This window comes from Acinetobacter sp. BWR-L5, from assembly GCF_039655985.1.
GTDB classification, from domain to species: domain Bacteria; phylum Pseudomonadota; class Gammaproteobacteria; order Pseudomonadales; family Moraxellaceae; genus Acinetobacter; species Acinetobacter johnsonii.
The window spans coordinates 227,191-284,861 of record NZ_JAGFEV010000001.1 but is presented as its reverse complement, the minus strand read 5'-3'; the positions used below and the strand labels follow the sequence as shown (position 1 = coordinate 284,861).

At 41.6% G+C, this 57,671-nt stretch carries 50 protein-coding genes, 6 tRNA genes and 1 pseudogene (2 of these 57 only partly in view); 28 read left to right on the top strand and 29 right to left on the bottom strand.

What is annotated here, in order from left to right; genetic code table 11:
* Both JZ787_RS01445 and JZ787_RS01440 read left to right on the top strand, forming a co-directional pair.
* Window positions 1-451 carry the 3' end of an FAD-dependent monooxygenase gene (locus JZ787_RS01445; RefSeq protein ID WP_339400481.1) on the top strand. It extends 794 nt beyond the left edge of the window, so only the last 451 of its 1,245 coding nucleotides appear in the window; its start codon lies off the left edge, out of view; the stop codon is at window positions 449-451.
* Between the two features lie 175 nt (window positions 452-626).
* Complete coding sequence (locus tag JZ787_RS01440; protein ID WP_004694228.1) at window positions 627-878, top strand: hypothetical protein; 252 nt, start codon at window positions 627-629, stop codon at window positions 876-878.
* A 128-nt stretch (window positions 879-1,006) separates the two neighbouring features.
* Here the strand turns inward: JZ787_RS01440 and JZ787_RS01435 are convergent, their stop codons facing one another.
* The 5 genes from JZ787_RS01435 to JZ787_RS01415 form a co-directional block, all read right to left on the bottom strand.
* Entirely contained in the window at window positions 1,007-1,663 is a 657-nt protein-coding gene (locus tag JZ787_RS01435; RefSeq protein WP_346311479.1) for a DUF2238 domain-containing protein, read from the bottom strand.
* 96 nt (window positions 1,664-1,759) lie between these two features.
* The gene (gene purB / locus JZ787_RS01430) at window positions 1,760-3,148 is read right to left on the bottom strand and encodes an adenylosuccinate lyase (protein WP_078389641.1); all 1,389 of its coding nucleotides are present in this window, start codon (window positions 3,146-3,148) and stop codon (window positions 1,760-1,762) included.
* A gap of 57 nt (window positions 3,149-3,205) precedes the next feature.
* A complete protein-coding gene (gene hflD, locus JZ787_RS01425) occupies window positions 3,206-3,937 on the bottom strand; it encodes a high frequency lysogenization protein HflD (RefSeq protein ID WP_004980842.1) in 732 nt (243 codons plus the stop codon).
* 13 nt (window positions 3,938-3,950) lie between these two features.
* A complete protein-coding gene (gene mnmA, locus JZ787_RS01420; protein ID WP_004694222.1) occupies window positions 3,951-5,084 on the bottom strand; it encodes a tRNA 2-thiouridine(34) synthase MnmA in 1,134 nt (377 codons plus the stop codon).
* A 4-nt stretch (window positions 5,085-5,088) separates the two neighbouring features.
* Window positions 5,089-5,574: an NUDIX hydrolase gene (locus tag JZ787_RS01415; protein ID WP_346311478.1), complete on the bottom strand. Its 486-nt coding sequence runs from the start codon at window positions 5,572-5,574 to the stop codon at window positions 5,089-5,091.
* 144 nt (window positions 5,575-5,718) lie between these two features.
* On the opposite strand from JZ787_RS01415, the pseudogene JZ787_RS01410 reads away from it, so the two are divergent.
* A pseudogene (locus JZ787_RS01410) lies at window positions 5,719-5,901 on the top strand (LysR substrate-binding domain-containing protein); the annotation flags it as partial.
* Between the two features lie 78 nt (window positions 5,902-5,979).
* On the opposite strand, the gene JZ787_RS01405 reads toward JZ787_RS01410, so the two are convergent.
* From JZ787_RS01405 to JZ787_RS01385, 5 genes are all read right to left on the bottom strand, one after another.
* Window positions 5,980-6,516, bottom strand: coding sequence for a gamma carbonic anhydrase family protein (locus JZ787_RS01405; protein ID WP_010326341.1), 537 nt, complete (start codon window positions 6,514-6,516; stop codon window positions 5,980-5,982).
* A gap of 95 nt (window positions 6,517-6,611) precedes the next feature.
* A complete protein-coding gene (gene dacC / locus JZ787_RS01400; RefSeq protein WP_130235016.1) occupies window positions 6,612-7,760 on the bottom strand; it encodes a D-alanyl-D-alanine carboxypeptidase PBP5/6 in 1,149 nt (382 codons plus the stop codon).
* Between the two features lie 117 nt (window positions 7,761-7,877).
* Window positions 7,878-8,264, bottom strand: a complete 387-nt coding sequence (locus JZ787_RS01395) for a hypothetical protein (protein WP_010326343.1) — start codon at window positions 8,262-8,264, stop codon at window positions 7,878-7,880.
* Window positions 8,265-8,456: 192 nt separating this feature from the next.
* Entirely contained in the window at window positions 8,457-8,831 is a 375-nt protein-coding gene (locus JZ787_RS01390) for a hypothetical protein (RefSeq protein WP_010326344.1), read from the bottom strand.
* 313 nt (window positions 8,832-9,144) lie between these two features.
* Window positions 9,145-9,666 carry a MerR family transcriptional regulator gene (locus JZ787_RS01385; RefSeq protein WP_346311477.1) on the bottom strand — a complete coding sequence of 174 codons (522 nt, stop codon included), beginning with the start codon at window positions 9,664-9,666 and terminating at the stop codon, window positions 9,145-9,147.
* A 337-nt stretch (window positions 9,667-10,003) separates the two neighbouring features.
* Here JZ787_RS01385 and JZ787_RS01380 point away from each other — a divergent pair, with 337 nt between their 5' ends.
* Window positions 10,004-10,768 carry a hypothetical protein gene (locus tag JZ787_RS01380; protein WP_346311476.1) on the top strand — a complete coding sequence of 255 codons (765 nt, stop codon included), beginning with the start codon at window positions 10,004-10,006 and terminating at the stop codon, window positions 10,766-10,768.
* A gap of 184 nt (window positions 10,769-10,952) precedes the next feature.
* Here JZ787_RS01380 and JZ787_RS01375 read toward each other — a convergent pair whose 3' ends face one another.
* A complete protein-coding gene (locus JZ787_RS01375) occupies window positions 10,953-11,228 on the bottom strand; it encodes an antibiotic biosynthesis monooxygenase (protein WP_346311475.1) in 276 nt (91 codons plus the stop codon).
* A gap of 8 nt (window positions 11,229-11,236) precedes the next feature.
* The gene (locus JZ787_RS01370; RefSeq protein WP_346311474.1) at window positions 11,237-12,391 is read right to left on the bottom strand and encodes a catalase family protein; all 1,155 of its coding nucleotides are present in this window, start codon (window positions 12,389-12,391) and stop codon (window positions 11,237-11,239) included.
* Between the two features lie 246 nt (window positions 12,392-12,637).
* Between JZ787_RS01370 and JZ787_RS01365 the strand changes: the two genes are divergently transcribed.
* The 4 genes from JZ787_RS01365 (at window position 12,638) to JZ787_RS01350 (ending at window position 16,447) form a co-directional block, all read left to right on the top strand.
* Window positions 12,638-13,342, top strand: coding sequence for a DUF1003 domain-containing protein (locus JZ787_RS01365; protein ID WP_346311473.1), 705 nt, complete (start codon window positions 12,638-12,640; stop codon window positions 13,340-13,342).
* A gap of 337 nt (window positions 13,343-13,679) precedes the next feature.
* Window positions 13,680-14,450, top strand: a complete 771-nt coding sequence (gene surE, locus JZ787_RS01360; RefSeq protein ID WP_058869283.1) for a 5'/3'-nucleotidase SurE — start codon at window positions 13,680-13,682, stop codon at window positions 14,448-14,450.
* A 153-nt stretch (window positions 14,451-14,603) separates the two neighbouring features.
* Entirely contained in the window at window positions 14,604-15,422 is an 819-nt protein-coding gene (locus JZ787_RS01355) for a peptidoglycan DD-metalloendopeptidase family protein (RefSeq protein ID WP_333640396.1), read from the top strand.
* A gap of 95 nt (window positions 15,423-15,517) precedes the next feature.
* On the top strand, window positions 15,518-16,447 hold the full coding sequence (locus JZ787_RS01350) for a LysR family transcriptional regulator (RefSeq protein WP_010326350.1): 930 nt from the start codon (window positions 15,518-15,520) through the stop codon (window positions 16,445-16,447).
* A 213-nt stretch (window positions 16,448-16,660) separates the two neighbouring features.
* Here the strand turns inward: JZ787_RS01350 and rsmI are convergent, their stop codons facing one another.
* Complete coding sequence (gene rsmI / locus JZ787_RS01345; RefSeq protein WP_346311472.1) at window positions 16,661-17,506, bottom strand: 16S rRNA (cytidine(1402)-2'-O)-methyltransferase; 846 nt, start codon at window positions 17,504-17,506, stop codon at window positions 16,661-16,663.
* A gap of 333 nt (window positions 17,507-17,839) precedes the next feature.
* Here rsmI and JZ787_RS01340 point away from each other — a divergent pair, with 333 nt between their 5' ends.
* Genes JZ787_RS01340 through JZ787_RS01330 form a run of 3 tightly spaced genes read left to right on the top strand, consistent with a single transcriptional unit; the run spans window position 17,840 to window position 19,865 of the window.
* Window positions 17,840-18,247, top strand: a complete 408-nt coding sequence (locus JZ787_RS01340) for a YraN family protein (RefSeq protein ID WP_005399780.1) — start codon at window positions 17,840-17,842, stop codon at window positions 18,245-18,247.
* A 60-nt stretch (window positions 18,248-18,307) separates the two neighbouring features.
* Window positions 18,308-18,991: a BON domain-containing protein gene (locus tag JZ787_RS01335; RefSeq protein WP_010326352.1), complete on the top strand. Its 684-nt coding sequence runs from the start codon at window positions 18,308-18,310 to the stop codon at window positions 18,989-18,991.
* Window positions 18,981-19,865 carry an alpha/beta hydrolase gene (locus JZ787_RS01330; protein WP_218287979.1) on the top strand — a complete coding sequence of 295 codons (885 nt, stop codon included), beginning with the start codon at window positions 18,981-18,983 and terminating at the stop codon, window positions 19,863-19,865. Before JZ787_RS01335 ends, JZ787_RS01330 begins: the two co-directional genes overlap by 11 nt.
* Window positions 19,866-19,907: 42 nt before the next feature.
* Here the strand turns inward: JZ787_RS01330 and nudC are convergent, their stop codons facing one another.
* The 3 genes from nudC to dnaQ all read right to left on the bottom strand — a co-directional run bounded on the left by nudC (window position 19,908) and on the right by dnaQ (window position 23,875).
* The gene (nudC, locus tag JZ787_RS01325; protein WP_218287978.1) at window positions 19,908-20,684 is read right to left on the bottom strand and encodes an NAD(+) diphosphatase; all 777 of its coding nucleotides are present in this window, start codon (window positions 20,682-20,684) and stop codon (window positions 19,908-19,910) included.
* A complete protein-coding gene (locus tag JZ787_RS01320; protein WP_234951500.1) occupies window positions 20,684-22,327 on the bottom strand; it encodes a chemotaxis protein in 1,644 nt (547 codons plus the stop codon). The genes nudC and JZ787_RS01320 overlap by 1 nt, the downstream gene beginning before the upstream one ends.
* A gap of 126 nt (window positions 22,328-22,453) precedes the next feature.
* Window positions 22,454-23,875 (bottom strand): DNA polymerase III subunit epsilon, encoded by a 1,422-nt coding sequence (gene dnaQ, locus JZ787_RS01315; protein ID WP_346311471.1) that lies wholly within the window; start codon window positions 23,873-23,875, stop codon window positions 22,454-22,456.
* 209 nt (window positions 23,876-24,084) lie between these two features.
* Here dnaQ and JZ787_RS01310 point away from each other — a divergent pair, with 209 nt between their 5' ends.
* The 6 genes from JZ787_RS01310 to JZ787_RS01285 all read left to right on the top strand — a co-directional run bounded on the left by JZ787_RS01310 (window position 24,085) and on the right by JZ787_RS01285 (window position 34,254).
* Window positions 24,085-27,354 carry a LysM peptidoglycan-binding domain-containing protein gene (locus tag JZ787_RS01310; RefSeq protein ID WP_346311470.1) on the top strand — a complete coding sequence of 1,090 codons (3,270 nt, stop codon included), beginning with the start codon at window positions 24,085-24,087 and terminating at the stop codon, window positions 27,352-27,354.
* Window positions 27,355-27,389: 35 nt separating this feature from the next.
* A complete protein-coding gene (locus JZ787_RS01305) occupies window positions 27,390-29,231 on the top strand; it encodes an extracellular solute-binding protein (RefSeq protein ID WP_346311469.1) in 1,842 nt (613 codons plus the stop codon).
* Window positions 29,232-29,252: 21 nt separating this feature from the next.
* A complete protein-coding gene (gene yejB, locus JZ787_RS01300) occupies window positions 29,253-30,314 on the top strand; it encodes a microcin C ABC transporter permease YejB (RefSeq protein WP_346311468.1) in 1,062 nt (353 codons plus the stop codon).
* Window positions 30,314-31,327 carry an ABC transporter permease gene (locus JZ787_RS01295; RefSeq protein WP_346311467.1) on the top strand — a complete coding sequence of 338 codons (1,014 nt, stop codon included), beginning with the start codon at window positions 30,314-30,316 and terminating at the stop codon, window positions 31,325-31,327. The genes yejB and JZ787_RS01295 overlap by 1 nt, the downstream gene beginning before the upstream one ends.
* Complete coding sequence (locus JZ787_RS01290) at window positions 31,302-32,891, top strand: dipeptide ABC transporter ATP-binding protein (RefSeq protein WP_346311466.1); 1,590 nt, start codon at window positions 31,302-31,304, stop codon at window positions 32,889-32,891. The genes JZ787_RS01295 and JZ787_RS01290 overlap by 26 nt, the downstream gene beginning before the upstream one ends.
* 118 nt (window positions 32,892-33,009) lie before the next feature.
* Window positions 33,010-34,254, top strand: coding sequence for an NADH:flavin oxidoreductase/NADH oxidase family protein (locus JZ787_RS01285; RefSeq protein ID WP_010326362.1), 1,245 nt, complete (start codon window positions 33,010-33,012; stop codon window positions 34,252-34,254).
* A gap of 122 nt (window positions 34,255-34,376) precedes the next feature.
* Here the strand turns inward: JZ787_RS01285 and JZ787_RS01280 are convergent, their stop codons facing one another.
* Window positions 34,377-34,928, bottom strand: coding sequence for a glutathione S-transferase N-terminal domain-containing protein (locus JZ787_RS01280; protein ID WP_346311465.1), 552 nt, complete (start codon window positions 34,926-34,928; stop codon window positions 34,377-34,379).
* Between the two features lie 61 nt (window positions 34,929-34,989).
* On the opposite strand from JZ787_RS01280, the gene JZ787_RS01275 reads away from it, so the two are divergent.
* Window positions 34,990-35,598: a YiiX family permuted papain-like enzyme gene (locus JZ787_RS01275; RefSeq protein WP_010326364.1), complete on the top strand. Its 609-nt coding sequence runs from the start codon at window positions 34,990-34,992 to the stop codon at window positions 35,596-35,598.
* A 77-nt stretch (window positions 35,599-35,675) separates the two neighbouring features.
* On the opposite strand, the gene JZ787_RS01270 is transcribed toward JZ787_RS01275, so the two are convergent.
* The 11 genes from JZ787_RS01270 to pyrC all read right to left on the bottom strand — a co-directional run bounded on the left by JZ787_RS01270 (window position 35,676) and on the right by pyrC (window position 42,484).
* Window positions 35,676-35,751 (bottom strand) — tRNA-Glu (locus JZ787_RS01270).
* 47 nt (window positions 35,752-35,798) lie between these two features.
* A tRNA-Glu gene (locus tag JZ787_RS01265) sits at window positions 35,799-35,874 on the bottom strand.
* Between the two features lie 24 nt (window positions 35,875-35,898).
* Window positions 35,899-35,974, bottom strand: a tRNA-Glu gene (locus tag JZ787_RS01260).
* Window positions 35,975-36,106: 132 nt separating this feature from the next.
* Window positions 36,107-37,012 (bottom strand): alpha/beta hydrolase, encoded by a 906-nt coding sequence (locus JZ787_RS01255; RefSeq protein ID WP_346311464.1) that lies wholly within the window; start codon window positions 37,010-37,012, stop codon window positions 36,107-36,109.
* A gap of 80 nt (window positions 37,013-37,092) precedes the next feature.
* Complete coding sequence (locus JZ787_RS01250) at window positions 37,093-38,505, bottom strand: amino acid permease (protein WP_218287966.1); 1,413 nt, start codon at window positions 38,503-38,505, stop codon at window positions 37,093-37,095.
* A 109-nt stretch (window positions 38,506-38,614) separates the two neighbouring features.
* Window positions 38,615-38,690 (bottom strand) — tRNA-Glu (locus JZ787_RS01245).
* A 179-nt stretch (window positions 38,691-38,869) separates the two neighbouring features.
* A complete protein-coding gene (locus JZ787_RS01240) occupies window positions 38,870-40,300 on the bottom strand; it encodes an amino acid permease (RefSeq protein ID WP_346311463.1) in 1,431 nt (476 codons plus the stop codon).
* A 125-nt stretch (window positions 40,301-40,425) separates the two neighbouring features.
* On the bottom strand, window positions 40,426-40,587 hold the full coding sequence (locus tag JZ787_RS01235) for a hypothetical protein (RefSeq protein ID WP_346311462.1): 162 nt from the start codon (window positions 40,585-40,587) through the stop codon (window positions 40,426-40,428).
* 122 nt (window positions 40,588-40,709) lie between these two features.
* Window positions 40,710-40,785: transfer RNA gene (locus tag JZ787_RS01230), tRNA-Glu, on the bottom strand.
* A 20-nt stretch (window positions 40,786-40,805) separates the two neighbouring features.
* Complete coding sequence (gene rnt / locus JZ787_RS01225; protein ID WP_010326367.1) at window positions 40,806-41,465, bottom strand: ribonuclease T; 660 nt, start codon at window positions 41,463-41,465, stop codon at window positions 40,806-40,808.
* On the bottom strand, window positions 41,450-42,484 hold the full coding sequence (gene pyrC / locus JZ787_RS01220) for a dihydroorotase (RefSeq protein ID WP_062034500.1): 1,035 nt from the start codon (window positions 42,482-42,484) through the stop codon (window positions 41,450-41,452). Before pyrC ends, rnt begins: the two co-directional genes overlap by 16 nt.
* Before the next feature lie 151 nt (window positions 42,485-42,635).
* Here pyrC and JZ787_RS01215 point away from each other — a divergent pair, with 151 nt between their 5' ends.
* Entirely contained in the window at window positions 42,636-43,898 is a 1,263-nt protein-coding gene (locus JZ787_RS01215; protein WP_218287963.1) for a GGDEF domain-containing protein, read from the top strand.
* A gap of 55 nt (window positions 43,899-43,953) precedes the next feature.
* Here JZ787_RS01215 and argG read toward each other — a convergent pair whose 3' ends face one another.
* The gene (argG, locus tag JZ787_RS01210) at window positions 43,954-45,297 is read right to left on the bottom strand and encodes an argininosuccinate synthase (protein WP_004694013.1); all 1,344 of its coding nucleotides are present in this window, start codon (window positions 45,295-45,297) and stop codon (window positions 43,954-43,956) included.
* Window positions 45,298-45,923: 626 nt separating this feature from the next.
* Here argG and lldP point away from each other — a divergent pair.
* The 9 genes from lldP to JZ787_RS01165 all read left to right on the top strand — a co-directional run.
* Window positions 45,924-47,591, top strand: a complete 1,668-nt coding sequence (lldP, locus tag JZ787_RS01205) for an L-lactate permease (protein ID WP_171065388.1) — start codon at window positions 45,924-45,926, stop codon at window positions 47,589-47,591.
* A gap of 32 nt (window positions 47,592-47,623) precedes the next feature.
* A complete protein-coding gene (gene lldR, locus JZ787_RS01200; RefSeq protein WP_010326372.1) occupies window positions 47,624-48,367 on the top strand; it encodes a transcriptional regulator LldR in 744 nt (247 codons plus the stop codon).
* Window positions 48,368-48,369: 2 nt separating this feature from the next.
* On the top strand, window positions 48,370-49,524 hold the full coding sequence (lldD, locus tag JZ787_RS01195; RefSeq protein WP_062034458.1) for an FMN-dependent L-lactate dehydrogenase LldD: 1,155 nt from the start codon (window positions 48,370-48,372) through the stop codon (window positions 49,522-49,524).
* Between the two features lie 332 nt (window positions 49,525-49,856).
* Entirely contained in the window at window positions 49,857-51,554 is a 1,698-nt protein-coding gene (dld, locus tag JZ787_RS01190; protein ID WP_346311461.1) for a D-lactate dehydrogenase, read from the top strand.
* A gap of 190 nt (window positions 51,555-51,744) precedes the next feature.
* The gene (locus JZ787_RS01185) at window positions 51,745-53,781 is read left to right on the top strand and encodes an NADPH-dependent 2,4-dienoyl-CoA reductase (protein WP_346311682.1); all 2,037 of its coding nucleotides are present in this window, start codon (window positions 51,745-51,747) and stop codon (window positions 53,779-53,781) included.
* Between the two features lie 87 nt (window positions 53,782-53,868).
* A tRNA-Ser gene (locus JZ787_RS01180) sits at window positions 53,869-53,959 on the top strand.
* 365 nt (window positions 53,960-54,324) lie between these two features.
* Window positions 54,325-55,251 (top strand): LysR family transcriptional regulator, encoded by a 927-nt coding sequence (locus tag JZ787_RS01175; protein ID WP_234951514.1) that lies wholly within the window; start codon window positions 54,325-54,327, stop codon window positions 55,249-55,251.
* 394 nt (window positions 55,252-55,645) lie between these two features.
* Window positions 55,646-56,401, top strand: coding sequence for a TorF family putative porin (locus JZ787_RS01170; RefSeq protein WP_346311460.1), 756 nt, complete (start codon window positions 55,646-55,648; stop codon window positions 56,399-56,401).
* 596 nt (window positions 56,402-56,997) lie between these two features.
* Window positions 56,998-57,671: the 5' portion of a Zn-dependent hydrolase gene (locus JZ787_RS01165; protein ID WP_346311459.1), read on the top strand. It continues 586 nt past the right edge of the window; only the first 674 of its 1,260 coding nucleotides appear in the window; it begins with the start codon at window positions 56,998-57,000; the stop codon falls past the right edge of the window.

The window sequence follows — 57,671 nt, the reverse complement described above, 5'->3', positions numbered from 1 at the left end:
AAGTCATCACATGTTAGGCGAAGTGTTGGAAGCGACACCGCGTGCCACTTTCCCACTCAAAGCACGTGCTGCACAGCAATATGTTAAAGCGGGCTTGGCTTTAATTGGTGATGCGGCTCATGTGATTCATCCCTTAGCAGGACAGGGGGTGAATATTGGTTGTCTTGATGCGGCTGTACTGTGTGATGTATTACTACATGATCTAGCACGTGGCGTGTGGGCACATGAGCAAACACTGAAGCGTTATGAACACCGCCGTAAAGGACAAAATGATGCAATGATGCATAGCATGTCTGCCATCGGTTGGATGGAAACCACACAACTCTTTCCTGTGGTATGGGCGCGAAACTTTGGTTTGAAACAAGTTGAAAAACTGCCTGTATTAAAAGATGCTTTTATGGCACAGGCCAATGGTTTAGGGTTGCTCAAAGAGACGCGTTATGCTGTGTAAGAAAGGAAGTGTTATTTTTTAGCCAGTCGTAAAATAAGATTACGATTTTGATTAAAAAAGATACGATTTTCCGTTGAATAAGACTATGCGAAAGGCTGAGAGCTTGTTAAATTTCAACATAATTGGAAACCAGTAATTCATGGGAACCTAAAATGTCATTTGTGGGGAGATTAAGATGACTGATTCAAATGATTATGATGATGTAGAAGACTCAGCAGTCGACGAAGACGAAGCTCAAGCAGCGGAAAAAGGCGCATCAGATTCTTCTGATAATGCTGCAAGTGATGGTGATGTTGCCGAAGCTGAAACACTGACGGTGACTGCAAAATTAAAACAACGTCAAGCACTTGAAGACGAAGTTGCGGCATTCCTTGCTCGCGGTGGCCGAATTACTGAAGTGCCAACAGATGAGTCTGCGAAAGACTAATAGAGTTAAAACACCACGCCTGACGTGGTGTTTTTTTTGTTTTTTAAACTGATGTACAAATCACTTGTGCTTGAATGAGTCCTGTATCGTCGTTAATTGTTGTGCTAGACGAATGGTAGGCAAAATGACTACTTTTTCAATAGACAGGCTATGCCTGTGATGATTGCACCAACTGTGGCTAAAAGCATGTCTTGGTGTGCGTCCCAAATATCACCTTGTTGCCCATTGTAATTTTCAGCATCTTCAGGCGATAAGCCCATCGCAATAAACCATTCAATCCATTCGTAAATGAGGCTACTTGCCATCACAAATTGAATGACCAGCAAGAATAGGGTGAGTTTAGAAAGTTGAGGCAGCCACACTTGAAACAGACGATAAAAGAACGGGTAGAGCAGCAGACCGTACGCTAAATGTACAAAGCGATCGTACATATTCCGTGTCCAACCTAAACTCTGGTTGAGGTCTAGGTTTAAATATTGGATTGACCATTCATTATAGGGTACATAAGAATATAGATAATGCGCACCGAGTATATGAATCAGCAAAAAACCGATATAAAGCATAAAGCTGATCAAGCTGAGCCCCAATTTATAAAGACAAATGATCAGCGTCACCAACATGAATACGGTTCCGACCTGATGCAAAATATAAGAGCTGAGTTCAAGGGGATGGATCGATGCGAAAGCAATGGCGACAGCAAGTACAGTGAGAGCAATCCAATGCGGCTTTTTCAGTTGATAGTCAATGTGAGCTTTCGGTGTTGTACTTTTCAGGATTGTCATCATTTTTATTGGTTTTTCAATTATGCGTATAGGAGATTCTTGTTTGCATTATAGATAAAAAAGCGAAGCCGAAGCTCCGCTTTTTTCAATTTCTAAAAATTAGATTTTAGAAATTAAGTCAGCAACTTGTTTCGCTTGTTCAGCTGCGTTACCTGTATAGGTTGCAGGCGTCATTTCCGCTAAACGTGCGCGGTCAGCAGCAGGGACAGCTTCAAGTTCATTACCATTGACGAAGTCAACCATCATGTCACGTGTCATGGCTTGACCACGTGTCAACGCTTTTAATTTTTCGTATGGTTTTTCAACGTTGTAACGACGCATTACGGTCTGAATTGGTTCAGCTAGAACTTCTTGCGCATTGTTCAAGTCTTCATCAATACGTGCAGCATTGAGTTCAAGTTTACCAATGCCTTTTGAACAAGCTTCAAAAGCAATCAAGCTTTGTGCAAAACCAACACCCATGTTACGTAGTACAGTTGAGTCTGTTAGGTCACGCTGCCAGCGCGAAATTGGAAGTTTTTCGCCAAGGTGCGCAAGCACTGCATTGGCTAAGCCTAAGTTGCCTTCTGAGTTTTCGAAGTCAATAGGGTTTACTTTGTGTGGCATCGTTGAAGAACCCACTTCGCCATCTTTGAGTTTTTGCTTGAAGAAACCAAGCGAGATATAACCCCAAACGTCACGGTTAAAGTCGATCAAAATTGTATTGAAACGACGTAAAGCATCAAACAGTTCCGCCATGTAGTCATGCGGCTCGATTTGAGTGGTGTACGGGTTAAAGCTTAGACCTAAAGACTCAACGAATGCTTGTGAGTGCGCAGGCCAGTTGATGTCTGGGTAAGCAGAAAGGTGAGCATTATAGTTACCTACCGCACCGTTAATTTTGCCTAAAAGCTCAACTTGTTTGAATTGTTTGATTTGGCGCGCAAGACGATAAGCTACGTTTGCCATTTCTTTACCCAAAGTGGTTGGGCTTGCCGTCTGACCATGTGTACGAGATAACATAGGTTGGTCAGCATGCTTTTCAGACAATGCCACGATTGAGTCAATGATTTGCTGCATAGATGCAACCAATACATCACGACCACTTTTCAACATTAATGCATGAGACAAGTTGTTGATGTCTTCAGAGGTACATGCAAAGTGAATGAATTCACCCGCATTTTTAAGCTCTTCGATGCCTTCAATTTTTTCTTTCAGGAAGTACTCAACGGCTTTGACATCATGGTTCGTGGTACGTTCGATGTCTTTAATACGGTTGGCATCGTTCTCAGAAAAGTCAGCAACAATTGCATCAAGTGCAGCATTGGTCTCAGCACTGAAAGCAGGCACTTCAGTGATTTCTGGACGGTTTGCAAGCGCTTGTAACCAACGCACTTCAACAGTCACACGAGCATGGATTAAACCAAACTCAGAGAGGAAAGGACGAAGCGCATCACATTTGCTAGCGTAGCGTCCATCTAATGGAGAAAGTGCGGTTAAAGCGTTCATAGCGATTCCTTAAACTTTGGAATTAAACGTAAAACTAAAAAGCTCGTCGATCATGTGTTAAATCACCTGATACTGTAAACGAGCGAGATCTTGAATATCTTTAAGCAACTTGCGTTTGCTAAATACCATGCCCCATGAACTTCCACCGAGCTGACGCCATAAATGTGCCATTTGTAAGCCAGTGAAGAGGGAAGCGCGAATGCGGTTGGTATGCGATGAATCTTTAAATGCTTCTGCATTACCCCGCACCATAATGCGTGGGTTAATTTGTCCCGCGGTGTCGACGTAGGTTTGAGCGAGGTTGGCAATGATGCTTGGATGTAAATAGTTATTATCGAAAAAAGAAAGCTGTCTTAAGATTTTTTGTTGGGACTGTTCAATAATTTCAACGAATTTGGGGTTGCTATACACTTTCTTTTCGAGTTGTAAGAGCGCCATGGCATAGGTCATGGGAAGTTTAGCAGTGGATAATTTAGGAATTCTAGTTTTGGGTGAGGTATTAAAGGGCTGGGTAATGCTACTTTCTAAGGTTTTTAGTCCTAAGGAGATGTCCGCCAGTTGATGAAAGAAGTCTAAAGTTTGTCCGCTTTGGTTGCCCTTCGGTCGGATATTTAAACTGGCTTTAATCAACTGCTCTAAATAGAAGTTACCGCTTTCCCCAATACTTTGTTGACCGCTCAATGCGGTCATATGCGTCAGTTGCGCGGACTGAAAAACAGCCGCCAACGCCAAAGCTCGGTTTTGGCGTTCGTTCAAAGTTTGAGGCTGTTGAAACGGTAACTCAGCCATGTCTTAAAATCCTTTAAATAAAATCAGGTTTAGGAGCATTGGTATGATGAATCACGCCGCCGCCTAAACAAACTTCACCTGAGTAGAATACGACACTCTGACCCGGCGTCACGGCACGTTGGGGCTCATCGAACTCAACACGTACGCCACCTGGGGTAGTCGGATCATTAAAGATCACACAATCTTGGTCATCTTGGCGATAGCGCGTCCGTGAGGTACAACGGAAACCTGTTTCAGGAATCTGCATTTCACCTGCGACCCAGTCAATCGTTTCACTCCAAAGCGCAGTACTTTGCATCAGTGGATGTTCATGACCTTGACCAATCACCAAGCGGTTGTTTTCAATATCTTTATGTAGAACGAACCATGCGCCTTCAGCCACACCTTTCAAACCACCAATACCAATACCACCGCGTTGACCGAGCGTATAGTACATTAAGCCGTGATGTTCACCAACCTCTTTGCCATCATCTAAGACGATTTTTCCAGCTTGTGCAGGCAAGTATTGTTTTAAGAAGTCATTAAAACGACGTTCACCAATAAAACAGATGCCCGTTGAGTCTTTTTTCTTCGCTGTGACTAAGTCATATTGTTCCGCAATTTTACGTACTTCAGGCTTTTCAATTTCCCCTACAGGGAACAACGTCTTATTAATTTCACGGCCATGCACAGCATGTAAGAAATAGGTCTGGTCTTTGTTTTTATCTAAACCACGCAGTAAAGGTGCATATTCCTCACCTTTAGAATTAGTCATGGTTTCGCCGCGACGTGCATAGTGACCAGTCGCAATAAAGTCTGCGCCCAGTTGCATGGCATGATCTAAGAACGCACGGAATTTGATTTCTTTATTACATAAAATATCTGGGTTTGGAGTACGGCCTGCAGCATATTCCGCTAAGAAATGCTCAAATACACGATCCCAATATTCCATAGCAAAGTTGGCGGTGTGTAGTTTAATCCCTAGTTTGTCACAGACCGCTTGAGCATCGGCTAAGTCTTCCATAGCTGTGCAGTATTCCGTGCCGTCGTCTTCTTCCCAGTTCTTCATGAAAAGACCTTCAACTTGATAACCTTGTTGAAGAAGAAGAGCAGCAGAAACAGATGAATCTACACCACCCGACATACCGACGATGACACGTTGTTGCATAGGACTAGGCATCCAAACTTGAAATAAGGGGAGAATTTTGGTGCTCATAAACGAGCGATAAAGGATATTTTTGACCCGCGAGTGCGTCTTGAACCGCTTTAATCACCAATGGACTACGTGCACGAGCCGTTTCGTGTAGTTCATCTAAAGTCATCCATACTGCACCCACGATACCTGTATCGAGTTCGGCGGTTGGATGGTGATGAAGTGACTGCGCTAAAAAGCAGAAACGATAATACGTGCGGTCTGGAAACATGGGTGGTGTATAGGTATAAATGCCCAATAACGCATCTATAGACACTTCATGTCCAGTTTCTTCCATAGTTTCACGAATGGCAGCTTCGATGAGTGTTTCACCTGATTCAACATGGCCTGCAGGTTGGTTAAATACAGTGTGTGTCACACCCGCAGTATGCTCTTCTACAAATAGAAATTTTCCGTCTTTTTCAACAATAGTTGCGACGGTGACGTGAGCTGTCCAAGCGGTCATGTAAAAGCACCATGGGGTAAAAGGAGTATTCTACAAAATTTAGGCGGTGGTGGCTATGTTATGGATATAAAATTAGTAGCTTAGTTCCACGCTTTTGGTATCTTCTTCATCCGCTAGGCTATACAGGTATTGTGGTGGGCGTGGATTGCCAAGTTACCAGAGCTGATTATTCATAATGATTTAAAAGAAGGCCGTTTGGTCAAAGTGATTCCAAACTGGGAGCCAAAACCCGAACTGATTCATCTGGCTTATACGTCTCGACGTGGTTTATTACCATCGGTAAAAGCGCTAATTGATTTTTTAGTGACAGCGTTTGAGAAGGATTAATCCGCAGATTCAGCATTTTTGAAGGTGATGCTTGTTATTTGATCTGATATGAAAAGGGGAGCAAAATGCTCCCAATGATCATGGCTCTAAATAATGTCCCGATACTTTGACATAGTTTTGTGCTGAATATGGTAAGAATGCTAATTCTGTTTCTGTCAGAAGGCGAACTTTTTTGGCAGGACTACCGACATATAAATAGCCACTTTCAAGCACTTTACCTGGGGGAACCAGTGTTCCTGCACCAATCATAACATCGTCAGGAATGATGACATCGTCCAAAACAATGCTATTGATACCAATCAAAACACGGTTGCCGATGGTACAGCCATGTAAGGTGACATGGTGACCAATGGTGACATCTTCACCAATGATTAAAGGCGAGCCATTTGGTTTGTCCGCTTTTTTATGACTAACATGCAGCATTGCATGGTCTTGTACATTCGAGTTTTTACCAATCCGAATATGGTTTACATCACCCCGAATTACGGCAAAAGGCCATACAGAAACATTTTCAGCCAAGATGACATCACCAATCACTACCGACATTTCATCGATATAGCAGTTGTTGCCAAGCTGTGGCGTGCTGTTCAAATAAGGGCGAATATTTTTAGCCATGTTGGTGTTCTGCTTTTATGTAGGTGTCCATTATAAAATAAAAAAGCACCCAGACCGAGGTGTGGATGCTTTAACTTAAGTCTAAATGTTGCTGCTTAGAATAAGTTTGAGAAGAATTGTTTGATGTGGTCAAGCATACGTGCAAAGAAACCTGCTTCTTCAACATCTTTTAGCGCCACAAGTGGTTTTTCAGCAATCACTTTACCATCAAGGCTTGCTACATATTTACCAACCACTTGTCCTTTTTTCAACGGTGCAGTCAGTTTTGGTTGAACCACCAGTTGTGTTTTGATTGCGTTGGCCTGGCCTTTCGGCATCGTTACGTTGAAGGTTTCAGCTAAACCAATTTGTACGTCATTTTCTTTACCAAACCATACTTTTGATTTTGCTAAAACTTGGTTCGCAGCTTGAACATTTTTGGTTTCAAAGTTTGCATAACCCCACGCTAAAATTTCACGTGTTTGCGTTGCGCGTTCTTGCATGCTTGGCGCACCAAAAATCACAGAAATCAAACGCATTGGGCCACGTTTAGCCGAAGTTGTTAAGCAATAACCCGCTTCGTCAGTATGACCAGTTTTTAAACCATCGACACTTGGGTCAGTATAAAGCAGGGCATTACGGTTGCCTTGTTTGATACCGTTAAAGGTAAATTCTTTTTCAGAATAAATCGGATAATATTTTGAACTGTCGTGAATGATGTGCTGTGCAAGCGTTGCCATGTCTTTAGCGGTCGAGTAGTGACCTTCAGCAGGCATGCCTGTTGAGTTCATGAAGCTGGTATTGGTCATGCCGATACGTTTTGCTTCAGTGTTCATCATGTGAACGAAAGTGCCTTCGTTCCCAGCAATGTGCTCAGCCATAGCTTTAGATGCATCATTACCCGATTGAATGATAATGCCGCGTAACATCTCTAATGCAGTCGCAGTACCATTTAATGGCACATACATACATGATTCCGAACTACTACCACGACACCAAGCAGACTCGTTCATCCGAACTTTTTCATCTTCGGTGAGTTCGCCCGCCAACAACTTTTGCTCAATAATGAAACTCGTCATCATTTTTGTCATTGACGCTGGTGCTAATTTTTCATTTTCATTTTTAGATGCGAGGATTTGCCCAGTCTCATAATCCATCAGCACATATGATTTATTATTTAGTTCTGGTGGTGAGGATAAGACAGTTGCTGCAAATGAAATGCTTGGTACGAGTAATGCCGCAGCAAGGGCGCTTTTTTGAATCATTCTAAGGGGTTCCGATTTCTTTAGTATAAGCACGAGAGCTTTGCATTTTAGGACAAAGTTCTGCCGACTTCTACGGTAGAAATCGGCTTATTTCAAAGATATTGTAACCAATTGGTATTATTTGCTGTAAGTGCTCAATTCTTTACAAATTTCTTGGTTTTTTGCTTTGCCTGCTTTTTTCGCATCGGATTGAGCTTCGGCTAAAATAGGCTTGAATTTTTTCTCTTTGCTAAGGCTTTTAAGGTATTCAGTCGGATTTTTCTGTTGCGGTAGATACTCTTTAGCCAAAGCGTTGTAGCCATTTTCAAACTGACTCTGGTCTGAAACGAGACTTGGACAAACTTCTGATAGGACATAAATTGCAGCCAACTCTTGCTGCGTCACTTGTTGCAGTGGAGTTACTTCAATATTTTCGTCTTTATTGGCTGCATGAGCCGAACCGATGGCAATTAAAGAAGAACCACAAACTGCCAAAATCACTTTTTTCATTACATTTAAATTCATTCTAAACCCTAAGTGCATACATGTTGTTGCCATAATAGGATGAGCTTAAACAAATTTTAAGTAAATGTAAGCGCAAAAATGTATAGAAGCTGTTGAAGTCGCTTCATCGTTTTTACATTTTTCAGTCCAATAAAAAAGGATGAATAACCCCATTATTCATCCTTTCTTTACGATATAGATGTATAACTTGAATTAACCTTCAAAGTTTACAACGTCATCACATACTGACTTTTGTTCTGCTTTGTCAGTACCCTTTGCATCTGTACGAGCTTCTTTCAGAATCGACTGGTATTCGCTGTCTGACTGTAATTTTGCATAGGTCATCGACTTATCTGAGTAGTCTTGTAAATAGGTTTGAATTAAAGTTTGAATGTTGCTTTCAATTTTAGGGCCTTGACCCACCAAAGCAGGGCAAAATTCGGTCATGACTTGCGCTGCTGCAATATCTTCTTTCACGATGGTGTTGGCTTCTTCTGTGCTTAATCCCTCTAGTGCAAAAGCAGATTGAGAAATCATGATAGCCATGCCTAATCCGAAGAAATTACGTAATGTTAAGCTTTTAATCATTTTTAAAATCACATATTTATGGTGGATGCGGAGACTCAATATATATATTTTCAGTTAGAATTCAATGAAAAGTTCTGACCAGTCATTTTTTAATAAAGTTTTTTGTTTTGGACCTTTTAATCGCCAATGATCATCCTAACGACTTCTAATCTTCAGTTTTGGCGGTCTTTAGGATGAGCTGCTTGTTGGTGCAGGAATCATATTTAGGGATAAAAAATACTTACGATAGGTAAGCAGTGAATCCACAATAGCCCTTAGATGAGAACTATTGGGTTTGATGTTCAAATGTTCAAATATTGAGAGCTAAAAAGCACTATAAGCTTCGAATAGCTGTAATTTCATCTTGTGTCATGTCGAGTGACTCTAAGAATTTTTGATGCTCCTCAGGTTCCATCTCTTCAAATTTTTGATGCCACTTTATCATATCTTCTTTTGATAAACCTGCTGCGATCATAATCTCTACCCATTTAGCTTTATTCACGAACTTTTCCTTTAATAAAATGGACTTTTTCAATAACTCAATGATGGCTTTTTGATGAGCTCTTAAGTTATTGATCTCTTGTTCCAATGCACGAAAATGATTTTCCAAGATCTGCCCTTGGGATATGCTAAGTGGTTCTAAAAGCAAACGAATATCTGAAATGGATAGTCCGTAAGAACGGTAAGAGATGATGCTTTTAAGATGCTCAATTTCACTTTCACCGTACCACCGGTATCCATTTTCAGCGATTAAGCTTGGTTTTAATAAACCCTGTTTCTCATAATAGAGAATAGTCGTTCTGGATAAACCGAGTTTTTTCGCTAAGCGAGATACAGTAAGCATAGTTTCCATCATTCGTTGATTGTTCCATTAAGCTGAACCCTTTACTTATAGACGGGTCAATCAGGTGAATTCAAAAATATCGCAAATTAAATTGGTGCGAATAGAACATTTGCTATGGCTTATTTTAAAGCTGTCTTTACGGGTAGCGAGTGACAACATGAGCTTAGCTGTTTAACTCAGCTCAGCTTGGTTTTAAGTCGATTTAGAAAGCGAATGAAAAGTCTATAGATGTTGTGGTGTTGAAAGTCATAAACAGCCTCTATGGGCGAGGTCTTTGAAATTTAAGATTGGTTTCAGTTGTGAGCACTATTATTCAGCATAGACAAATGAATAAGGTTTGGTGCGTATCATGACTGAGGAAAAAACACTGCATGAGGTGCTGAGCAAAGTACCTGAAGTCACTTTGCTGTTTTGGATTATTAAAATTGCGGCAACAACACTGGGTGAAACAGCGGGGGATGCCTTATCCATGTCGCTTAATCTGGGATATATCGTAAGTACGGGTATCTTCGCCGTTATTTTTGCAATATTCGTTGCAGCACAGATTAAGGCCAAAAAATATAATGCATTTTTTTATTGGTCTACAATTATTGCAACAACAACTCTAGGGACAACTATAGCGGACTATGTTGATCGTACCTTAGGACTGGGCTATTTAGGTGGCAGTCTAATCTTATTTGGTTTACTTATTTTATCTTTATTGGCATGGTACTACAGCAGCGGGTCAATTGCGGTACAAAGTATTCAATCTTCTAAAAGTGAAGCGTTTTATTGGCTGACCATCATGTTTTCCCAAACATTGGGCACAGCGCTAGGGGATTGGACAGCAGATACGCAAGGGCTGGGATATACCAGTGCAGCACTTATCTTTGGCGGTTTACTTTTATTGCTGACGATGCTTTATATGTGGACCAAAATCTCTAGAACTTTCTTATTTTGGGCTGCATTTGTACTCACGCGTCCATTAGGTGCCGTATTGGGGGATTTCCTAGATAAGCCCATTAGTCACGGAGGGTTGGATCTGAGTCGATTTGGCGCATCCTTTGTTCTATGTGCTTTTATCGTCTTTTGTTTGGTGGCTTTTAAACCCAAAGCAGCAGCGACCGCTCACTAAATAAGATATCAGGTTGAGCATCTGCTCAATTCATGATGATCCATACAAAAACCGCTATTCTTCATTGTGTTTTTTAGTGCAGAACATTTTTAAATTTTATGATCTGAATAGAGAGAGCTTTCATTTGAGGGCTATTTCAAGTTTTAGTCATAGACCTGTCATTTTATAGCTAGAAACTTAAACCTTATTCACCCTCAGATATTTTGTACTGCCGTTTAATGTTTTGCGTTTTCACTCCCCAAATGGACGAGGCCGTTCTACTTTGGTGATACTTAAAACTTTTCATGCTAGCAAACACTTCTTGTACCTCCCAAATAAAAGGGTCATGGCATTCCTTGACCTCAAAAGAAATGCAACCTTCTTCTTGATGAGTTAATTCAATATGTTCTGGAAGGAGTTCTATCACCATACGGACTTCTTCTTTAGACATACAGATTAATAGGCCATTGAGTTTAACCATAGGACTCCTTATTGATCTCCGACATTGTTAGCGTTGGTTTTTTTAGCCGAATTCATCTCATGTCTGACGCGACTAATCTGGTCATATATGACTTTGCGCATTCGGTTTATCGCACCCAGTGGTTTATGTTCAGCTAATGCATGCCATGGTGTAAAGGATAGATTTTCACAAAACTTATTTTGCTCAGGGGTATCAAAAACTTGCTGAGGAATACGAATAGTGGCCACCTTATAGAAAGGAGCTTGGTCTTCTTTCCATTCCGTCATCGAGTCTTCAACAGACATTGAGCTGGATGTCCGAGGTTGTACTAAAAACTCCATACAAGCATCACGATCTTGTAAGGTCGTTCGAAGTGCCGCTCTTAAAAAGTCCTTTTGAGGAGTAGCTGGAATCGGGCTAACAACGCTTGAACATGCACGAGCAGAGTACTTTACTGCTTGACGATGCGTGCCGACTCCTAATTGATAGGGCACCATGGACCAGTATCTGGTTTGCAAAGGATTTGAAATTTTATTTCTAGTATTTAAGGCAATCCAAGTCCCTTTCGCTCCTAATGCAAAAGGGACATGCAGTTTTTTTAGAAATCGATCGCTATTGATATCTTGCATAAATGATAGATAACGAGCAGGGTCATTGGCAAAGAATACAGGGTGATTGATCATAATGAAGTCTTGCGTAGCCGCAGGTTCATCTAAAAGGTTTTTCTCTGGCACGGCTAAAAGTTTGATTGCCATGCCACGTGCATCTTTTTTTATATCCGCCTGTTTTGCATTACTCGATCCATTCGAAAAACGAATCCACGCTTGATAAGTTTTTCCCGGAATAAAAACACCATGGGCCATGTTTTGAGGCAATGTCTCATTTATCTTAAATTCTGCGCGTACGCAACCATGTGCTTTAGGATGTGCATCACGTAGCGCGATATCTGTGGAATATTGTTTTCGGATCGTCATTTCAATGATGTTCGCGATTTCTTTAGCCGTGGCGGCCTCATTCGGATAAAGACTTTCATTTAGACCATGATCTACATCTGGGTATATAAAATCTTTAGGAGAAGTCAACATTACAGGTGGTGTATTCGCTTCTACGTTAGCGGTGATACCTGTGAGCAATATGGCTTGAAAAAGTAGACCTAAACGCATAGGTTTTGTGGAGTTAGGCATTGATTGTCTCCTTGCTCTAAAGCTGGATTTTTTAATTTTTAGCCTGATGATATGAACTTGTTTAGCCTTATTTAATACACAGAATCATGATTATATCTGTGGCATTTTTTTATTCCTGGCTACTGTCTAGAAAAATCTTAATGAGGGGCTACTCTGAGAGGTGATGAAAATTTGACATTGGTTTAAAATTTATTCGATGATGTTTATCTCCCCTAAAACTTATAATGATTATAAAAGAGAACGAGCATGAGCGAAAAAAATCAATGTCATGAATGTTTAGTCTGTGGGCAGAAACTCCTCATTAAAAACCTCATTCCTATGGGGGCAATACGAAAATCTATTACTGAAGAAATTTCACATGATTTTCCAGAATGGTCGCCTCAAAGTTATATATGCCAAGCAGACTTAACCAAATATCGAATTCAGTATGTTCATTCACTGTTAAAGTCTGAAAAGGGCGAAGTGACTGATCTTGAATATGAGGTGATTAAAAGTTTGCAACAACATGAAGTGATCACCAAAAATGTTGAAAATCAGTTGGATCAAAATTGGACTTTAGGGGAAAGGCTGGCAGATAAAATTGCGACCTTTGGCGGTAGTTGGGCTTTTCTCATGTGCTTTGCGACTTTCCTAGCCATTTGGATTATTGTTAATACAGTGGTCATGGTCACGCATCCTGCCGATCCATATCCCTTTATTTTATTAAATTTAATTTTATCCTGTATTGCAGCGATTCAAGCTCCTGTGATTATGATGAGCCAAAATAGACAGGAAGCCAAAGACAGATTGCGTTCGCAAAACGACTATAAAATTAATTTAAAGGCAGAGCTAGAAATTCAACATTTAAATGAAAAACTAGATCATCTGTTGATGCATCAGTGGAATAGGTTAGCCCAAATACAAGAAATACAACTGGATTTGTTATCCGAAATGAGTAAAAAACGCGAATAAATTGGCTTAATATCAAAACACTTAAAAGCACTTTCTGTAATAGAACGTATGCTTAGCTTCTTCTGTTTTTAGGCTCTCTCTTTTTTTGCACTCTGCTCATGCAAGATTAAAGTACTCACCTAGATCAATGATTTCATCTTTTCAGATTGCCTGATCTCAATGTATAGTCTTTCTGTATCGAGGACTCTATAGCTTTTCTTTTAGCTTTAACGATTTAGTTTTTTTTAAGCTACCCGTAAATCTACCTGTTTTAATTGCAGATTAAAAAGACGAAGACGAGTGCAAAATAGATGTATAAGGCTTTTACCGACTCATATAGATTTAAGAAGATCCATCAGTGAATATTTTAATAGCCAATGACGATGGTGTTTTTGCACCAGGTATTCAAGCGCTCGCACATGCTTTACGTCCATTAGGTCGCGTGGTGATTGTTGCACCTGAAAGTGAACGCAGTGGTTTTTCCAGTGCTTTGACTTTAGATCGCCCCTTACGTCCAATCGAAATTGCACCCGACATGTGGGCAGTCAATGGCACACCCGCGGACTGCGTCTATTTGTCCATGAATGGCTTATTTGACTTTGAGTTTGATCTGGTTGTGAGTGGCATCAATAGCGGGGCAAACTTGGGTGATGATGTACTCTACTCAGGTACAGTTGGAGCAGCATTTGAAGGGCGTCTAATGAAACAGCCAGCCATTGCGGTATCACTTGCGGGCCCTGAAGTGCGTTCGTACAATCGTCCAGAAGATTATCATCATGCTGCACAGTGGGTGCATGACTTTGTGAAACAAGGTTTGCCAGCACTGCCACCACGCCATATTTTAAATATTAATATTCCAGATGTCGCTGAGTTACAGGGCGCTAAAATTACTTATCAAGGACGTCGTCGTCAGTCTAAGCCGATTACCAGTCATGTTGACCCACGTGGTCGTCAAGTGTACTGGATTGGGCTTGCAGGTGAAGCTGTGGCAGAACCGAAAAGAGGCTATGATGAGGTGGAGTCAGACTTTTTCGCCGTGGCGAATGGTTTTGTCAGTATTACGCCTATTCAGATGGATGCAACCAACTATGAAGTTTTGCATGCATTACAAGGGCAAATAAGTGCTTAAAAGGCACTACAGCTGAGCAATACAGGGAGTGTATTCAGCTGTTTGTTATAACTTTGTGAAAATACGCGCAGAGATACTATTTTCACATACTTTTTTGCTAATCTTAGCGCAAATTAAACTGATTATTTTTTGTATTTTTAGAGAGTAAGATAAATGTCTGTGTTGTCTCAAATTCGTTTCATTGCAATTCCTACAGCACTACTGAAAACTGTCGTGTTATCCACAGCTGTAGTTTCAACTGTTATTTTGAGTGGTTGTGCTTCTAAACCACAGGTTAACAATGCAACACGTTTTGCGAAAGCACCAGACTATTATACAGTTCGTTCAGGCGATACGCTGAGCGGTATTGCAACTCGTTATGGGCTGAGTTATACCTCTGTTGCAGACATGAATGATATTGCTGCGCCGTATCGTATTTATGTGGGGCAGTCATTACGTTTAAAAGGTTCGGGTAGCCCACGAACAACTACGACGCAACCTATTACACAAACGGCTCCAATTCAACGTCAAAATATTGGTCTCCCGAGTCAAAATACGACCACCACAACCACAACAACTCCTGCTAAAGTACCGACCGCACCTGTTGTGAGCTCGAAAAGTTCAACTTTACGTTGGGTAAAACCAAGTAATGGCGCTGTTTTGCAAGGTTATAATTTAGCAAATAATGTGAAAGGTATTCGCTATGCTGGTAACCAAGGTGATCCAATTTATGCAGCAGCAGATGGCCAAGTGGTGTATGCAGCAGACGGATTGAAAGAATATGGAAACTTAATTTTGATTAAGCATATTGATGGTTATATCACAGCATATGCACACAACAGTGCAATGAATGTGAAGAGCGGTCAAAATGTGACGGCAGGACAGAAAATTGCGGAAATGGGCTCCACAGGTGCAACACGTACCATGTTAGAGTTCCAAGTACGCTTAGATGGCAAGCCAATCAATCCGACTATAGTTTTACCATTAAATTAAAAAATCTGGATGCAACGCAAAAAATTCACCGTATAATACAATGAGTTGTTTTTATCAAATAGATGAAAACTTCTCATGAATCCAGAGAGAATTTTATGTTAGATCAACTACGGGCAATGGGTGTTTTTGCTTGTGTTGTTGAAAAGAGTTCATTTAGTGGTGCCGCGCGTGAGTTAGGCATCACTACAAGTGCTGTGAGTCAGCAAATTCGTTCTTTAGAGCAAGAGATGGAAGTTGTTCTTTTACATCGCTCAACAAGAAAGTTGAATTTAACTGAAGCAGGCCAGGCTTTTTTCCACAGCTGTCAAGAAATGCTCGCCGCTGCTGAACGTGGCAAAATACGTATCAATGAATTGCGCGATGATCTCGTGGGTGAGCTGCGAATAGCTACTACGCCAGAGTTAGGGGCCAATCATGTGATTCCTGCTTTGTCGCATTGGATGTCTGCACATCGCGGATTATCTATTCATATTGAAGCAGATAATCATTATGTGGATTTGATGAATGGGCGAATTGATATTGCCTTAAGAATGAGTCCAACGGTTGACGATCAAAGCGTACATGTCGTGCCATTGGCGCGCGTGGAACAGATTTTGGTTGCTTCACCAAGCTATTTGAATCAGTCTGCACCAATTTCACGACCTGAAGATTTGAAAAATCATGATCTTATTCCGATCACGATTATGAAGAACAATCATGATTTTGATTTTAAAAATGTGGTGACAGGTGATGCGGTTAAACTTGAGATGAAATCAAGAGTAGCCAGTAATAATATTTTAGTGACAAAGACTTTATGCCAACATGGGCATGGGGTTGCACGTATTTTATATTTGGATGTGCAAAAAGAATTGGTTAACGGTTCTTTAGTGGAAGTTCTTCCAGAGTGGAAGCTCCCTAACTTTACGCTATATGCCATCATTTCAAAGCATGAACAACAGCCGATGAAGATCCATCGTTGTCTGGATGCCTTGAAACAATACTTTTGCCAACTACCCGGCGGTCGTATTTACCAAGAAGCAAGCTAATTCGATAGAGATTGTAACTGACGATCAGTCAACCCATACACATGCTTATAAATTTTAAATGACATAACTACATAATTTGAGTTAAGCGGTTCACATGGAACCGCTTAACACGGAGAGCAGCAGAGAAAGGCCAAAGCACTTATGTCTGTTGCTCTTTATTTTTTTCCTTCAAAAAAAAGCAATACTTTTATTTCAAGCTCAAGCTATCGAAGCCTATTCAGCCTGATCTTGTGTTAATTCTAAAGCACGTTGGTAAGCAATTTTCTTTTTGATGCCGGTCAAATCAGCCGCTAACTGTGATGCAGCTTTCACTGACAAATCTTGTAAGAGACGTGTTAAAAGCTGGTCGAGTTTTTCTTGTGCCATATCTTTTTCAGTGGTCGCGCCACCAACAACCAATACAATCTCACCTTTTTGTTGATGATGATCGTTTGCAATAAATTCAACCAACTCACCTAAAGTCATCTTCTTGATGGTTTCAAAGGTTTTGGTAATTTCACGGGCAAAACCGACAGGGCGGTCAGCACCAAAGACTTTAGCCATGTCACTGACACTGTCTAAAATACGATGTGGTGCCTCATAAAAAATTAGGGTTTGCGTTTCCTCTTTGAGTTTTTCCAAACTTGCCAGTCGTTGGGTTTGTTTAGAAGACAAAAAACCTTCAAAGCTGAAACGATCACTTGGTAAGCCCACTGAGCTTAAAGCGGCAATGGCAGCACATGCGCCCGGTACAGGGATTACGCGGATATTATGCTCTTGTGCTGCACGAACCAATTTAAAACCTGGATCACTGATAAGAGGCGTTCCTGCATCACTGATAAGTGCCATATCTTCACCTTTCAACAAACGCTGAATAAGGATGTCAATTTTGTTGCTTTCGTTATGATCGTGGCATGCAGTAAGTGGAGTTTGAATATTAAAGTGTTTCAGTAATTGTGCTGAAGTTCGTGTATCCTCAGCAGCAATGATTTTGACTGATTTTAGTACATCAATTGCGCGGTAAGTCATGTCATCTAAGTGCCCAATAGGGGTTGCGACTACAAATAACTGGGCACTCATGGGTTTTCTCCGCGCTGCAAAATAATAAAATGATAGGTTGGTTTGAGTGCTTTGATGCATTCAACTGATACCACGATAAGCATTCTACCTGAATTGTCCGTCGTGGCGTGAGTTAGAATATTGTCGGCGATGGATTTGCAGGAGTCGGGAAGACATTCGATTGAAATCTAAACGCCAAGAAGGCTTTAAAACGTAGAATGAAATGAATTGTTTGGTTCGAGAGACTCACAGCAGTGGTTTTAAACATCAAGACGTGAGATTTTTGATCGAAATTGAGTTTTTCGAAATGTGATGATTAAAAAAATAAAAAACGAAATGGGGGAATATAAAGAGATGAAGCTGGGACAATGGGCAGAGCAACAAGCTTTGACTGTGCTAGAAGAACAGGGTTATGTTCATGTGCAGTCCAATTATCATTCGCGCTTTGGTGAAATTGATCTGATTGTACAAAAAGGGCAGGAATTGGTTTTTGTTGAGGTCAAAGCACGTTCAAAAACGCGTTTTGCGCAGGCTATTGAAACAATTTCCTATTCAAAACAACGCAAAATAGCAAAAACGGCCATGTTATTTTTACAAGATCATCCACATTTCCAGCAATATTATTGCCGCTTTGATGTGATTTGTTTTGATTTTTTTAAAGAAATTGCAAAAACCATACAGCAAGATTTTTCAAAATTCACTTATGATCAGCAATGGATAGAAAATGCTTTTACTTTTGATCAAGACTTTATTAATCTTTGAACAAAATCAAAGCTGAAATGCTGAATTAAAATAGTTTGAAAAGTTGAGGAGTCTTGCTGAGTGTTCAATCGTATTGCAATGACCGTATTATGCGTCGCAAGTTTATCTGGATGTGCAAGTTTCATTTCGGGTGGGACAGGAACAGCCGCTGTAGGAACAGAAAGCGGTGCACGTTCATTAGGGCAGGTCTTTATTGACTCTTCAATTGAGCGTACTGCAAAAATTAACTTATATAAATTGGACAGTCGTTTTAAACAGTCACGCGTCAATATCGAAAGTTTTCATGGCAATGTCTTATTAACAGGACAAGTACCCGATCAACACTTACGTCAATTGGCTGAAGACAATGTACGTGCGATGTCGGATGTCAAAACCGTGCATAACTACATTACAGTTGGAAACCAAATTAGTTATAGCACCATCATGCAAGACACCTCAGTTACAGCAAATACACGTGGCTTGATCATGAAAGCTGCAGTTGTTTCAGATGCGAAAGTGCGTATTCACACCGAAGATGGCGTGTTATATGTGATGGGACGTTTAAATGGTGCTGAAATTACCGATTTAAACCAAGTGTTACAGCAAGTGGGGAATGTGACTAAAATTATCACACTGGTGGATAATATAGAGCAACAGACGCAAACGACCAGTGCATTTGCATCACCAATGATTAATTCAACACCGACAGAGCAAACGCCTGTTGCGATAGACCCAGACCAAGTTGAGCCAAATAATGTTCAATAAGCTTCAGCCTTTTGTTCAAAGACTGAATCATTCGGTAGAGTATGCAAGATTACTCTATCGTGACTTTCGTATTTATGATGTCGGTAGTTATGCCCTTAACCGTTTAACACCGCGTAAGGGTTATTCGGTCCAAGAAAATGTAGCCTATGGGTTACGTGCGCGACATCGTTTAGATTTGTTTCGTACACAAACACCGCGTGAACACCGTCCTCTGATTGTATTTGTGCATGGTGGCGCATGGATGCATGGTGATAAAAAAGATTATCGTTTTATTGGTGAAGCCTTTGCCAAAGAGGGCTTTGATGTGGCTGTAATTAACTACCACTTGGCGCCTGAGCATATTTTTCCTGCCTCTATTGATGATCTCAGCTTGGCTTTAAATTATCTCAATGTGCATCAGCTTAAATATCAAATTTCAACGGAAAAAGTGGTGTTGATGGGGCATTCTGCGGGCGCGTTTAATGTGATGTCTGCGCTCTATCATCCGAAGCCATATGAAATACAATGCCGCAGTCAAATTACTGCTATTATTGGTTTGGCAGGCCCTTATCATTTTGACTATAAAGGTGATCCAATTTGTGCGGATGCTTTTGATCAGAACAGACCTTATCAAGAAGTGATGCCATATTATTTCGTCGAGTCGAATAGGGTTAAACATTATCTGTTGGTTGCTGAGAATGATGATGTTGTTGGGTTAAGCAATGCTGTTGATTTGGATCGTAGGTTGAAAGAAAAAGGCAACTACAGTCAACTTTGGACGGTGCCACGCATTGGTCATATTTCAATGATTGGTTCAGTATCGAGTTTGTTTAGTCGTTACTTCACGACCAAGCAAAAAATTATGCAGGCGCTCGAGGATGCGCTTAAGCACTAATTAGGTTTTAAAGTGTATTTGTTGTAGCGATGGTGAGTGAGCTTACAGCCACTCACGTGTGTCATCCGCGACCGTTGTGCCTTCTGTCGCATGCATGATCATGGCATGTGCAATACTGCCTTTGAACGGAATTTCAGGCAATTGATCAAACTTAAAGAACTGGGCATCGCTGATTTCTTCTTCTTGTAAGCAAAGCTCACCCGATGCGTATTCTGCTTTAAATGCAATCATTAAGTTACTTGGGAAAGGCCAAGGCTGGCTCGCTAAGTATTGAACATTTTTAACTCGAATGCCTACTTCTTCCAAGGTTTCGCGGCGTACAGCTTCTTCTAAGGTTTCACCGACTTCAACAAAGCCTGCAATCAAACCATACATATTGCTGCGGGTATTACGCGCATTTTTTGCCAACAGAATTTCATCTTCACCTCGTGTAATGACGGTGATAACACAGGGTTGTACTCGTGGATACTGATGATAACCGCAGGCAGGGCAGATCATGGCATATTCGCTGGCATGCGCTTCTGTGGCGTGGCCGCAATGACTACAAAATTTATGATTGCGACGCCATTCTAACAGTTGAATAGCTCGGCTGGCCTGTTCGAATTGTTTGGTGCTCCAGAGTGGAAGCAACTGGCGAATTGGGATGAGTTCTAAGCCATCAGGGATTGGCTCATTGTCTAGCAGGTCTCGGGCAATCACTTGATCATCCGAGTGAAAACTTAAATCACTTGCTAGCTTTTCTACACGAGGCAATTGAAAGTTATGGTCCACCAACAATTGTTGTTGGTGGAAAATATAAGCAAGTGAAAGTTCTGACATTAGGCAACAGTCTTTAGTTTTTGGCTACTGTTCAATGCTACATCAAACATACTGTGTAATACAGGCTGTTTGTTTTTTAAGTTATCAATCAGCATATCTGCACTTGCGAGAGCATCAAGTACATGATTCACCTGAGCGGCAGTGAGCGCAGTTTCAGCCGTGATTTGTTGTTGCACAAAATCTGCTGAAAGATTCAGAGCAGTTTGACCATTTTCAGCGCCTAAGAACAGCATTGCGCCAGCAACTTCACGTAGTTGTGCAGGAGTATTCTCAAGGGCAGTTAAATCTTGTTCTTGCTGATATTGCGCCAACGCTTGACTACTTAAGTCAATAGACGTTTTAGCCTCAGTCAATAAAGCAGCATGGGCTTCATCTAAACGGTCTAGTGAAATATTCATGTTGTTCACACGAAGCTGTAGGCGGCTTGAAGTATGGTGACGTTCTAACACGCCAATCGAGTTCATTGCCGACAAGATCACGTTCATCAACTGCTGCGCAAAACCTTCATCTTTCAGCATATCTGCTTGACTAAGTGATGCTGCTTGACGGTTTAAGTCATTATGCGCTTCATTTAAGTTCAATACTTTGAAAATGTTCGCCAAATCGACCAGTTTTGCTTGGAGCTCTTGGGTCTTTTCAGGGGTCATGTTTTGGTAGTTGTACTCAATGTCATTGCGGATTTGCGACATTTCGGTGGTTACCAAATCACTAATGGTATGCATCGTGTCGAAATCTGGGCCATAAAGATGACGACTGAAAACTTGCAGCTGCGTATCTGTGAGTAGGTCGTCGCCAATATTGAGTTTGCCACGGATGTGTTGAGACACTTCGTCTTCTTGGCTGATACATAGGCTGAGAATGTTGGCAAGATCGGTGAGGCTGGCTTTGAAACGTTCAGGCGCAGTAAAGAACTGTGCAATGTTACGTTCGATGCTAATCAGAGTGCGTAAACGTGGTTCATTAATGAGCAATTGTTCAATTTGATTGAGTGCAACATAGACCAAGTTCCAATACTGTTTACTCGGCGTTTGTTCTGCTAGACCCGCTAAATAAGTGCCCACCAATTTCATTGCTTGTAAATCAAGTTCGCTTTCTTCTTGTTTCAGCATTTGGCTTAAAGACAGCTTGTACAAGCGGTGAACATATTGAGATTTTTCAAGACTTGGTGCTTGAGGGAGGCTGAAATCTGGGGTAATACAGTCCAGTAAGGACTCGATGTGTTGACCTTCTTGCGTTAAAGGCTTTGCTAATGCAATTTCAAGACGGTTTAAGGTGTCGAGTAAAAACTGTGGAATTTTTACTTCTCTTAAGCAAATGAACTCAATATAGCGCTTCAGCATGGTCGTGCCTTCGCTGAGTGCAATCACATCTTGCGTATTAATCTGTGCAGGATTCCCCATGATCTTGCGCATAAGCTCTGCGGAATATTCAGCAATTTTGGCCAAGCTAGACATATCAATCAATGCAAGCACTTGAGCACATTGCTCAAATTGGTTTAATGCATCGTCAATTCCAAAAGGTAAAGTCTGATCTTCTGCTAAGGTGCTCACAGCTGATTCAACCAGCTTAATGGAGTTATCCACTTCATTTTTTATTATCAGCAGCGCCGTTGGATCAAAATGAATAGAGGTTTGGTAAGACATTGATCTGCACCTATCCTAGTGTTTTATCGTGTTTATATGCGGCCCAAAGAAGGCATAGCAACTTGTTCATCACTATAGCCTAACTGAAAAATCTTGTAATACAAAAGTTAACAAAAACTTTAGAATTTATTTGGCAAAAAGGCAGGGTGTGCCATGTTTTTCTTGGTATTGTTTGACCCAAGTCTCATGTGCTTCAAGTTCTTCGGCTGAAGGGTGAATTACCGCCAGTTCAATATCCAGTGCTTGACGCTGACTTTGCCCATTTTGTTGTTCACTATGTGATAGGGCATCCATATCAAAGGAAACCTGACCACCCGTCATAGCCAAGTAAACGTCGGCTAGAATTTCAGCATCCAGTAAGGCCCCGTGGAAGGTACGGTCACGCTGTGGAATTTCGTAACGGCGAACTAAGGCATCGAGTGAGTTTTTTTGCCCCGGATGCTTAGATTTTGCCATCGCGAGGGTATCTGTCACCGCACAAACTTCAGAAAGTGCAACAAATCCTGCACGCTTGAACTCCATGTCTAAGAAGTTCATATCGAAGCTTGCATTATGCGCAATGATTTCCGCACCTTTGAGATAGGCAAATAAAGTGTCTGCAATCTCTTGATACAGCGGTTTATCTTTTAAAAAGTCATCAGAGATACCGTGGACATTTTCAGAGTCGCCCACAGGTTTTTTCGGATTGATGTAGATATGAATCGAGCTGCCTGTGAGCCTCCGATTGACCATTTCAATCGCACCAACTTCAATAATGCGATCGCCATCTTGATAATAGAAACCGGTGGTCTCTGTATCGAGGATGAGCTGTCGAGGCCCAAAGACCTCAACTTTACGTGGAGTAATCACAATTTGTGGATGTTGTTTGAGTTGTGTTAAATCGACACTTGTTGCAACTTCAGGCGTTTGTTCAATAGAAGGCACCGTTGTAGCAAGTTCTGGTTCAGCGACTAAACTTGGCTCTTGTTCTGCAACGTCTATTTCACTTTCGGCTAAATCTTCGCTGTTATCGACTTCTTCGTCATCGAAACCCAAACCAAAAGGGTCGTTTAACAACCAGTCTGGTTCAACTTTTTTTTTATCTACAGACGGTTCTGTTGTCGCTGTTTTAGACTGACGAAGTTGAGCCTGTGTTTGATCAGCACCGAGGTTCGCCAATTGATCTGCCATTTCGTTACCTTCATGACCTGCATGGCCTTTGACCCAGTGCCAGTCGATATCACGGCCTAGGCAAGCTGCCTCGAGTTTTTTCCACAAATCTGGATTTTTAACGTCTTTCCAGTTTTTCTTTTTCCAACCTGTAATCCACTCGGTAATGCCGCGTTTGACATAGGTTGAATCGGTCCAGACAACTAACTTCGCATCATTTGGGCAAAAAAGAATGCCCTCAATGGCTGCGGTAAGTTCCATACGGTTATTGGTGGTGTTGTCTTCACCGCCACACAGTTTATGTTCTTCAGTTTCTGTAATAACATACGCACCCCATCCCCCAAGACCAGGGTTTCCACGACAAGCACCATCGACATACAGGGTAATTGTTTGTGACATACACAACTTCCGTAAACTGAAAATTAAAACTAAGCGGGCACCATTGTATAACGCAAATGCACTAGAGAAGTGTATAAGATGCAGCTTTTTTAATTTCTTGTAACATTTATACTGATTTCAAGTTAAATTAACGCCTTGTGTCTGCGGCGTGCTTTACTACAATGGCAGATCTAAAAAATAAATTTTATACGAGTTGTTTGGATTTTCTTATGTATAAGTCAGCTGCCATTTTTGGCCAACCGATGTTACCGACATTATTTAAAATTACAGTACTCGGTTCAGCACTTGCGACACTTGGACTGGCTGGTTGTTCCTCGACGCAAAGTGCAACGCAAACATCTAAATCCAAACAAGTCGGATCGAACTACTTAGATGCAAACAGCCTAGATTCTTTAGAAGATTTACTTTCTGCAACCGACATGCGTGCGGTGGAAGGGGATCGCCTGTTGGTGTTAAAGCACGGTGACGTTTGGAAGCGTATGACCGTGGGCTTTAAAATGAACACCGATCATTGGAATCCGCGTATTGATGCTCAGCGCGGGTGGTTTATTTCACGCCAACCGTATTTGGATCGTTTAAGTGCACGAGCTTCACGTTATTTGTATCACACCGTTAAAGAAGCCGAACGTCGCGGTTTACCAACAGAGCTGGCTTTACTGCCTGTGATTGAAAGTTCGTATGACCCTGCTGCAACCAGTAGTGCTGCGGCTGCGGGCTTATGGCAGTTTATTCCAAGTACGGGACGTATTTATGGCTTAAAACAAAGTAGTCAATACGACGGTCGCCGTGATGTGGTCGAGTCAACGCGTGCTGCGTATGAGTTCTTGGGCAGTTTATATAACCAGTTTGGTTCGTGGGAACTTGCACTAGCGGCTTATAACGCAGGTCCGGGCCGTATTCAACAAGCGATTAACCGTAATAAAGCCGCAGGTTTGCCGACGGACTATTGGTCGTTAAAATTGCCTGAAGAAACCATGAACTATGTGCCACGGTTCTTGGCGGTTGCACAGATCATTAAAAATCCAAATGCCTATAACATCAATTTACCACCGATTGCCAATCGTCCGCACTTTAGAGAAGTCACTGTGGGCGCGGTGAGTCTAAATGAAGTTGCGTCGATTACAGGTTTAAGTCGTGCCGAGCTGTATCAGTTAAATCCGGGACACCGTGGTGAATGGATTGATGGTGCAAGTCCAATGCGGATTTTAATTCCTGCGGATTTGAGTCCTTCAGTGGATGTACGTTTGAAAAAATTACAGGGTGGTTCAGGCGGCTTGTGGGCATCTGCAAATACCAAACTGCCTGAAAATAACCAAACGATTCAACCAAGCAAAATTGAACCACCGACGTTGAACACCAAAGCGATCACACCGTCGAAAACTACACCACCTGTTTTAGCGACGACAACCGCAAAAACCACAACAGGAAAGTCTGCCACTTCGTCTACAGTGACGTCGTCAAGCAGTACTTCTATTACGACGCCTACCCGTGGTTCAACGCCTAAAGGGTCTAATGCACTGGCTGCTTTTGCTGCCAATAGCGATATTCCAAGTGCGCCGCGTATTCCAGTTGCGGTTACGCCAGCGACCCCAGTGAAACCAGTTTCCGTTGAACCACCAATTTCAGCAGCAGAACGTGAGCAGTTAACCGCGGCAATTCAAGCTGAAGGTCAAAGCAAAACTGTCGATGAAGTTCTGAAACCAGTTGCGACGAAAGCAGAGCAAGCTGAAGTGGTAGCTGAAATTCAGGCTTTAGCCCCTCAAGGCACAGAAATTGTAGATCCTCTGGATGGTAAAATTAAGCTCACCGCAATTCAAACCAGTCAGTCAGTGGCTGAACTGCAAGGCAAAGAGTTAACCAAAGGTTTTGCTTATCCAAAGTCTGTGGCTGACAATACCCGTTTAGATTCAGATGAAGTGAAGCGTAATCAAGGCAAAAATTTTGTTAAGACTGACTCTGAAATTGTGATTGTGCCGCCAAAAGGTAAACGTTCAACTTATACCGTACAACCGGGTGATACTTTGGCGCTGATTGCTGCCAAAAATGGGGTGAACTGGCGTGATGTGGCGAAGTGGAACCAAATGGATGCGAATGCCACACTTTATGTCGGTACATCGATTTATTTATATGATGCAAAACCACAAGCTGAAAAAATAGAAGTACGTTCTACCGTGAAAGCTGAGACTAAACCTGAGAGTTATACTGTTCGTGCCAATGATACCTTAACAGGGATTGCGGATGAGTTTGGTTTAAGCTTAAAACAGTTGGCTGACTATAACGGTTTAAGTGTGACCGGTGGCGTACGTGTGGGACAAAAGCTTTCCTTAAAAGAAACAGCACAATCGCGAGCAAAAACTAACGATGAGAAAGCTACGAGCCAAACTAAAGTAGCAACTCAGTCGTATACGGTGAAACGTGGCGAATATCTGAAACTGATTGCAGACCGTTATGCGTTGTCAAATCAAGAATTGGCAGATTTAACACCGGGTTTAAATGCGGGCAGCAACCTGTTGGTGGGACAAAAAATTAATGTGCCACTCAATGATGTCAAAAGCTTAACGACAAGTAGTGCCAAAGCATCTCCAGTCAAAGCTGAGCCACAGTTCAAAGTTGAAAGTTATAAAGTACAACGTGGTGATACTTTGTATAGCATTGCATCACAGTCGAAGATGAGCCTGTCGGAGCTAGCTGATCTCAATAATCTTTCAACCAATAGCGGCTTGCAAGTGGGTCAAAGTATTAAGATCCCTGCGGGCTCAAGCGTGCCAGATACTTATACCGTTCAGTCTGGAGACTCATTAACTGCGATTGCTTCGAAATATAATTTGGGTATGGATTATATTGCTGACCTCAACAACATGAGTCGTACAGCGGGCTTACGTGCGGGTCAAAAACTCAAATTAACGGGTGAAGTGCCTGCTGTTGAAACGCCGAAAACAGTCGAAAAACAAACTACTGCAAGTAATAACTCAACCGATATTCACGTTGTGAAATCGGGTGAAACCCTAAATAGTATTGCGCGTAAATATCACTTGCAACTGAACTATTTGGCTGCATTAAACAACCTAAGCCGTACAGCCAATGTTCGTGTCGGTCAGCGTTTGAAAATTGAAGGTGATGTTGATCCCGCGCCGATCAAAACAGAAACAGTGGCAGCAAAGCCACAAGCAACTTCTAGCCGTGCAACTGAAGCTTATAAAGTGAAGTCAGGCGAGTCGTTAAACTCAATTGCAAACCGTGCTGGGATGTCTGTGTCAGAGCTTGCTAGTTTAAATAATCTGAGTCCGCGTGCGGGCTTACAAGTTGGGCAGACCATTCAAATTCCAAAACTGATTTCACAGTACACAGTGAAACGTGGTGATACCTTAATTGGACTGGCAAGTCGTTATGGTATGGACACTTCGCAATTGGCTGAGCTCAATGACATTAAACCGAATACGCAGTTGCGCATTGGTGATGTAATTAAGGTGCCGAATTAGTATTGAGTTGAAATGCAATTTCAGAGAAAGTCCCGATGAAGGTTAGAACAACATTCTTGCTGTTCAGCCTTGTAGCGATTCCATTAAAGGCATGGTCTGCACTGCAGACCATGCCTTTTATTGCACCCTATAGTACGCCGAAATACAGCCAATTGGATCATCTGCCTTATGCCAATGTGCAGGCACCGAAGGGTGGTGAATTAACACGTGCAGTCATTGGGAGTTTTGATAACTTAAACAGCATGAATGGTCGCGGTACTGCGGTTGAGGGAACCAACTATTTATTTGACTCACTTATGAGTAGTTCTTTGGATGAGCCCGCGGTGATGTATCCATTGCTGGCAGAAAAGGTCAGCTATGACCCGAAAAACTTTAACGCGATCATTTTTCATTTAAACCCAAAAGCACGGTTTAGTGATGGCAGTCCTGTTACCGCAGCCGATGTAAAGTTCAGTTTTGATATCTTTCAAAGCAAATCCAATTTTGGCTTACAGATGTATTTGTCGGATTTAGCCAAGACAGAAGTGTTGTCCAAATACAGCGTCAAAATGCATTTTAAAACCCGAAATAATGTGGAAATGCCTTTGATTGTAGCCAGAATGCCAATTTATTCCAAAAAAGACTGGCAAGGCAAAGATTTCAGTAAAACTTCGATCAAACCGATTTTAGGCTCAGGTCCTTATCTCTTAGAGAAAATCAATGCCGGGCAGCGGGTTGTTTATAAACGTAATCCAAAGTATTGGGCCAGAGATTTAAAGGCCAACCAAGGGCGCTATAATTTTAACCGCGTGGGTTATGTGTATTATCGTAGCAAAGATATTGCTTTTACTGCGTTTAAGGCGGGTTTATATACCTTGCATGAGGAAGAGTCCGCACGACAATGGGTGACTGCTTATAATTTTCCTGCAGTGAAACAAGGTCTCGTTAAAAAATATCGCTTTAAGCATTTCAATCCAATTCCAACGCAAAGTTTTGTATTTAATACCCGTCGTCAGCCTTTTCAAGATATTTATTTTCGCCAAGCTTTGACTTATGCCTACGACTTCGAGTGGCAAAACAAAGCGATGTTCTATGGGCAATATCAACGCTTGCAAAGTTATTTTTCTAATAGCGAATTAGAGGCGAAGGGTCTGCCTTCGGCTGCTGAAATCAAAATATTGAAGCCTTATTTGGCGAAATTGCATCCCGTACAGCGAGATGGTGTTTTAAAGAACTGGCGTTATTCAGCTTCAGATGGATCGGGCTATAATCGAAATAATTTACTCATCGCACGACAGATTTTATTAAAAAATGGCTATACATATAATGCAAAAGGTCAACTGTTAGATCGGAAAAATAAGCCGATTCAGTTTGAGTTTCTGATTCAGCCGAGTGATGCTGTACGTGAAATTACGCCTTTTGTTCGCCATCTAAAGCGCCTAGGAATACAGCTGAATATTCGACAGGTTGATACACCGCAGTATTATGAGCGGATGCGTACTCAAGATTTTGATATGACCCTACAAACGATGCCGCAGTCTTTGACACCGGGTAAAGAACAGGTGCAACTGTGGGGCAGTGCTTCAGCCCATCAGGTGGGAAATTATAATTATTCGGGTATTCAAAATCCGGTGATTGATCAGATGATCCAACAGTTGATTCAAGCACCTGATCGTAAGCAAGTGGTGGTGCAAACGCGTATTTTAGATCGCTTGTTGCGTGCAGGTTATTATCAAATACCGACCTATGGTAAAGCGGATCAATGGTATGCCTATTGGAACATGTATCAAAAACCGGCACGGAGTCCACAGTTGCATGTCGGTTTGGATTATTGGTGGAGTGATGCCAAACAGGCGAAAAAGGTGAGTCAGTACTTAGGTCAGACAGCCAAGCCATAAGCTGGTATAGGGGTTTTTGAGATGCGTATGTATATATTCAAAAGGCTGTTGCTGATCGTTCCGACCTTATTTTTGATTTTGCTGATCAATTTTGCTGTGATCCAAATTGCGCCCGGTGGTCCTGTTGAACAAGCCATTCAACAAGCGGAAGCTATGCAAGCTTTAGGTAATTTGGGCGGTGCAGGTGTAGGCACAAATGTCTATCAAGGCGCGCAAGGACTCAGTGATGAAATGCTCGCAAAGATCAAAGCACATTATGGTTTTGATCAGCCCATGCATATACGCTTCTTTGAAATGGTGAAAAATTACGCGCAACTGGACTTCGGCACGAGCTTTTTTAAAGACCAGCCCGTTACAGCGCTGATTAAGGATAAATTACCTGTATCCGTGTCCTTGGGGCTATGGAGTGCTTTGCTGATTTATCTGATTTCGATTCCTTTGGGCATTAAAAAAGCCCGATTGCACGGTACGGTATTTGATCAGTCGACCTCGCTACTGTTGGCAGTGGCCTATGCAGTTCCTGCGTTTATTTTTGCAATTCTCTTGATTGTGTTTTTTGCAGGCGGTTCTTATTTCCAATGGTTCCCCTTACAAGGTTTGGTTTCGGAAAATTTTGCGGATTTGTCGCTATGGGACAAAATTAAAGATTATTTCTGGCATATGGCTTTACCGCTTTTAGCGATGGTGATTGGTGGTTTTGCTACAGTGACTTATCTCACCAAGTATTCGTTTATGGAAGAGCTCAGCAAGCCTTATGTGCTGACGGCACGGTCTAAAGGCCTGACTGAGTCTCAAGTGTTGTATGGTCATGTGTTTCGTAATGCGATATTAATTGTGGTGGCAGGCTTACCTGAAGCTTTAATCGCTTACTTCTTTGTGGGCAATTTATTTATAGAGATCATATTTAATCTGGATGGTTTAGGTTTATTGGGCTTTGAGGCGATTGTGCAGCGTGACTATCCTGTGATTTTTGGCACCTTATTCATTTTTACTTTGTTGGGCTTGCTGCTGCGTTTAATTGGCGATGTGTTGTATCAGCTGATTGATCCGCGAATTCATTTTGATTCGCAAGGGAGAGGCTGATGTCCCCTATTTTACAGGCAGGTTTCAAACGATTTAAGCAAAATAAGCTTGGTCTTAGTTGTTGTATTTTATTTATTTGTGTTTTTGTACTGTCTTTAGCTGCAGAACTGATCGCGAATGATAAACCGCTGTTGGTAAAGTATGATCAGACCTTATATTTCCCAGTATTGAAACACTATCCTGAAACGACTTTTGGGGGTGTGTTCGAAACTGAAACTGAATATAAAGATCCAGTGGTACAGCAGCTGATTCAAGCCAAAGGTTGGGCTGTTTGGCCGTTGATTCGATATTCATATCAAACCCCCAATGTAGATTTGACAGTCCCTGTACCGTCACCGCCCACGATGCAAAATTGGCTCGGGACAGATGACCAAGGTCGTGATGTTTTGGCACGAATATTATATGGCTTACGTGTCTCATTGTTGTTCGGTTTTGTTTTGACTTTCAGCTCAGCTGTACTCGGCATTGTGATTGGTGCACTACAAGGTTATTACGGTGGTTGGGTCGATTTAATCGGGCAGCGCATTTTAGAAGTGTGGGGCGGGTTACCCATGCTGTTCATGGTGATGATTTTAGTCAGTATGTTTAGCCCAAATATCTACTGGTTATTTTTAATCATGCTGTTATTTAGTTGGACAATTTTAGTTCCACTGGTACGTGCTGAGTTTTTAAGGGCCCGCCAGTTGGACTATGTCCGTGCCGCGCGAAGTTTAGGTGTCACTAACCGAGCTATTATTTTTCGGCATATTTTACCTAACGCAATCAGCTCGAGTCTGTCACAACTGCCTTTTATCTTAACAGCCAATATTACAGCGCTAACTGCACTGGATTTCTTGGGCTATGGCCTACCACCTGATGCGGCATCATTGGGTGAGCTTTTGTTACAAGGCAAGAATAATTTAAATGCACCATGGTTAGCTCTGTCTGGCTTTTTCAGCTTGGCCATTGTGCTTGCGTTGCTGATGTATATCGGGGAGGCTTTGCGCGATGCATTTGACCCTAGACACCAATAGAACAGCTCCGATACTTGAAGTGAATGCCCTGAGCATTCACAGTTCAGAACGGGTATTGGTCGATCAGCTCAGTTTTGAACTGCGTGCTGGGCAGACTTTGGCGCTGGTTGGAGAGAGCGGTTCAGGAAAATCGATCAGTGCTTTAGCCTTGATGGGTTTGTTGCCGAAAATTTTACAAGTGCAAGGCTCAGTGCTGTTAGGCGGAAAAAATCTCTTAAAGCTGAGCGATACGCAACTTAGGTCGATTCGTGGGCAAAAAATCGCGATGGTTTTTCAAGAGCCGATGACCGCTTTGAATTCTTTGCATCGGGTGGAAAAGATCATTGCCGAGACTTTATGGTCACAGGGTTGGTCTAAAACACAAGCGCGACAACGAGTAATTACCTTGCTAGAGGATGTGGGTATTCCAAATCCTGAAAGTGTGTTACAGCGTTTTCCTTATGAGTTGTCTGGCGGGCAGCGTCAGCGGGTCATGATTGCCATGGCACTGGTGCAAGGGCCTGATATTTTGATTGCTGATGAGCCCACCACGGCTCTAGATGTCATGCTGCAAGTTCAAATTTTAGACTTGCTGAAGTCTTTACAACAGCGCCATAACATGTCCATGATTTTGATTAGTCATGACCTCAATTTGGTGAAAAACTATGCTGATGATGTCGTGGTCATCCATCAAGGCAAGGTCGTAGAGCAAGGGGAGGTTGCGCAAATTTTTGAGCAGTCGCAGTCTGCTTATACTCAAAACTTACTCAATCATTCTTTTGGTCAAGCCATTAGCGTACAAGATGCAGCACCTTTGCTCCGCTTAAAACAACTTGAGGTCAAATTTCCGATTAAAAAAGGCTGGTTTAATCGAACGACACAGTATCGTGCTGCGGTTGAAGCTTTGGACTTGAGCTTGGCTCAAGGGCATTCTTTGGGAATTGTTGGGGAAAGTGGTGCAGGCAAAAGTTCTTTGGCACTGGCTGTAGCAAGGCTGATTGAAAGTCGAGGGCAGATCCAGTTTGGAGAACATGATTTAAACCAACTCTCGCAGAAGGCATTACGTCCGCTTCGCGGTGATTTTCAAATCGTGTTTCAAGACCCGTTTGCAAGTTTGAACCCACGCATGAGTGTTGAACAAATCATTGCAGAAGGTTTGACTTTAAAGCCTTTGTCCTCGCTTGAGCGAACACAGCATGTTGAGAATGTCTTAACTCAAGTGGAGTTGCCAGTCGCATTTAAAAGCTATTATCCACATGAGCTATCTGGTGGGCAAAGGCAGCGTGTGGCTTTGGCACGAGCCTTGGTACTTCAACCTAAACTATTGATTTTAGATGAACCAACTTCGGCCTTAGACCGAAGTACGCAGCGTTCGATTGTGGCGTTATTACGCCGTCTACAACACGAGCAGGGTATCAGCTATTTGTTTATTAGCCATGACTTACAAGTGGTACGTGCACTCTGCCAACAAGTTTTGGTTTTGCGACATGCCAAAGTAGTGGAATTGCAAGCCACTGAACAACTTTTTGAGCAACCGCAGTCTGACTATACGCATCAATTGATTCAAGCCAGTCAGTATCAGTAAAATCATTTTCTAAATAAAAGATCAGAAATTTTGACAAAATGAATTGTCAAATTCTCTTGACTGTAGCCAAAAAACACATAGAGTAAAAACACTAAAAAATATTAAAGGATGAATTTTCATGAGCCAGCTTGCAAGCGCAATCGACATTGGGCAGGTCCATTTTAAAAATAAGATGATTAAAGGGGCAATGAGTGAAGCACTGGCCAATCATGCTGGCCAGCCGAATCATTTGCACTTAGGCTTGTATGAGGCTTGGGCAAAAGGAGGCCTAGGCTGTGCCATTACAGGTAATGTGATGGTGGACTTCCGAGCTAAAAATGAACCAGGCGTGGTGGTGATTGAAACCGAACGTGACTTAGAACCACTAAAACAATGGGCTGCGATTGGTAAAAAACATGGCATGGTGCAATTGGTGCAGTTGTCACATCCGGGCCGTCAATGTCCTAAGGGTTTAAATAAGGAAACGGTTGCACCTTCAGCAGTACCGTTTAGCCCTGCTTTAGCAATGAGCTTCGGAACGCCGCGAGCGCTTCGTGAAGATGAAATCCTTGATATTATCCAACGTTTTGCAACTTCAGCCGCCATCTGTGAAAAAGCGGGTTTTGAAGGCGTGCAATTACATGGTGCGCATGGTTATCTTATCAGTCAGTTTTTATCGCCGTTGACCAATAAACGGCAAGATCAATGGGGTGGCTCTGCTGAAAACCGCATGCGTTTTTTATTGGAAATTTATAAAGCGGTACGTGCAGCGACCTCGGATCAGTTTATTATTTCTGTCAAACTTAATTCAGCAGATTTTCAGCGTGGCGGGATTAGTGAAGAAGATGTCATTGCGACATTTAAAGCTATTGATGCGGCTGGGATTGATTTGATTGAAATTTCAGGGGGCAGCTATGAAGCACCTGCGATGGCAGGGGTGAAGCAAGAAAAACGTAAAGCGTCGACCATTGCACGTGAGGCTTACTTTTTAGAGTTTGCTGAAAAAATTCGTGAACAAGTCCAGTGTAAGTTGATGGTGACAGGCGGTTTTCGTACTGCTGCGGGTATGAACGCAGCCTTAGCGAGTGGCGCGTGTGATTTTATTGGGATGGCGCGTCCATTTGCGGTAGAACCCGACGTGACCAATCGTTTAATTGCAGGGCAAGATGTACGTTATGCAGTCGATAAGATCAAAACAGGCATTTCGATGATTGATAAAATGGCGATTATGGAAGTGATCTGGTATGCCGCACAATTTAAGGATATCGCAGAAGGTAAACAACCAAATCCGAAACTGTCACCGCTCAAAGTGTTTTTTAATTATTTAAAAGGCAATGTGAAAGCCGTGATTAAGGGGCAAGTCAACTCTAGAAAGTCAGCTTAAGCATAGCCTCACTGTGTGATAGACCAATAGTGTTCAAAATAAGAAGCAGACCATTGCCCACGTGCCATTGCAGCATTAAAGGCAGGTCTGCTTTGTATTTGGGTGAAATAGTGTTGAATAGACTAATACTGGGCAAACTGCGGAGTGGCATAACTGGCCGCATAGATTGGAAACCACATCAAGATATCCACATAACTAAACACATCGCCTGCAAAGTATGAATGCGTGCTTAAGTGGGTATCAATTTCTTTAAGTTGCCGATGTAGCTCAGGGTTTAAATAAGCACGATTGAACGCGCTTTGAAAGGCCAAACTCACAAAACGTACAAGCAAAGGTGTTTGTTGTTTAATGTGTTGGAAAACTTGTTTCAATGCCAAATTGGGCATGAGACTGGCATCGCTATAATGGCTATAAAAACAGAAGTTCCAATACTGTGTATGCTTATGAGGAATAATCAACTTCTGGCACAGTTGGCATAAGTATTCTACGATTGCGCTGCTTTCCGTAAGTCGTATCGTCTGAGTATCATGTGGAATGTCGAGCGTTGGAAATTTCAGATTCGTTTGTCTAGCTTGTGTTGCATCATACAGCTTGAGTTCATAAGATAGCTCAAGTTCCTCAAGTAGCCAAAGAATACGTTGTGAACGCGAGTTTTGAAGATGATGTAAGATCATAAATATTTTTAGTTTTAAGTGATTGATCGTATCTATAAAAGAAGAATAAAGGAAATCTAGGATGAAAAATAGAAATGTTGCGATTTTAAGTGCTGTTTTACTGTTGGTAAGTCCTCAGCTGCTATGGGCGAATATGTCCTATCAAACGGGCGATATTATTTTTCATGTTTCGAAGTCTCAGCAAAGTTTAGGGATACAAAAAGCGACCAAGTCCCGTTATAGCCATATGGGTTTAATTGTTCATAAAAATGGAAAATCATGGGTTTTAGAGGCGGTTCAGCCTGTGAAATATACTGCACTTCAGCAGTGGATTGATCGCGGGGTTGAACGGCATTATGTGGTGAAGCGCTTTAAAACGAATTTGACTGTTCAGCAAAAGCAGCACTTGATCAAGAACGCAGAACAATACTTAGGCCAGCCTTATGATCTTTATTTTGAGTGGGACAATCGTGCTTTATATTGCTCAGAAATAGTCTGGAAGGCCTATCATGATGCTTTAGGCATTGAGTTGGCACCGTTATCCAAACTGAAGCAATTTAATTTAAGTTCGCCTGAAGTCAAGCAACTCATGCAACAGCGATATGGGAAAAACATTCCCTTGAATGAAACTGTGATTGCGCCACAGGCCATTTTTGCCTCGACCGCTTTAATTGAAGTTGATCGTAAATAGACAAGCAATAAAAAAGCCCAAGTCATAATGCTTGGGCTTTTTTGTGAGATGACTTTAGAAAGAATCAATCTCGAATATGGCGTCCCTACGGGGATTCGAACCCCGGTTACCGCCGTGAAAGGGCGATGTCCTAGGCCTCTAGACGATAGGGACAGTACAGAAGTGATGTTTTAAAACCAATTACTTTTGATCTTAAGTAATGGCGTCCCTACGGGGATTCGAACCCCGGTTACCGCCGTGAAAGGGCGATGTCCTAGGCCTCTAGACGATAGGGACTTAATAAAACTTTACTTCTGAAATTGGCGTCCCTACGGGGATTCGAACCCCGGTTACCGCCGTGAAAGGGCGATGTCCTAGGCCTCTAGACGATAGGGACGTTTCAGAGGTGGGCGTATATTAGGGCGAAAATAGAGGGGTGTCAAACGCTTTTCTCTAAATAATTCTAGTTTTCTGTGTTGAGTGCATAAATTTAAAACAATCTAGATAAAATGATTAAAAATCATATGATTTAAGCCGATTTTTTAAGCAAACTTAGCAAATTGTTGATGAACTCGGGATGGCGTAAATAGCCTTCGATTAGATGAGGATGAGCAAGATCGGTGGTGATTTGCTTGTTGATAATGGCAGGAGTAAAAGCAAACGGTTTTTGGTTCAGTGGAAAAGCACTCAGAAAATCAGCATCTGAATAAAAATTGATCCAATCGCCATATAAAGCAGCGGGCCGTTGAATGGGTTGCTGTAAATGACACTGTATAACGCGAAAGGCAAGTGGTGAACCGAGGGTAATCAGTGTTTGAATCTTAAGTTCAGGGTGTCGAATTAAATAATTATAGGCAATCACGCTGCCTAAAGAGTGGGCAATCACAATATTGGGTTTCGTACCGTGTAAGTGCTCATGCAGACGCGTATGCACGGTGTGGATGAAGTGTGGATTGGATAAATATAGATACGCTTCCATCAAAAAACGATGAATAAAGCTACTATGCAGCTCTGGGAAGTGGTTGATTAAACTAGCTAAGTCGCGTAAGGCCAGATCTTTGCCGAGGAGGCTGATGTATTTAATTTTATTATTGAATGAGAGTTCATCTGAAATGGTGAGCTGTGGGTTTTTAGAAATTTCAGCTTGATGTTCGATATTGGGTGCAGCGGTGTGCGTCAGGTGAATAGGATGTAAAAAAGAAAAAGGAGACCAATGTTGTGGCATGAGGGTGCTGGCATTGAGGGTGTTTTCTAAATGCTGACGTGTTAGAAGATCTCCATAAAAGGCCAGCCGACTGTGCCGCTGAAGATAGGGAAGGTCATCTGCGCGGCCAAGTTCGCTCAGTACCTGTTGTAAGATCACAAGCCAATGTTGAAGCAGGGTACGTGCAGTCTTGTGCTGCTGATTCATCCCATGAATCCATACAATATTCATCGTGTATGCACCGATGATGTACTTGATCAAAACAGTATAAAAAAAAGAGCGACCGAAGTCGCTCTTTTTAACAGTAAGGATTAAGATTTCTTGTGATAAAAGGTGTAATAACTGGCATAACATACTGCAATAAACAGTAAACAACCAAAGAAGCTAATACGCATACTTGGATCAAACACCATACTGACGCAGGTGATAAAGCAGAAGATAAAGCCAAGGATTGGCACAATAGGAAACAGGGGTGCTGCAAAACCTAATTCTTCTTTTTTACGTCCTTGTTTATACCATTGGCGACGGAAGTTAAATTGGCTTAAGCAAATACTCATCCAAACGACGACCATGGTAAACGCTGCAATACCTAAAAGGTTTGTAAAAATGGCTTCAGGTGCAAACTGTTCAGACAGTAAACCCGGCATACCGCCAATCATGGTCACGATGACTGCCACGTAAGGGACACCACGTGCATTGATTTTTGAGAAGACTGTTGGCAACTGTTTTTGGTAAGACAACGACCACATCATACGCGAAGCGGCAAATAGTCCTGAGTTCGCAGCAGATAGCAACGCAGTGATAATCACAAAACGAATGATATCTTCAGCATAAGGAATGCCAATGTGCTGGAATACGGTTACAAATGGACTGCTACTCACGCCTTCAGCTGCTAAACCTGCCTCTTGATGCGGAAGGAGTGAAGTCACGACCAAGATGGTACCCACAAAGAAAATCAATAAGCGGAAAATCGCAGTATTGATGGCTTTGGGTACATTCTTAGCAGGATCTTTGGTTTCACCCGCAGCAACACCAATCAGCTCTGTACCAGAAAATGCAAAGTTCACGATCAACATGGTGGTAAAGATAGGGAACAAGCCTTCTGGGAACCAACCCTGAGCTGTTAAGTTGCTAAATAAAGGCGCAGCTTCATAGCCTCTGTAGCCAATCACGCCAAAAATAGCGAGTAGACCCAATAAAATAAAAATAACAACGGTGATAACTTTGACTAAAGCCAACCAAAACTCAGATTCTGCGAACCATTTGGTCGAAATCATATTTAAACTAAATACAAATGCACCAAAAATTAGAGTCCACATCCACATTGAACTATCTGGAAACCACTCCTGCATGAGCAGTGCGGCAGCTGTAAACTCGGTTCCTAGCGTGACTGACCACGTTAGCCAGTACAGCCATGTGATGGTATAACCTGTACCTGGTCCGATATAGCGTTTGGCATAGGCGCCAAATGAGCCAGACTCAGGCATATGAACAGCAAGTTCCCCTAAACACAGCATGACCATATATGCAATGATCCCGCCAAGGAAATAAGAAATAATGGCACCTACAGGCCCCGTTTGTGCAATGACTTCACCCGATCCTAAAAATAGGCCAGTCCCGATTGCGCCACCAAGCGAAATCATAACCAGATGTCGAGTACTCATAGCGCGTTTTAAAGGCGCAGAATTGCCCTGATGCGAAGCATCATTCGGAGATGAGTGCATAAGCGTTAATAAGTTCAGGAATGAAGCGGGCTATTGTAGTGAAAAACTGCAAATCTGCAATGAAATAATAGTAATTATGAATAAGTGTTGATCGGATAAGATCAAGAGATGGCGTCCCTACGGGGATTCGAACCCCGGTTACCGCCGTGAAAGGGCGATGTCCTAGGCCTCTAGACGATAGGGACGTTGCGAGGTGATGCGTATATTAAGGATTAAAGGCCTATTTGTCAAAAGGGTTTTTGCTCTGTGATGGTTGAAAGTTCAAACATTAGGCAAAACAAGTAATTAAATTGAATGAATTTTTTTATTGTTGCAAAAGTGAGCCCAAAAAATAAGCTTGAGCTCACTGTTAGTTTTAAGATTCTTAGTTTTTATTATGATAGAGCCAATAGTAACTGGCATAGCAAGCCGCCATAAAGAGCAAGCAGCCAATAAAACCTGAAAGCATTTCAGGGTCAGCCGCCATACTTAAGCCTGTTGCTGTACAGCAGATAAAGCCTAGGATCGGAACGAACGGATACCAAGGGGTACGGAATTGCAGCTCCGATAAAGCCCGCCCTTGCTTTAACCATTGGCGGCGGAAGTTAAACTGACTCCAGCAAATACTCATCCAGACAATCACCATGGTAAAAGCTGCAATACCCATTAGGTTCTTAAAAATGACATCTGCACCAAATTGCTCAGAGAGCAAGCCCGGCAAGCCTCCAATCATGGTGACCCAAATGGCAATATAAGGCACCCCAGATTTACTTACTTTGGCAAAAAGCTTGGGGAGTTGGTTTTGTGAGGACAGGGCCCACATCATGCGTGATGCAGCATATAAGCCTGAGTTTGCGGTTGATAATAATGCCGTGATAATCACAAAACGGATAAAATCTTCGGCGTAAGGAATACCCATCTGGGTAAATACAGTCACAAACGGGCTGCTGCTTAAGCCGCCATGTCCACCTACTTGTAAACCTGTGTTGCTATAACTGAGCAATGAACTGATGACAATGATTGTACCAACAAAGAAAATAATCAGGCGCCAAACCGCGGCATGAATGGCTTTGGGTACATTTTTTTCTGGGTTTTCAGTTTCACCTGCGGCAATACCAATCATTTCTGTGCCATTAAAAGCGAAATTCACAATTAATAAGGTGGTAAACAACGGAATAAGACCATTCGGTAGCCAGCCTTGTGCGGTTAAGTTGTTAAATAAGGGTGCAGACTCATACCCCTGAAAAGGGATGATACCGAAGATACAGGCAAAGCCTAATAGAATGAAAATAAGTACAGTGGCGACTTTGATCATGGACAGCCAAAACTCAGACTCTGCAAAAGCTCGGGTTGAACTGAGGTTTGAAATCAGTACACCACTGGCAAAGATTAACGTCCATAACCAGATCGACGTTTGTGGGAACCATTCCTGTACCAAAATGGCTGCTGCGGTAAATTCGGTGCCAAGTGTTGCCGACCAGCCGAGCCAATACATCCACGAAACCATATAACCTGTGCCAGGGCCAATATAACGTGTTGCAAAGGCACCAAATGAACCAGAAACAGGTAAATGTACTGCAAGCTCTCCAAGGCAAAGCATGACCATATATGCGATCAAACCCCCAATAATATAAGCCAGCACAGCACCGAGAGGGCCTGCCTGAGAGATCACTTCGCCTGAGCCCATGAACAGGCCTGTACCAATGGCACCACCAAGCGATAACATGATCAGGTGGCGTGTGCTCATGGCACGTTTTAATGAGGTATTTTGCAGTGAATCAGTTGACGACTGCGAAGGCGGCGTTGCAGATTGCATAGAAAATCAAAGAATGGGCTTAAAGTTATATTCTAGTTTTTAATAAGATGAAAAATCACGTGAATTGAAATTTTCTGATGAACTATCGGTATCAATTTAAAAAACAAATGCTTAAAGACTATCTTTTAGTGGTCAGGTGTTGGGTAAGAAGGGATGTTTTCAACACTTGAGTGGATTTCTTGTGCGACAGGGTCTTGTTTAGTGTTATTGGTTCCTTGTTGGACAAACCATAGATAAAAAATAGAAGGCGATAGAATTAATAAAAAGATTAGAATTTTCTTAAGCATAACAATCAACCTTGAAAAACACAGACCATAGTATAGCGAGCGTATGGTTAAAACTGAAATGAAACATCGGTGGTCAATAGCCGATTAAATGAAAAGTGATGTGTTCTAGAAATAGAATAAGATGGCGTCCCTACGGGGATTCGAACCCCGGTTACCGCCGTGAAAGGGCGATGTCCTAGGCCTCTAGACGATAGGGACGTTGCGAGGATGGCGGTATCTTATTGATCCGCCATCAGAGTGTCAAGTAGGTGTGGTGCGAGTTTGTTCAAAATATAACAGAACAGTTCGGCGGTCTTTTGAGTATCGTATAAAGCCGAGTGGGCCTCTTTACCATCGAACTCAATCCCAGCTTGAATACATGACTTCGCAAGAACAGTCTGACCAAACATCACAGCACTTAGGGTGACGGTGTCAAATACTGAAAAACTGTGAAATGGGTTTTGATTTTTGGTTCCTGTACGTGCAATCGCTGCTTGTACAAAACCTAAATCAAAGTGAGCGTTATGACCAACCAAGACCGCATGTGTACAGTTCTGTTGGCGACGAACTTCATTGACGGCTTTAAAAATACGTTTTAATGCTGTTTTTTCGTCTTCGGCCATGGCCATACGCATGGGATTAAAGGGATCAATACCAATAAAGTCCAATGAGCGACGGTCTAGATTTGCACCTTCGAATGGGTTGATATGCGCATGATGTGCAGGACCCGGTACAAATTGACCTTCTTCATTATAAATAATCGGAATTGCGGCAATTTCCAATAAGGCATCGGTCTGTGCATTAAAACCTGCTGTTTCGACATCGACAACAACAGGTAGAAAACCACGGAAACGCTGACCAATTATTGGCAATGTTTCATTTGTCACACTTTTCTCCATTGAATGGTTTTACCCGCATACAGCGGAATAATGTGTTCACCATCCAAATAGTCTAAACTCTCAGGGATGACTTGGTCTTCTTTTACCAGTGTAATTGTTGAAGTATTGCGCGGTAGACCGTAGAAGTCTGCACCAAAGTGGCTGGCAAAACCTTCAAGGCGTTCAAGCTTACCCACTTGATCGAATGCTTGAGCATAAAGTTCAATTGCCGTTGGCGCGCTGTAGCAGCCTGCACATCCACATGCATTTTCTTTGGCATTTTTAGAGTGCGGTGCACTGTCTGTACCTAAGAAAAACTTAGGGTTGGCACTGGTCGCAACTTCGAGCAAAGTTTGCTGATGGGTTTGACGTTTTAAAATCGGTAAGCAATAGAAGTGCGGTTTAATGCCACCAACCAACATATCATTACGGTTAAACAGTAAATGCTGTGGAGTAATGGTTGCAGCCACATTGCGGTCTTGTTCTAAAACAAAGTTGGCCGCTTCACTAGTCGTAATGTGTTCTAAAACCAATTTCAGTTTTGGAAATTGTTTCAGCAACGGAGAAAGAACTTCGTCTAAGAAGCGCTTTTCACGGTCAAAAATATCGACATGATTGTGTGTAACTTCACCATGCAACAGTAATGGAACCTGATGCTCTTCAAGTTGCTCAATGACAGCATAGACTTTACGAATGTCGCTTACACCATTGTCTGAGTTGGTGGTCGCACCAGCAGGGTAGAGTTTAATCGCGTTTACAAACTCAGAATTTTTAATTTTCTTGACTTCTTCAGGCGAAGTTGTGTCAGTAAAATACAACACCATGCGTGGGTCGAAGGCATTGCCTTCTGGTACATGCGCCATGATGCGTTCTCGGTACGCATTCGCTTCCTCAACCGTTTTAACGGGAGGTACGGTATTTGGCATACAAATAGCGCGTGAAAACTGTTGGGCTAAATCGGGAACCGTACGTTGTAATGCAAGACCATCACGAAGGTGAGCGTGCCAGTCATCTGGCTGGAGAATCGTAATCGTATTCAAGGCGATTTCTGTCAAAGAAATAAAACAGATGATAATGCATATACAGCAAAAATGGTAATGACAAATAAAGGCATCTTGTCTGATTATTATGATTTATCTTTGTAAATTTGTGTTATTTTTAAGCAACTACAAGAATTAAATCTGGTCTGGTATGGAATATAAATACAACCTCGCCAAACTTCAGTACGATAAAGAAAAAATGGAAGAGCTGATTACACGACACAACCGTCGTATTGGTCAGGTTTTTCCTCAGAAATTAGAGCAAGAGTTTTGGCGGCTAAACTTAGAGCGCGCGCGTCGCAATATTAATGACTTTCTTTGGTCTGGTGTTTTGGCTTATTTTGTTTTTGCCATTTTAATGATTCCGGGGGATTACTGGATTATTGAACATTCTCACTTTAAACAAGATTTTATTCATTGTTTACTGGGGCTGCTAAATGGTGCTGTTTGTCTTTTATTCCTTTATGTTTTTTCACACTTTACCAAACTAAAGCCTTTTTTTGCTTATGCAGCCATGTTTGCTGTGTTTTGGGCTGTGGTCTCGACGACTTGGTTGACCATGTCGGTACATACCGAAGCTTTGCGCCATCAAGCAATGATGATTATCTGCATGATTTATGTATTGGGGTTTTTACTGACTGGGGTAAAACCAGGATATGTTTTTATCACAGGCATAGTAGCTGCTGGGGTTTCATTTTTAGTGCTCATTTCGACTTTAGTTAAGTTTGATGCGATCGTGATGGGGCGTGTGATGTTTGGTAGCTGTTTACTGGGGTTTATCATTAGTCGTATGATTTATGCTCGCGAGCGCATCATTTTTTTAAATATTCGCCGTGCTAAAATTAGTGAAAAAATACATCGAATACATACTTCAGAATTGCTGCATTTGAGTCAGAATGATGAGCTGACGAAGATATCAAATCGGCGTAATTTTGACGAAATGATGGATACCTATTATGAGCAATCACGTCAGGATGAAACACCCTTGTCGATTTTGTTTATTGATGTTGATTTCTTTAAAAAATATAACGACTGTTATGGTCACCAAAAGGGCGATGATGTGATTTCATCGATTGCAAAATCTATTAAAAATGCGATTCGGCATATGGATTTTGTGGCGCGTTATGGTGGCGAAGAATTCGTAGTTTTATTGCCAGAAACCGATGCACATGGCGCTTATGCGGTTGCTTCGAATATTTACCGAGCGATTGAGCGGTTGGAAATTCCGCATGAAATGTCTGAAGTATCGCCATTTGTCACCATTAGTTTAGGGATTACAGTCTTTAAAGGCGAGGTTGATTTGAGCAAAGTCGAGTTGCTAGGGATCGCAGATCAGGCTTTATACCGTGCCAAGCAATTGGGGCGTAATCAGATTTATTATCAGCCTTTAACCACATCGACGTGTATAGAATGAATCGCTAAAATAAAAAAACCGCTCATAAGAGCGGTTTTTTTGACATTCAACAAACTTACTTGTTTTTGTCTTTTAACTGTGGAACAGCAGAACCTGTACCGACTGCAAGCAAACCAGTATTGGTATAAATACCAAGTTTCGCACGAGTATCGGTAATGTCCAAGTTTCGCATAGTTAACTGACCAATACGGTCCATTGGCGTAAACATTGAATCACCTTTCTCCATCGTCAAACGCTCAGCTTCATAAGTGAGGTTTTCAGACTCTGTGTTCATGATGGTGTAGTCATTACCGCGACGAAGCTCTAAAGTTACTGTACCAGTGATGGCTTTCGCAACCCAACGCTGTGCAGTTTCACGAAGCATTAATGCTTGAGAGTCGAACCAACGACCTTGGTAAAGTAAACGGCCTAAACGTAGACCGTTAATACGATACTGTTCAATCGTATCTTCGTTATGAATACCAGTTACAAGACGCTCATAAGCAATATGAAGTAGAGCCATACCAGGAGCTTCATAAATACCGCGAGATTTTGCTTCAATAATGCGGTTTTCGATTTGGTCAGACATACCTAGACCATGACGACCACCAATACGGTTGGCTTCAAGAATGAACTCAACAGGGTCTTCAATGCGTTGACCATTGATTGCAACTGGGAAGCCTTCTTCAAAAGTAATAGATACTTCTTCAGCTTTAACTTCTACGTCGTCTTTCCAGAATGCAACGCCCATGATTGGGTCAACAATTTTGATCCCTGCATTGAGGTATTCAAGATCTTTTGCTTCGTGGGTCGCACCCAACATGTTTGAGTCAGTTGAGTAAGCTTTTTCTTTTGACATTTTGTAGTCAAAGCCGTTGTCGATCAAGAATTGCGACATTTCAGCACGGCCACCTAATTCATCAATAAACGTTTGGTCTAACCAAGGCTTATAGATTTTAAGTGCAGGGTTGGTCAATAAACCATAACGGTAGAAACGTTCAATATCGTTTCCTTTATATGTTGAACCATCACCCCAGATGTTGACATCATCTTCTTTCATTGCGGTAACAAGCATAGTCCCTGTTACTGCACGACCCAATGGCGTCGTGTTGAAATACGGTACACCACCAGTTGAAATGTGGAACGCACCACATTGAATTGCAGCAATACCTTCAAGTGCAAGCTGTAAACGGCAGTCAACTAAGCGAGCTTTTACTGCGCCATACGCTTCCGCTTTTTTTGGAATCGCATCGTAGTCGTCTTCATCAGGCTGACCTAAGTTTGCTGTATAAGCATAAGGTTCTGCGCCTTTTTGTTTCATCCACAAAAGTGCAGCTGAAGTATCTAGACCACCAGAGAAGGCAATACCAACTTTTTTGCCAACTGGGACATTCTGCAAGATAGTTGCATTATCAGTCATTGTTAATCCTAACGATATAAATATAGGCACCGAGAATGGGTGGCCTGAAAGAATACATATGTCCGCGATTGTAGCACTTTTCCAAATGGTTTTTCTAAAAAATCATAGGGCTTTAAAAATATTAAAGTTCATGTGCATATCGATACTGTTGAAAAATTTCTGGATAAAATCGGTTTCTATATTGTGTGCTCACTTTTTGTCTTTTTAGAAGATGTTTAGGCTGTAAATTAATCAGAAAAGTGGGGAAGTTGGTTTGGTTTTAAATTGGTATTACCAATATTGTGTGATTTTTCCATTTTTTGAGTATTAAGCTGGATTTAAGTTGGGTGATTATTTTTTATATTATTAGACTAAAGTCTAAAATTGGCATTATTTTAATAAAAACATCAGTAAAAACAATGATATTAATTTGATTGAAATATGATCTGGTTTATAAATGTAGCTGATATTGGTCGTACCAATATTAATTTTTAATTGAAGTTTTACTTCATTTTAAATCAAAATAAGCCAAGTATAAGTCATTATTGGTTTGTTTCTCTTTACAGTCGCTCATATTGGTCTGTCCAATATTGGCAAAAGTGCCAATAATATGCTCAAAATTAAATCTTAGTAAGCATTTCAAGGAGATGACAATGCTTCAATGGCAGCAAATGTATGACCCGATGGGGAATATTTGGATTTCAAGTCTAATTGCACTGATTCCGATTATATTCTTCTTTTTGGCGCTCGCGGTATTTCGTTTAAAAGGCAGTGTGGCAGGTACGATCACTGTTGTACTTGCACTTCTTGTCTCTTTATTTGCCTATAAGATGCCGGTGCTGATGGCATTCGCATCGATGGCTTATGGTTTCCTCTACGGTTTATGGCCAATTGCATGGATCATTATTGGTGCGGTATTCCTGTATAAAATTTCAGTGAAGACAGGCCAGTTTGACATCATTCGTTCTTCTATTCTCTCAATTACTGAAGACCAGCGTTTACAAATGCTGTTGGTGGGTTTTGCTTTTGGTACCTTCTTAGAGGGTGCGGCAGGCTTTGGTGCTCCTGTGGCGATTACCGCTGCGCTATTAGTCGGTTTAGGCTTTAAACCTTTATATGCAGCAGGTCTGTGCCTCATTGTAAACACAGCTCCTGTGGCTTTTGGTGCAATGGGTATTCCAATTATTGTTGCTGGACAAGTCTCTGGTGTCGATACGATGGAAATCAGCCAAATGGTGGGCCGTCAGCTACCATTTATGGTGCCAATCGTGTTGTTCTGGATTATGGCGATTATGGATGGCTGGCGCGGTGTTAAAGAAACATGGCCTGCAGTTGTGGTGGGTGCAAGTAGCTTTGCAATTGCACAATACCTAACTTCTAACTTTGTTGGTCCAGAATTACCTGATATTACGGCTGCAATTGCATCCCTGATTTCTTTAACAATTTTGTTTAAATACTGGCAGCCGAAGCACATTTTCCGTTTTGCAGATCAAGACGCAACGATGAGTGAAGATGTGGCTGCACAAAAACAGCAAAAATACACTGTAGGGCAAATTGCAAAAGCATGGTCTCCATTCGCGATTTTAACTGTGATGGTGACAATCTGGAGTGTGAAACCGTTTAAGGATTTATTTGCCAAAGACGGTGCATTGCATGATCTCGTGATTTCAATCAAAGTGCCATTTTTGCATCAAATGATTCAAAAAATGCCACCCGTGGTTGCTGAAATTAAAGACTATGACGCGATTTACAAGTTTGATTGGATCTCAGCGACAGGAACTGCGATCTTTATTGCAGCATTGATCACCATTGCCTATTTGAAGATGAAACCGAAAGATGCTGTGGTAACTTTTGGTGAAACCCTGAATGAATTGAAAGTTCCCATTTATTCAATTGGTATGGTGTTGTCTTTTGCTTTTATCGCAAACTATTCGGGTATGTCTTCGACCTTGGCTTTGGCCCTTGCACATACAGGTTCAGCATTTACGTTCTTCTCGCCTTTCTTGGGTTGGTTGGGTGTATTCCTTACAGGTTCAGATACTTCTGCCAATGCACTGTTTTCAGCGCTTCAAGCCACTACAGCTCAGCAAATTGGTGTGCCAGAAGTTTTACTGGTGGCAGCCAATACCAGTGGTGGTGTGACCGGTAAGATGATTTCACCTCAATCGATTGCGATTGCGTGTGCGGCGGTAGGACTGGTTGGTAAAGAGTCTGATTTATTCCGTTTTACCTTAAAACACAGTATAACGTTCACAATTATGATGGGTATTATGATTACTCTACAAGCCTATGTGTTCCCATGGATGATTCCATAACACAAATTGTGTATCAACGTTAAGGAAAGCAGATGAAAGTCTCCGATAAAGCTGTACAAAGCCTGCGTGTATTGATTGAACAAAGCAATATGCAAGTTGGAGACCGTCTGCCTGCTGAAAGAAAACTGTGTGAACAGCTTCAAGTCTCTCGCTCTTCTTTAAGAGAGGCCATTTCGCAACTGACCAGCATGGGTATGTTGGTCAGCAAAGTGGGGGCGGGGACTTTTTTAAAACAATTACCAGCAACGTGGTCCAGTTATCAAATCGTACAACCGATTAGTAATTTGATAAGTGAAGATCCTGCTTACCGATTTGATGTGCAAGAGGCGCGCATTATTTTAGAAGGTGGGACGACGTGGTATGCAGCACAACGCGCAACCCAAGAAGATCTGGTGAACATCCGACATCATTATGATCAGATTAACCATTTTCAGGCTTTGGGAAATGATGACGAGGCGGCTCGTGCAGATGCGAAATTTCATTTAGCGATTGCTGAAGCATCTCATAATTTGGTTTTGATTCAGATGATGCGTGGTCTGTTCGATTTGTTGCAGTTCAACGTCGCTTTGGGACGTCGAAAAGTCTATAGCGAAGCACACCGTTTTGATCAATTGCATGATCAGCACTTTCAAGTCATGAATGCAATTGAACGTCGTGATCCAGAAGCTGCACGTAAAGCAGTCTGTGGACACATTGAGTTTGTAGTACAACAGGTGCGAATGATTGATGAAGAAGAAGCTCGTCGTCAGCGCGCCAGTCGATTAAACAGGATATAAGCATGATTATTTCTTCTGCCAATGACTACCGTGAAGCGGCACGACGTCGTTTACCGCCATTTTTATTCCATTACATCGATGGTGGTGCGTATGCAGAATATACCCTGAAGCGCAATGTAGAAGATTTATCAAAAATTGCTTTGCGCCAGCGTGTACTGAACGACATGTCACAGTTAAGTTTAGAGACCAAACTGTTTGATGAAACTTTGTCGATGCCTGTTGCATTATCTCCTGTGGGTTTAACAGGCATGTATGCACGCCGCGGTGAAGTTCAAGCTGCTGTCGCTGCAGATAAAAAGGGTATTCCATTTACACTGTCTACCGTTTCAGTATGTCCAATTGAGGAAGTGGCGCCTGCGATTCAACGTCCAATGTGGTTCCAGCTCTATGTACTACGTGACCGTGGTTTCATGAAAAATGCTTTGGAGCGTGCTAAAGCGGCAGGCTGTTCAACCTTGGTGTTTACTGTGGATATGCCTGTTCCGGGGGCGCGCTATCGTGATGCCCACTCGGGTATGAGTGGCCCAAATGCAGCAATGCGCCGTTATATGCAGTCGTGTTTCCACCCACATTGGGCGTGGAATGTCGGCATGATGGGACGTCCGCATGACTTGGGCAATATTTCTAAATACTTAGGTAAGCCTACAGGCCTAGAAGATTATATTGGTTGGTTAGGTTCTAACTTTGATCCGTCTATTTCATGGAAAGACCTTGAGTGGATTCGTGAGTTTTGGGATGGGCCAATGGTCATTAAAGGAATTCTGGATCCTGAAGATGCCAAAGATGCAGTGCGTTTCGGTGCAGATGGGATTGTGGTTTCAAACCACGGTGGTCGTCAGCTGGATGGCGTTTTATCTTCTGCACGTGCACTTCCGCCAATTGCAGATGCAGTCAAGGGTGATATTAAAATCCTCGCGGATTCGGGTATTCGTAATGGTTTAGACGTGGTACGTATGCTGGCGTTGGGTGCGGACACGTGTATGCTCGGTCGTGCTTTTGTTTATGCACTCGGTGCAGCAGGCGGTGAAGGTGTTTCAAATCTATTGGAACTGATTGATAAAGAAATGCGTGTGGCAATGACTTTAACAGGTGCAAAAACCATTGCTGATATTACGTCTGACTGTTTAGTGAAGTTAGAGCGAGAGTTGGCTGAGTAAGTTTTTAATAATTTCTATTGTATGAAAATGGATAGTGTGAAGTTGTTTTAATTCACAATGTAAATCTCCCCTGACCCCTCTTTATAAAAGAGGGGAATGTTGCAAATTAATTGATTGTAAAATTTGCAATACTCTCCCTTTGTAAACGGAGGGGCTTGTTTTTACTTGAATTGATCTAGGTAAAAGAAAAGTCCCCTTTTGGAAAAGGGAGATATAGGGGGGATTTCAAATATGGAATTGATCTTTGCACTTTGAATTCGAATATAAGAAGTTAAATAAATGAATAAATAAACATTATTCCTTAATTAAAATTTGGAATAGGAAAACTCCTTATGCAAACTCAATTATCTCCACAGCAAACTATTCAAAAACTCATCACCATTGTTGGTAAACAACACGTTTTAACTGACGATAAAGACACACGTTTATACCGCCAAGGTCGTCGCTACGGTGCAGGGAAAGTACTGGCTGTTGTTGCACCAGGGGCATTACTGGAACAGTGGCAAGTACTGCAAGCGGCTGTTGATGCAGATTGTATTGTGATTATGCAAGCAGCCAATACAGGTTTGACCGGTGGTTCAACGCCTTTTGGCGATGACTATGACCGTCCTGTGGTTCTGATCAGCACGCGTCGTTTGGTTGGCATTCAGGTTATTAATGACGGTCAGCAAGTGATTTGTCTACCCGGTGCAACACTAGATCGACTTGAAAAAGAATTGGTGCCATTTAATCGGGAGCCACATTCGGTGATTGGTTCATCGTGTATTGGAGCTTCAGTTTTAGGTGGCGTCTGTAATAACTCAGGCGGTGCTTTGGTGCGCCGTGGTCCTGCTTATACTGAGCTGGCATTGTATGCCCGTGTTAATGATGATGGTCAGTTAGAGTTGGTTAATCACTTGGGAGTGAACCTAGGCGAAACACCTGAAGAAATTCTAAGCAAGCTTGAAACGAAAAATTATCAAATCGGCGATATTATTAATAACTCAGGCTGCTGCGCATCGGACCATCGTTATGGACATGATGTTAAACAAGTTGATGAAAATACGCCTGCACGTTTTAATGCCGATCCGTCTCGTTTATATGAAGCATCGGGTTCGGCGGGTAAAGTGTGTGTTTTTGCCGTACGTTTGGATACCTTTGAAAAAATTCCAAGCCAAGTATTCTACGTGGGTACAAATTCACATGATGATTTGACTGAAATCCGCCGTTTTTTACTAAAAGATTTGCCGCGATTGCCGATTGCAGGGGAATACATCCACCGCGTGGCTTATGACATTGGGGCAGAGTACGGTAAAGACACCTTCATGTTCATTGAAAAACTCGGTACAGCCAAAGTACCTGCTGCATTTGCAATGAAAGATAAGGTCGATGCGTACTTAGAAAAATTTGGTGTGAAAGGACTGTCAGATAAAGTCCTGCAATTGATCACCAAATTTTTGCCCAATCATTTACCGAAACGGATGAATGCCTTCCGTGATCTGTATGAACATCATTTGGTTATTCGGATTGAAAATCAAGATGTCGAGCAAGTTGAAAGCTTTTTAAAACGTTATTTCCAAGATAAAACCTCAGGTGATTTTTTCCACTGTACCGAGGAAGAAGGACGTAAAGCATTTTTACATCGCTTTGCCGTTGCAGGTGCAGCAATTCGCTATCGGGATACGCACCGTTCAGAGGTTGAAGATATTGTGGCTCTGGATATTGCATTACGTCGTAATGATCGAGAGTGGGTGGAAACTTTACCCAAAGAGATGGATGATCTGATTGTTCATAAACTCTATTATGGTCACTTTTTATGTCATGTGTTTCATCAGGACTATATTGTGAAAAAGGGCGTGGATCCTTTGGCGATGGAACACCAAATGTGGCATTTACTGGATGCGCGTGGGGCCGAATACCCAGCTGAGCATAATGTCGGACATTTATATGTAGCAAAACCTGCACTACGAACGCATTATGAAAAGCTTGATCCAACCAATAGTTTTAATGTGGGTATTGGTCAAACCAGTAAGTTAAAGCATTGGCAGTAAAGGGCTTTGGTCTAAAAAACTAAACCAGTGAGGGCAGCGTCACTGGTTTTTTTTATTGTCGTATGTTTTTGAGAGCTCAGTTGAATTGACCGTAGATGCCAAGAATTTTTTATAAATTGTCATCCCAATATTTTAAAAAACAGCTAAAGTAGTATGCAACAAGTTGCAAAGCCAAAGATAAGGATTCATGATGACAACCAATAGCTATGCACATATTTTAAAACCCTTACATTTGGGTTTTACCACCATTAAAAACCGTGTGGTGATGGGCTCCATGCATACGGGCTTGGAAGATCGTTTTTATAATTATCCAAAATTGGCAGCATACTTCGGTGAGCGTGCTAAAGGCGGTGTTGGCCTGATCATTACAGGCGGGATTTCTCCAAACCGTCAAGGTTGGCTTCTTCCTGCGGGTGGAACGATGAATACGCTGGGGGATATTGCTCCGCATCGTTTGGTGACGCATGCGGTACATAAGCATGGCGCAAAAATTTTAATGCAAATTTTGCATGCTGGACGTTATGGCTACCAACCTTTTGTGGTTTCTGCCAGCCCAATCAAGTCGCCGATTTCGCCTTTTAAACCGCGTCAAATGTCTGAAAAGCAAATTTTGAATACCATTGATGACTATGTTAACTGCGCTAGTCTTGCCAAAAAGGCAGGCTATGACGGTGTGGAAATTATGGGTTCAGAAGGTTATTTACTGAATCAGTTCTTAAGCCGTCATGTGAATCAACGTGAAGACCGTTGGGGTGGGCCGATTGAAAACCGTATGCGTTTTGCGGTCGAAATTGTCAAAGGGATACGTGCACAAGTCGGCGAGAAATTTATTATTTGCTTCCGTTTGTCATTGCTAGATTTAGTGCATGATGGCAATACCATGCAAGAAGTGATTACCATTGCGCAAGCACTAGAAAAAGCAGGCATTACCTTGTTGAATACAGGGATTGGCTGGCATGAAGCACGTATTCCAACTATTGTGACTTCTGTCCCACGTGCTGCTTTTGTTGACTATACTGCGGAAGTGAAAAAGCACGTGGCTGTGCCAGTGATTGCTTCAAACCGTATTAATATGCCAGACACGGCAGAAGAGATTTTGGCATCGGGCAAAGCGGATATGGTGCAAATGGCGCGTCCATTATTGGCCGATGCTTTTTGGGTGAATAAAACAGCGACTAATCGTATCGACGAGATCAATACGTGTATCGCTTGTAACCAAGCATGTTTAGATCATACTTTTAAAAACCTACGTGCAACCTGTTTAGTCAACCCACGTGCAGCGTTTGAAACAGAGTTGGTTTATTTGAAAACTAAACAACCGAAACGAGTTGCGGTTGTGGGTGGTGGTGTCGCAGGTATGTCGGCCGCGACGGTTGCAGCCAGTCGTGGACACCAAGTGACTTTGTTTGAAGCAAGTCATGAGGTGGGTGGTCAGTTCAACTTGGCAAAAGTTGTACCGGGTAAAGAAGAGTTTCATGAAACCATTCGTTATTTCAAAGTACAGATTGAAAAAACTGGCGTCGACTTACGTTTAAACACCAAGGTGAATCGTGAGCAGCTTGAGCGTGAAGGCTTTGAGGAAATTATCATTGCAACAGGTGTTGTGCCACGTGCATTACGTATCGAAGGGAGTGACTTACCGCAAGTTTTGTCTTATGCAGAAGTGTTACGCGGCGCACCTGTCGGTCGAAAAGTTGCGGTGATTGGTGCTGGGGGGATTGGTTTTGATGTGTCTGAGTATTTATTGAAACCAGAGCATCAACCTCAGCCACAACCACTTGCAGATTGGCAACGTGAATGGGGCGTAGATCCAAACCCGAATTATGTTTCTGAAGGAGGCACGCAGGTCGCAGAAGTTCATCCGCCTGTTCGTGAGATTTATTTATTACAACGTAAAACCTCAGCACTTGGAGCAGGTTTAGGTAAAACTTCGGGTTGGGTACACCGTGCACAGTTGAAAAAGCATGCAGTACGTATGTTGCGTGGAGTTCAGTACAAAGCTGTGACTAATGAAGGGCTTTGGGTGGGTATGGCAGGACAAGATCAATTGCTACGTGTTGATACTATCGTTGTATGTGCAGGGCAGGAGTCTGTAAAGGATCTGATGCCAAGTGCTGAGCAAAATACACTCGCGAATTATCACATTATTGGTGGTGCTAAACTGGCTGCTGAGCTAGATGCGAAGCGTGCGATTCGTGAAGGTGCAGAAATCGCTTCGAAATTATAAGTTTTTGATGAAACAATATGCAGTTGGTTGCTTTGACAGTAAGTTTTACTTGTCATCAAAACAAAAGCTCCGTATGATGGCGCACATGGAAGCGTGGCAGAGCGGTTTAATGCACCGGTCTTGAAAACCGACGAGGGCTTATACCCCTCCGTGAGTTCGAATCTCACCGCTTCCGCCAAATTTAAAAAGCCCTCTGTAGTTACAGGGGGCTTTTTTTTTCATATTTTTCTCACAAATTAATCCATATTACTGATAAAAAAATAGCCGTGTGATTGAAAGTCTCAACTTTTAGGAGTTAGGGGCATCCTCGATGATTAATATTAATTGGCTCTGAGTATTTAGATCCAAATGGCTCTCGTCTATGGACATCAAAAAGGACAAATTTTACATAGTCCTATATTCTAATCTTGGAGTCTTGTGGAAACGTACATATGTAATGGTGTCGGAAGTACTCAGATGTCAGTGCAGGGTAAAAATTAGGTTTTTATATTTTTGATATGATCATAATAATGTTTATGAGATCGCAGAGGATGAGGTGTAGCTATGAGATCAAATGTATTACTCGATAAATGTAATTGGTCTTTGCTGCGTATTTTTCGTGTGATTGTACAAGAAGGGAGTTTGAATAAAGCGGCTATTAAATTATTTTTGACTCAGTCGGCCATCAGTCAAAGTTTAAAAAGACTGGAAGAACAGATTGGTGAAACGCTAATTGTACGGACGGGAGGAAAGTTTTATTTAACAGCCACAGGTGAGATTGTATTTGAAGCCAGTATGATGATTTACAGTCAGTTGATGGATTATGAGGAAAAATTAAATACTGAAAAAAATAGTTTATCTGGAACAATTAAACTTTTAGTACTCAGTCGGATTGAGTCGATGCGGTACGACAAATTATTACATGATTTTCATCAGAAATATCCGCAGGTAGATTTTCAAGTTGATGTGCTTAAAAGTAAAGAAATTCAACAATTACTATTACAAAAAATTCCAGCACTAGGGATTGGGATAAATCAAATTCAGCATTCTAAATTAAACTATCAGACCTTAATTAATCAAAAATATGCTTTATTTTGTAGTGATCAACATGTGTTGTATTCAGAAAATATCGAGACCATAGATCAAGTTAAAGGGCATGGCTTCATTTCTTTTCAAAGTGAACAATTAAATGATCCTTTGTCGCCGCTAAGTGAAGTTCGAGAAAAAATTTTGAAAAATAACCGATTGCTTGTCACCACAAATAATATGGATGAAGTGATTCGTTTTATTAAAAATGGAATTGGAATTGGTCTACTACCTAAAAATATCATTGAAAAAAGTAGCAGCTATCATTTATTTAAGCAACTTCCACCTTTTCCTTATGTATCAATTATTCCCATTTCATTAGCATGGCATAAAGATCGTGAGTTATCTTTAGTTGAACAATATTTTATTAATGAGTTAAGAAGTGTCTTTAACATGAATCATTAGCAGAATGTATAAATTTCTATATCTTCATAGTATTGAGTCAATTTAAACTCTTTAGTTTGAAAAATATGAAGATAAATTTGAGTTCAATGGTGGAGTTGATAAGTATTTAAATGTCGATCAGCCCCATGTAATTGATGCCAATTGAATACCTTTTTTAAGAGGTTTCATTTTCCTATTTGGACACTAATTCAGGGTTTTCTTTGCATCGTTTGGCTTTAATTTGTTTCTCAAGTTGCAGTTTTTATTGATTGTTAATTGTAACTTTATGAAAAATAATATAATTATTTATGCTTAAATGGTTCCTCTTGAATTGTTGGAATTGGTTCTATGCTTTCGTAAAAAAAGAATGACAATAAAAAAACCAAATAAAAATCATGGAATTGATGGAAGGGAAATGATGACAAATAAGCTAATGTGTAGTTTATTGGCAGTGATGACAATTTCGAGTGCGCACGCAGAAACAGTTGAAGAGTCGAATAGATTAAAAGGGTTTTCAACCAGTGGTTCGGTTTCCTTTTTAACTGATTATTATTCACGCGGTTATTCACAAACAGAAGGTGATCCAGCTGTGCAGGTTTTTTTACGCGTTGACCACGATTCAGGCTTATATGCGCAACTTTTTTCATCGAATCAGGAACTTGGTATTGGCAGTAGTATTGAACTTGATTATTACTTGGGTTATGACTATCAGGTAAATAATCGTTTTAAACTGAATGTTCAATACGCGGACATTAATTATCCAGGTGCTGATAAATCTTTACCAGATCCTAATTATGAAGAATACTCTGTTGGTGCAATGGGGACAGGATTGTTAGGTGCTGAAGATACCTTGAATTTTACCTTCTATTATTCTCCTGAATATTACTTCAATACGGGCAAGATGCTTCGCTATGAAAGTACTTACAATTATCCATTTGCTGAAAAATGGTCTGCTTATGCTCAAGTAGGTTTTAATCAATTTTCAAGTAATGAAGCCTACGATGTTTTATGGGCAACGGATCAAGAAGACTCATATTATGACTATAAAGTAGGCGGAAATTATAACTACAACGACTTTATTTTTGATTTGTACTATGTCGATTCAAATATCAATAATGAATTAAAGTACGCAGATGATTCGGTAATTTTTAGTATCACTAAGGCATTCTAAAGCCCATCGTACATTATTTTAGGTTAGACATACATGGGATTATTCTGTGATTATTAGAATAATCCTATGTATTTTATCAATATTTGTTTTTTGATGGCTAAAGTTATCTAGGTTTTTATGAAGTCGTAATTATTTAAAAGACTTCGCAATAGTGCAATATTTACGCGTGTATTATTTTCTTTTATTTTAAAATGATTATTTTTTCATCAAATTGATTGAGTGTGAATGGATTAATTTTAGTCATATAAAAATCCAGTTTTGAGTGGAATAAAATAAATTTTGTATTAAAAACAATCAGTATTGGTTTTACTCCATTTTATGCACTCAATTGTATTTTTTATGAATCTGATCAATATCAATATGCTAGTCCATTTTGGTTCGATGTCTTATTTTAAATGTTGGTTTGTTTTGTAAGCGATTTATAATAGTGCTGTCGATTAAATTTGTGCGAAATAAGAGGGTATAAGTTTTACTAATACTTCGATTAAAAATATATCACTTGTTGCTGCTCAGTTTTTTTTCTAGAGTGAATTTATGAAATTTGGTGTTCTTGTAAAGACACAAATAATTATTTTATAAAATGGATGTTTCTAGTAATGAAAGCGAATGCGGAACGTTTGTGGCAAATGCTAATGGAAATGGCAAAAATTGGCGCAACGGATAAAGGCGGAAATACACGTTTAGCATTATCAGATGAAGATGTTGCTGGGCGCTCTTTATTGATAGGTTGGGCAAAAAAAATTAATCTTTCAATCCATTATGATGAAATTGGAAATTTAATTTTAAGACGTGAAGGTCTCTCTACAACTGCGCTACCGATTGTGATGGGTAGCCATTTAGATACGCAACCGAAAGGTGGTCGTTTTGACGGTATTTATGGTGTATTGGCGGGTATGGAAGTGCTACAACGCTTGGCTGAAGAAGATGTGGTGACTCATCATCCTTTAGAAGTTGTAGTGTGGACCAATGAAGAAGGTGCTCGTTTTACTCCAGCGATGATGGGTTCGGCAGCATTTACTGGCTTATTAGCTAAACAAAAAGTGTATGACAGTACTGATAAGCAAGGTGTATCGGTTTATTCGGAATTGCTCCGTACTGGTCAGTTAGGTGAATTACCTTTAGCACGACCATTCCAAGCCTATTATGAAGCGCATATCGAGCAAGGTCCTGTTTTAGAAAATAACCAAATTTCAATTGGTGTAGTGACAGGTGGGCAAGCAATTTTATGGTTGGATGTTGAAACTCGCGGTAAGGCTGCGCATGCGGGTAC

Excerpts from the sequence above, each read along its gene's own strand:
- JZ787_RS01440 (WP_004694228.1), top strand. The coding sequence starts at position 627 with ATGACTGATTCAAATGATTATGATGATGTAGAAGACTCAGCAGTCGAC.
- JZ787_RS01435 (WP_346311479.1), bottom strand. The coding sequence starts at position 1,663 with ATGATGACAATCCTGAAAAGTACAACACCGAAAGCTCACATTGACTAT.
- purB (WP_078389641.1), bottom strand. The coding sequence starts at position 3,148 with ATGAACGCTTTAACCGCACTTTCTCCATTAGATGGACGCTACGCTAGC.
- hflD (WP_004980842.1), bottom strand. The coding sequence starts at position 3,937 with ATGGCTGAGTTACCGTTTCAACAGCCTCAAACTTTGAACGAACGCCAA.
- mnmA (WP_004694222.1), bottom strand. The coding sequence starts at position 5,084 with ATGCAACAACGTGTCATCGTCGGTATGTCGGGTGGTGTAGATTCATCT.
- JZ787_RS01415 (WP_346311478.1), bottom strand. The coding sequence starts at position 5,574 with ATGACCGCTTGGACAGCTCACGTCACCGTCGCAACTATTGTTGAAAAA.
- JZ787_RS01405 (WP_010326341.1), bottom strand. The coding sequence starts at position 6,516 with ATGGCTAAAAATATTCGCCCTTATTTGAACAGCACGCCACAGCTTGGC.
- dacC (WP_130235016.1), bottom strand. The coding sequence starts at position 7,760 with ATGATTCAAAAAAGCGCCCTTGCTGCGGCATTACTCGTACCAAGCATT.
- JZ787_RS01395 (WP_010326343.1), bottom strand. The coding sequence starts at position 8,264 with ATGAATTTAAATGTAATGAAAAAAGTGATTTTGGCAGTTTGTGGTTCT.
- JZ787_RS01390 (WP_010326344.1), bottom strand. The coding sequence starts at position 8,831 with ATGATTAAAAGCTTAACATTACGTAATTTCTTCGGATTAGGCATGGCT.
- JZ787_RS01385 (WP_346311477.1), bottom strand. The coding sequence starts at position 9,666 with ATGATGGAAACTATGCTTACTGTATCTCGCTTAGCGAAAAAACTCGGT.
- JZ787_RS01380 (WP_346311476.1), top strand. The coding sequence starts at position 10,004 with ATGACTGAGGAAAAAACACTGCATGAGGTGCTGAGCAAAGTACCTGAA.
- JZ787_RS01375 (WP_346311475.1), bottom strand. The coding sequence starts at position 11,228 with ATGGTTAAACTCAATGGCCTATTAATCTGTATGTCTAAAGAAGAAGTC.
- JZ787_RS01370 (WP_346311474.1), bottom strand. The coding sequence starts at position 12,391 with ATGCCTAACTCCACAAAACCTATGCGTTTAGGTCTACTTTTTCAAGCC.
- JZ787_RS01365 (WP_346311473.1), top strand. The coding sequence starts at position 12,638 with ATGAGCGAAAAAAATCAATGTCATGAATGTTTAGTCTGTGGGCAGAAA.
- JZ787_RS01355 (WP_333640396.1), top strand. The coding sequence starts at position 14,604 with ATGTCTGTGTTGTCTCAAATTCGTTTCATTGCAATTCCTACAGCACTA.
- JZ787_RS01350 (WP_010326350.1), top strand. The coding sequence starts at position 15,518 with ATGTTAGATCAACTACGGGCAATGGGTGTTTTTGCTTGTGTTGTTGAA.
- rsmI (WP_346311472.1), bottom strand. The coding sequence starts at position 17,506 with ATGAGTGCCCAGTTATTTGTAGTCGCAACCCCTATTGGGCACTTAGAT.
- JZ787_RS01340 (WP_005399780.1), top strand. The coding sequence starts at position 17,840 with ATGAAGCTGGGACAATGGGCAGAGCAACAAGCTTTGACTGTGCTAGAA.
- JZ787_RS01330 (WP_218287979.1), top strand. The coding sequence starts at position 18,981 with ATGTTCAATAAGCTTCAGCCTTTTGTTCAAAGACTGAATCATTCGGTA.
- nudC (WP_218287978.1), bottom strand. The coding sequence starts at position 20,684 with ATGTCAGAACTTTCACTTGCTTATATTTTCCACCAACAACAATTGTTG.
- JZ787_RS01320 (WP_234951500.1), bottom strand. The coding sequence starts at position 22,327 with ATGTCTTACCAAACCTCTATTCATTTTGATCCAACGGCGCTGCTGATA.
- dnaQ (WP_346311471.1), bottom strand. The coding sequence starts at position 23,875 with ATGTCACAAACAATTACCCTGTATGTCGATGGTGCTTGTCGTGGAAAC.
- JZ787_RS01310 (WP_346311470.1), top strand. The coding sequence starts at position 24,085 with ATGTATAAGTCAGCTGCCATTTTTGGCCAACCGATGTTACCGACATTA.
- JZ787_RS01305 (WP_346311469.1), top strand. The coding sequence starts at position 27,390 with ATGAAGGTTAGAACAACATTCTTGCTGTTCAGCCTTGTAGCGATTCCA.
- yejB (WP_346311468.1), top strand. The coding sequence starts at position 29,253 with ATGCGTATGTATATATTCAAAAGGCTGTTGCTGATCGTTCCGACCTTA.
- JZ787_RS01295 (WP_346311467.1), top strand. The coding sequence starts at position 30,314 with ATGTCCCCTATTTTACAGGCAGGTTTCAAACGATTTAAGCAAAATAAG.
- JZ787_RS01290 (WP_346311466.1), top strand. The coding sequence starts at position 31,302 with ATGCATTTGACCCTAGACACCAATAGAACAGCTCCGATACTTGAAGTG.
- JZ787_RS01285 (WP_010326362.1), top strand. The coding sequence starts at position 33,010 with ATGAGCCAGCTTGCAAGCGCAATCGACATTGGGCAGGTCCATTTTAAA.
- JZ787_RS01280 (WP_346311465.1), bottom strand. The coding sequence starts at position 34,928 with ATGATCTTACATCATCTTCAAAACTCGCGTTCACAACGTATTCTTTGG.
- JZ787_RS01275 (WP_010326364.1), top strand. The coding sequence starts at position 34,990 with ATGAAAAATAGAAATGTTGCGATTTTAAGTGCTGTTTTACTGTTGGTA.
- JZ787_RS01255 (WP_346311464.1), bottom strand. The coding sequence starts at position 37,012 with ATGAATATTGTATGGATTCATGGGATGAATCAGCAGCACAAGACTGCA.
- JZ787_RS01250 (WP_218287966.1), bottom strand. The coding sequence starts at position 38,505 with ATGCACTCATCTCCGAATGATGCTTCGCATCAGGGCAATTCTGCGCCT.
- JZ787_RS01240 (WP_346311463.1), bottom strand. The coding sequence starts at position 40,300 with ATGCAATCTGCAACGCCGCCTTCGCAGTCGTCAACTGATTCACTGCAA.
- JZ787_RS01235 (WP_346311462.1), bottom strand. The coding sequence starts at position 40,587 with ATGCTTAAGAAAATTCTAATCTTTTTATTAATTCTATCGCCTTCTATT.
- rnt (WP_010326367.1), bottom strand. The coding sequence starts at position 41,465 with ATGGAGAAAAGTGTGACAAATGAAACATTGCCAATAATTGGTCAGCGT.
- JZ787_RS01215 (WP_218287963.1), top strand. The coding sequence starts at position 42,636 with ATGGAATATAAATACAACCTCGCCAAACTTCAGTACGATAAAGAAAAA.
- argG (WP_004694013.1), bottom strand. The coding sequence starts at position 45,297 with ATGACTGATAATGCAACTATCTTGCAGAATGTCCCAGTTGGCAAAAAA.
- lldP (WP_171065388.1), top strand. The coding sequence starts at position 45,924 with ATGACAATGCTTCAATGGCAGCAAATGTATGACCCGATGGGGAATATT.
- lldR (WP_010326372.1), top strand. The coding sequence starts at position 47,624 with ATGAAAGTCTCCGATAAAGCTGTACAAAGCCTGCGTGTATTGATTGAA.
- lldD (WP_062034458.1), top strand. The coding sequence starts at position 48,370 with ATGATTATTTCTTCTGCCAATGACTACCGTGAAGCGGCACGACGTCGT.
- dld (WP_346311461.1), top strand. The coding sequence starts at position 49,857 with ATGCAAACTCAATTATCTCCACAGCAAACTATTCAAAAACTCATCACC.
- JZ787_RS01185 (WP_346311682.1), top strand. The coding sequence starts at position 51,745 with ATGACAACCAATAGCTATGCACATATTTTAAAACCCTTACATTTGGGT.
- JZ787_RS01175 (WP_234951514.1), top strand. The coding sequence starts at position 54,325 with ATGAGATCAAATGTATTACTCGATAAATGTAATTGGTCTTTGCTGCGT.
- JZ787_RS01170 (WP_346311460.1), top strand. The coding sequence starts at position 55,646 with ATGATGACAAATAAGCTAATGTGTAGTTTATTGGCAGTGATGACAATT.